General features: G+C 44.0%; 55 protein-coding genes (1 of these 55 running past the window's edge). 18 read left to right on the top strand and 37 right to left on the bottom strand.

The window, feature by feature from the left end; all coding sequences use genetic code 11:
- The 5 genes from rsxC to nth all read left to right on the top strand — a co-directional run.
- Positions 1-1,137, top strand: the 3' portion of a protein-coding gene (rsxC, locus tag LG368_RS09855; protein ID WP_226754558.1) for an electron transport complex subunit RsxC. The gene continues 1,104 nt to the left of window position 1, outside the view; only the last 1,137 of its 2,241 coding nucleotides appear in the window; the start codon falls outside the window, past its left edge; it ends in the stop codon at positions 1,135-1,137.
- A gap of 2 nt (positions 1,138-1,139) precedes the next feature.
- The gene (rsxD, locus tag LG368_RS09850) at positions 1,140-2,198 is read left to right on the top strand and encodes an electron transport complex subunit RsxD (RefSeq protein WP_226754557.1); all 1,059 of its coding nucleotides are present in this window, start codon (positions 1,140-1,142) and stop codon (positions 2,196-2,198) included.
- Positions 2,198-2,815 carry an electron transport complex subunit RsxG gene (gene rsxG, locus LG368_RS09845; protein ID WP_226754556.1) on the top strand — a complete coding sequence of 206 codons (618 nt, stop codon included), beginning with the start codon at positions 2,198-2,200 and terminating at the stop codon, positions 2,813-2,815. Before rsxD ends, rsxG begins: the two co-directional genes overlap by 1 nt.
- A gap of 9 nt (positions 2,816-2,824) precedes the next feature.
- On the top strand, positions 2,825-3,601 hold the full coding sequence (locus tag LG368_RS09840) for an electron transport complex subunit E (protein WP_226754555.1): 777 nt from the start codon (positions 2,825-2,827) through the stop codon (positions 3,599-3,601).
- 68 nt (positions 3,602-3,669) lie between these two features.
- Positions 3,670-4,305, top strand: coding sequence for an endonuclease III (nth, locus tag LG368_RS09835; RefSeq protein WP_226754554.1), 636 nt, complete (start codon positions 3,670-3,672; stop codon positions 4,303-4,305).
- Between the two features lie 64 nt (positions 4,306-4,369).
- Here the strand turns inward: nth and LG368_RS09830 are convergent, their stop codons facing one another.
- From LG368_RS09830 to LG368_RS09785, 10 genes are all read right to left on the bottom strand, one after another.
- Entirely contained in the window at positions 4,370-5,149 is a 780-nt protein-coding gene (locus tag LG368_RS09830) for a class II glutamine amidotransferase (protein WP_226754553.1), read from the bottom strand.
- A gap of 25 nt (positions 5,150-5,174) precedes the next feature.
- Positions 5,175-7,013, bottom strand: a complete 1,839-nt coding sequence (locus LG368_RS09825) for a VWA domain-containing protein (RefSeq protein WP_226754552.1) — start codon at positions 7,011-7,013, stop codon at positions 5,175-5,177.
- A gap of 50 nt (positions 7,014-7,063) precedes the next feature.
- Entirely contained in the window at positions 7,064-7,546 is a 483-nt protein-coding gene (locus LG368_RS09820) for a YcgN family cysteine cluster protein (RefSeq protein ID WP_226754551.1), read from the bottom strand.
- Between the two features lie 2 nt (positions 7,547-7,548).
- Positions 7,549-7,842, bottom strand: coding sequence for a YcgL domain-containing protein (locus LG368_RS09815; RefSeq protein ID WP_226754550.1), 294 nt, complete (start codon positions 7,840-7,842; stop codon positions 7,549-7,551).
- Between the two features lie 27 nt (positions 7,843-7,869).
- A complete protein-coding gene (gene rnd, locus LG368_RS09810; protein WP_226754549.1) occupies positions 7,870-9,012 on the bottom strand; it encodes a ribonuclease D in 1,143 nt (380 codons plus the stop codon).
- A gap of 1 nt (position 9,013) precedes the next feature.
- Positions 9,014-9,607: a recombination mediator RecR gene (recR, locus tag LG368_RS09805; protein ID WP_226754548.1), complete on the bottom strand. Its 594-nt coding sequence runs from the start codon at positions 9,605-9,607 to the stop codon at positions 9,014-9,016.
- Positions 9,608-9,616: 9 nt separating this feature from the next.
- Positions 9,617-9,943, bottom strand: coding sequence for a YbaB/EbfC family nucleoid-associated protein (locus tag LG368_RS09800; RefSeq protein ID WP_226754547.1), 327 nt, complete (start codon positions 9,941-9,943; stop codon positions 9,617-9,619).
- Between the two features lie 16 nt (positions 9,944-9,959).
- The gene (gene dnaX, locus LG368_RS09795; protein WP_226754546.1) at positions 9,960-12,068 is read right to left on the bottom strand and encodes a DNA polymerase III subunit gamma/tau; all 2,109 of its coding nucleotides are present in this window, start codon (positions 12,066-12,068) and stop codon (positions 9,960-9,962) included.
- 220 nt (positions 12,069-12,288) lie between these two features.
- On the bottom strand, positions 12,289-13,284 hold the full coding sequence (trhO, locus tag LG368_RS09790; RefSeq protein WP_226754545.1) for an oxygen-dependent tRNA uridine(34) hydroxylase TrhO: 996 nt from the start codon (positions 13,282-13,284) through the stop codon (positions 12,289-12,291).
- Between the two features lie 140 nt (positions 13,285-13,424).
- Positions 13,425-14,210 carry a 2OG-Fe(II) oxygenase gene (locus tag LG368_RS09785; RefSeq protein ID WP_226754544.1) on the bottom strand — a complete coding sequence of 262 codons (786 nt, stop codon included), beginning with the start codon at positions 14,208-14,210 and terminating at the stop codon, positions 13,425-13,427.
- A 4-nt stretch (positions 14,211-14,214) separates the two neighbouring features.
- Here LG368_RS09785 and radD point away from each other — a divergent pair, with 4 nt between their 5' ends.
- Complete coding sequence (gene radD, locus LG368_RS09780) at positions 14,215-15,975, top strand: DNA repair helicase RadD (RefSeq protein WP_226754543.1); 1,761 nt, start codon at positions 14,215-14,217, stop codon at positions 15,973-15,975.
- On the opposite strand, the gene LG368_RS09775 is transcribed toward radD, so the two are convergent.
- The 3 genes from LG368_RS09775 to LG368_RS09765 all read right to left on the bottom strand — a co-directional run bounded on the left by LG368_RS09775 (position 15,959) and on the right by LG368_RS09765 (position 18,605).
- Positions 15,959-16,723: a DUF1499 domain-containing protein gene (locus LG368_RS09775; protein WP_226754542.1), complete on the bottom strand. Its 765-nt coding sequence runs from the start codon at positions 16,721-16,723 to the stop codon at positions 15,959-15,961. The genes radD and LG368_RS09775 overlap by 17 nt on opposite strands.
- A gap of 299 nt (positions 16,724-17,022) precedes the next feature.
- Positions 17,023-17,505: a DUF2947 family protein gene (locus LG368_RS09770; RefSeq protein ID WP_226754541.1), complete on the bottom strand. Its 483-nt coding sequence runs from the start codon at positions 17,503-17,505 to the stop codon at positions 17,023-17,025.
- A 71-nt stretch (positions 17,506-17,576) separates the two neighbouring features.
- Complete coding sequence (locus tag LG368_RS09765; protein ID WP_226754540.1) at positions 17,577-18,605, bottom strand: nucleoid-associated protein; 1,029 nt, start codon at positions 18,603-18,605, stop codon at positions 17,577-17,579.
- A 90-nt stretch (positions 18,606-18,695) separates the two neighbouring features.
- On the opposite strand from LG368_RS09765, the gene LG368_RS09760 reads away from it, so the two are divergent.
- The 3 genes from LG368_RS09760 (at position 18,696) to LG368_RS09750 (ending at position 20,289) form a co-directional block, all read left to right on the top strand.
- Positions 18,696-19,013: a hypothetical protein gene (locus tag LG368_RS09760; RefSeq protein WP_338086317.1), complete on the top strand. Its 318-nt coding sequence runs from the start codon at positions 18,696-18,698 to the stop codon at positions 19,011-19,013.
- Between the two features lie 96 nt (positions 19,014-19,109).
- Positions 19,110-19,532 (top strand): VOC family protein, encoded by a 423-nt coding sequence (locus LG368_RS09755; protein WP_226754538.1) that lies wholly within the window; start codon positions 19,110-19,112, stop codon positions 19,530-19,532.
- A 163-nt stretch (positions 19,533-19,695) separates the two neighbouring features.
- The gene (locus tag LG368_RS09750; protein WP_226754537.1) at positions 19,696-20,289 is read left to right on the top strand and encodes an OmpA family protein; all 594 of its coding nucleotides are present in this window, start codon (positions 19,696-19,698) and stop codon (positions 20,287-20,289) included.
- A gap of 54 nt (positions 20,290-20,343) precedes the next feature.
- Here the strand turns inward: LG368_RS09750 and LG368_RS09745 are convergent, their stop codons facing one another.
- The 3 genes from LG368_RS09745 to LG368_RS09735 all read right to left on the bottom strand — a co-directional run bounded on the left by LG368_RS09745 (position 20,344) and on the right by LG368_RS09735 (position 24,117).
- A complete protein-coding gene (locus LG368_RS09745; protein WP_226754536.1) occupies positions 20,344-21,441 on the bottom strand; it encodes a methyl-accepting chemotaxis protein in 1,098 nt (365 codons plus the stop codon).
- A 181-nt stretch (positions 21,442-21,622) separates the two neighbouring features.
- A complete protein-coding gene (locus tag LG368_RS09740) occupies positions 21,623-23,644 on the bottom strand; it encodes a TonB-dependent copper receptor (protein WP_226754535.1) in 2,022 nt (673 codons plus the stop codon).
- 47 nt (positions 23,645-23,691) lie between these two features.
- Complete coding sequence (locus tag LG368_RS09735; protein WP_226754534.1) at positions 23,692-24,117, bottom strand: DUF2946 domain-containing protein; 426 nt, start codon at positions 24,115-24,117, stop codon at positions 23,692-23,694.
- Positions 24,118-24,438: 321 nt separating this feature from the next.
- Between LG368_RS09735 and LG368_RS09730 the strand changes: the two genes are divergently transcribed.
- Positions 24,439-27,393 carry a ligand-binding sensor domain-containing diguanylate cyclase gene (locus LG368_RS09730; RefSeq protein WP_226754533.1) on the top strand — a complete coding sequence of 985 codons (2,955 nt, stop codon included), beginning with the start codon at positions 24,439-24,441 and terminating at the stop codon, positions 27,391-27,393.
- Positions 27,394-27,480: 87 nt separating this feature from the next.
- Here LG368_RS09730 and sucD read toward each other — a convergent pair whose 3' ends face one another.
- The 9 genes from sucD to sdhC form a co-directional block, all read right to left on the bottom strand.
- Positions 27,481-28,353: a succinate--CoA ligase subunit alpha gene (gene sucD, locus LG368_RS09725; RefSeq protein WP_226754532.1), complete on the bottom strand. Its 873-nt coding sequence runs from the start codon at positions 28,351-28,353 to the stop codon at positions 27,481-27,483.
- A 2-nt stretch (positions 28,354-28,355) separates the two neighbouring features.
- Positions 28,356-29,522, bottom strand: a complete 1,167-nt coding sequence (gene sucC, locus LG368_RS09720; RefSeq protein WP_226754531.1) for an ADP-forming succinate--CoA ligase subunit beta — start codon at positions 29,520-29,522, stop codon at positions 28,356-28,358.
- Positions 29,523-29,611: 89 nt separating this feature from the next.
- Positions 29,612-31,051 (bottom strand): dihydrolipoyl dehydrogenase, encoded by a 1,440-nt coding sequence (gene lpdA / locus LG368_RS09715; RefSeq protein ID WP_226754530.1) that lies wholly within the window; start codon positions 31,049-31,051, stop codon positions 29,612-29,614.
- An 89-nt stretch (positions 31,052-31,140) separates the two neighbouring features.
- A complete protein-coding gene (gene odhB / locus LG368_RS09710) occupies positions 31,141-32,682 on the bottom strand; it encodes a 2-oxoglutarate dehydrogenase complex dihydrolipoyllysine-residue succinyltransferase (protein ID WP_226754529.1) in 1,542 nt (513 codons plus the stop codon).
- Positions 32,683-32,715: 33 nt separating this feature from the next.
- Positions 32,716-35,553, bottom strand: coding sequence for a 2-oxoglutarate dehydrogenase E1 component (locus tag LG368_RS09705; protein WP_226754528.1), 2,838 nt, complete (start codon positions 35,551-35,553; stop codon positions 32,716-32,718).
- Between the two features lie 371 nt (positions 35,554-35,924).
- Positions 35,925-36,629, bottom strand: coding sequence for a succinate dehydrogenase iron-sulfur subunit (locus LG368_RS09700; RefSeq protein WP_226754527.1), 705 nt, complete (start codon positions 36,627-36,629; stop codon positions 35,925-35,927).
- A 12-nt stretch (positions 36,630-36,641) separates the two neighbouring features.
- Positions 36,642-38,414 carry a succinate dehydrogenase flavoprotein subunit gene (sdhA, locus tag LG368_RS09695; protein WP_226754526.1) on the bottom strand — a complete coding sequence of 591 codons (1,773 nt, stop codon included), beginning with the start codon at positions 38,412-38,414 and terminating at the stop codon, positions 36,642-36,644.
- 3 nt (positions 38,415-38,417) lie between these two features.
- Complete coding sequence (gene sdhD, locus LG368_RS09690; RefSeq protein ID WP_226754525.1) at positions 38,418-38,765, bottom strand: succinate dehydrogenase, hydrophobic membrane anchor protein; 348 nt, start codon at positions 38,763-38,765, stop codon at positions 38,418-38,420.
- The gene (sdhC, locus tag LG368_RS09685) at positions 38,759-39,136 is read right to left on the bottom strand and encodes a succinate dehydrogenase, cytochrome b556 subunit (RefSeq protein ID WP_226754524.1); all 378 of its coding nucleotides are present in this window, start codon (positions 39,134-39,136) and stop codon (positions 38,759-38,761) included. The genes sdhD and sdhC overlap by 7 nt, the downstream gene beginning before the upstream one ends.
- A 574-nt stretch (positions 39,137-39,710) precedes the next feature.
- On the opposite strand from sdhC, the gene gltA reads away from it, so the two are divergent.
- Positions 39,711-40,994 carry a citrate synthase gene (gltA, locus tag LG368_RS09680; RefSeq protein WP_226754523.1) on the top strand — a complete coding sequence of 428 codons (1,284 nt, stop codon included), beginning with the start codon at positions 39,711-39,713 and terminating at the stop codon, positions 40,992-40,994.
- Between the two features lie 74 nt (positions 40,995-41,068).
- Here the strand turns inward: gltA and LG368_RS09675 are convergent, their stop codons facing one another.
- Both LG368_RS09675 and LG368_RS09670 read right to left on the bottom strand, forming a co-directional pair.
- Entirely contained in the window at positions 41,069-41,296 is a 228-nt protein-coding gene (locus LG368_RS09675) for a hypothetical protein (protein ID WP_226754522.1), read from the bottom strand.
- A 3-nt stretch (positions 41,297-41,299) separates the two neighbouring features.
- Positions 41,300-42,382, bottom strand: coding sequence for a DUF2066 domain-containing protein (locus LG368_RS09670; RefSeq protein WP_226754521.1), 1,083 nt, complete (start codon positions 42,380-42,382; stop codon positions 41,300-41,302).
- A gap of 116 nt (positions 42,383-42,498) precedes the next feature.
- Between LG368_RS09670 and purM the strand changes: the two genes are divergently transcribed.
- The 3 genes from purM to LG368_RS09655 are packed head-to-tail and all read left to right on the top strand — an operon-like array spanning position 42,499 to position 44,985.
- A complete protein-coding gene (purM, locus tag LG368_RS09665) occupies positions 42,499-43,557 on the top strand; it encodes a phosphoribosylformylglycinamidine cyclo-ligase (protein ID WP_226754520.1) in 1,059 nt (352 codons plus the stop codon).
- On the top strand, positions 43,554-44,207 hold the full coding sequence (purN, locus tag LG368_RS09660; RefSeq protein WP_226754519.1) for a phosphoribosylglycinamide formyltransferase: 654 nt from the start codon (positions 43,554-43,556) through the stop codon (positions 44,205-44,207). Before purM ends, purN begins: the two co-directional genes overlap by 4 nt.
- Before the next feature lie 13 nt (positions 44,208-44,220).
- On the top strand, positions 44,221-44,985 hold the full coding sequence (locus tag LG368_RS09655; protein WP_226754518.1) for a DUF3108 domain-containing protein: 765 nt from the start codon (positions 44,221-44,223) through the stop codon (positions 44,983-44,985).
- A gap of 30 nt (positions 44,986-45,015) precedes the next feature.
- Here the strand turns inward: LG368_RS09655 and LG368_RS09650 are convergent, their stop codons facing one another.
- The 4 genes from LG368_RS09650 to LG368_RS09635 form a co-directional block, all read right to left on the bottom strand.
- Positions 45,016-45,591 carry a molybdenum cofactor guanylyltransferase gene (locus tag LG368_RS09650; protein ID WP_226754517.1) on the bottom strand — a complete coding sequence of 192 codons (576 nt, stop codon included), beginning with the start codon at positions 45,589-45,591 and terminating at the stop codon, positions 45,016-45,018.
- A 128-nt stretch (positions 45,592-45,719) separates the two neighbouring features.
- Positions 45,720-46,361, bottom strand: coding sequence for a helix-turn-helix transcriptional regulator (locus LG368_RS09645; protein ID WP_226754516.1), 642 nt, complete (start codon positions 46,359-46,361; stop codon positions 45,720-45,722).
- Between the two features lie 123 nt (positions 46,362-46,484).
- Entirely contained in the window at positions 46,485-47,819 is a 1,335-nt protein-coding gene (locus LG368_RS09640; protein ID WP_226754515.1) for an HlyD family type I secretion periplasmic adaptor subunit, read from the bottom strand.
- Entirely contained in the window at positions 47,819-50,083 is a 2,265-nt protein-coding gene (locus tag LG368_RS09635) for a type I secretion system permease/ATPase (protein ID WP_226754514.1), read from the bottom strand. The genes LG368_RS09640 and LG368_RS09635 overlap by 1 nt, the downstream gene beginning before the upstream one ends.
- 147 nt (positions 50,084-50,230) lie before the next feature.
- On the opposite strand from LG368_RS09635, the gene LG368_RS09630 reads away from it, so the two are divergent.
- Positions 50,231-50,602, top strand: coding sequence for a hypothetical protein (locus LG368_RS09630; RefSeq protein WP_226754513.1), 372 nt, complete (start codon positions 50,231-50,233; stop codon positions 50,600-50,602).
- 52 nt (positions 50,603-50,654) lie between these two features.
- On the opposite strand, the gene LG368_RS09625 is transcribed toward LG368_RS09630, so the two are convergent.
- The 5 genes from LG368_RS09625 to LG368_RS09605 form a co-directional block, all read right to left on the bottom strand.
- Positions 50,655-52,604, bottom strand: coding sequence for a bifunctional diguanylate cyclase/phosphodiesterase (locus LG368_RS09625; RefSeq protein ID WP_226754512.1), 1,950 nt, complete (start codon positions 52,602-52,604; stop codon positions 50,655-50,657).
- 11 nt (positions 52,605-52,615) lie between these two features.
- Entirely contained in the window at positions 52,616-53,197 is a 582-nt protein-coding gene (locus LG368_RS09620; protein WP_226754511.1) for a transglutaminase-like cysteine peptidase, read from the bottom strand.
- Between the two features lie 115 nt (positions 53,198-53,312).
- The gene (locus LG368_RS09615) at positions 53,313-53,606 is read right to left on the bottom strand and encodes a DUF1244 domain-containing protein (protein ID WP_226754510.1); all 294 of its coding nucleotides are present in this window, start codon (positions 53,604-53,606) and stop codon (positions 53,313-53,315) included.
- The gene (locus LG368_RS09610) at positions 53,584-54,231 is read right to left on the bottom strand and encodes a tRNA-uridine aminocarboxypropyltransferase (protein WP_226754509.1); all 648 of its coding nucleotides are present in this window, start codon (positions 54,229-54,231) and stop codon (positions 53,584-53,586) included. The genes LG368_RS09615 and LG368_RS09610 overlap by 23 nt, the downstream gene beginning before the upstream one ends.
- Before the next feature lie 59 nt (positions 54,232-54,290).
- A complete protein-coding gene (locus LG368_RS09605) occupies positions 54,291-55,016 on the bottom strand; it encodes a pyridoxine 5'-phosphate synthase (protein ID WP_226754508.1) in 726 nt (241 codons plus the stop codon).
- A 142-nt stretch (positions 55,017-55,158) separates the two neighbouring features.
- Here LG368_RS09605 and LG368_RS09600 point away from each other — a divergent pair, with 142 nt between their 5' ends.
- The 3 genes from LG368_RS09600 to LG368_RS09590 all read left to right on the top strand — a co-directional run bounded on the left by LG368_RS09600 (position 55,159) and on the right by LG368_RS09590 (position 56,892).
- The gene (locus tag LG368_RS09600; protein WP_226754507.1) at positions 55,159-55,833 is read left to right on the top strand and encodes a DNA-3-methyladenine glycosylase I; all 675 of its coding nucleotides are present in this window, start codon (positions 55,159-55,161) and stop codon (positions 55,831-55,833) included.
- 47 nt (positions 55,834-55,880) lie between these two features.
- Positions 55,881-56,522, top strand: coding sequence for a DsbA family oxidoreductase (locus tag LG368_RS09595; RefSeq protein WP_226754506.1), 642 nt, complete (start codon positions 55,881-55,883; stop codon positions 56,520-56,522).
- 175 nt (positions 56,523-56,697) lie between these two features.
- Positions 56,698-56,892, top strand: a complete 195-nt coding sequence (locus tag LG368_RS09590) for a (2Fe-2S)-binding protein (protein ID WP_226754505.1) — start codon at positions 56,698-56,700, stop codon at positions 56,890-56,892.
- A gap of 65 nt (positions 56,893-56,957) precedes the next feature.
- Here LG368_RS09590 and LG368_RS09585 read toward each other — a convergent pair.
- A partial coding sequence (locus LG368_RS09585; RefSeq protein ID WP_226754504.1) for a transposase occupies positions 56,958-57,671 on the bottom strand: 714 nt, incomplete at its 5' end.

Here is a 57,671-nt window from a genome sequence, read left to right as displayed (position 1 = left end):
CCAGAACAAGCCTGCATCCGCTGTGGTATGTGTGAACAAGCGTGCCCCGCCAGTCTGTTACCACAACAATTACTCTGGTTTAGTAAAAGCCAGGAGCTCGAAAAAGCCGAGCATTACAATCTTTTTGACTGCATTGAATGCGGCGCCTGTTCTTACGTTTGCCCGAGCAGCATTCCCCTTGTGCAATACTACCGTCATACCAAAAGCAGTATTCGGGATGCTCGCGAAGCCGCCGTCAAGTCAGATCTGGCAAAACAACGTTTTGAAGCACGTAAGGCGCGACAAGATGCAGAAGCAGCTGAAAAAGAAGCAAAACGCCTAGCGCGTCAACAGGCCTCGGCCAGCAAAGCCGTTCAAACGAAGAAAACAGCGCCAGCAACAAAAACCACGGAAAAATCGGCACTCAATGCAAGCAACAGTGAAGCCGCGCCTCAAATCAATGACACCACTAAGAAGCTGAAAGTGGATGTAGCCATTGGTAAATCCAAGCTGAAAAAATTACAAAAACAGCTAGTAGAAGCACAGGAAGATGAACGACTTGAAGACATTTCAGCCCTACAGCTGCATGTCTCTGAACAGGAAAAAGCCTTAGTCGAACTGGAAACCGAACTGGCGAAAGCGGTCAAGGCCAACCCGACCAAAAAGCCCAGTGATACACCAGACAACTCCGTCGAGAAAGCAAAAGCGCCGGCTAATGATGCGCTGAAAAAGGCCAAGATCGATGCCGCCATTGCAAAAGCAGCGGTTAAAAAGGTTGAAAAAGCGCTGAAAAAAGCAGAAGAACTGCAAGCACCAGAAGTAGACGCGATTCGTCAACAACTTGCAGACGCCAAAAAACGCGCCGATGAGCTCGAAAAAGTATTAGACAATCCATCACCCTCAACGCCGCCAACGGAACAAAAACCGGCCGTATCCGCCGCACAATTAGACCTTGCCAGTCAGGTCAAAAAAGAGAAAATCGCAGTGGCGCTTGCCAAGGCAAAAATAAACAAACTTAACAAACGTTTAGCGAGCTCACCGGAAGACGCCGAAACGGTGTCAAAGGACATTGAAGCGGCTCAACAGCAACTCGTGCAGGCCGAAAGTTTATTAGCCACCTTGATTGAATCACAACACAATTCCCAAGAGACATCCTAAACATGGCCCTATTAAGAATCACCTCACCCCACACACAACGTGCAGGACGACGCACCTCTTGGGTGATGCAGATGGTTATTTACGCCACGCTTCCTGGCATTATTGTGCAGACTTGGCTCTTTGGCTGGGGAACAGTCATCAACCTCGCCATCGCAGGTGTGGCCGCGCTGTTAAGCGAAGCGGCAATCTTAGCGATGCGACGACGCCCTATACGCTTTTTCCTACAAGATTACAGTGCACTTTTGACGGCCGTATTACTGGGCATTGCCTTGCCCCCCACCGTCCCTTGGTGGGTAACCGTGACCGCTGTGTCTTTTGCAATCGTATTTGCCAAACAAATCTATGGCGGCTTAGGTAATAACCCTTTTAATCCCGCCATGGTCGGATACGCGATTGTATTAGTGTCTTTCCCGGTTCCCATGAGCCAATGGTTAGGCGTATCTAGCGTGGTAGCGTCAGGAGAAATGCTGTCGTTCTCTCAAAGTCTGCAGGCTATTTTCCACCAGCTACCGGTGATCGACAGCTATACCATGGCGACGCCATTAGACGGTTTCAAACACAAGGAGCTACTCGACAGCCAAAGTGCTTTTGAGACGCTTCCCGCTCTGCAAGCGGCCAGTATAGACAGTTGGTTATGGGTTAATCTCGCTTACTTAATGGGCGGTCTTGCGCTGCTTTGGTTGCGCATCATTACTTGGCATACGCCAGCGGCATTGTTAGGTGCTTTGCTGGTCATGTCTGGGCTCTTTTATGTGTTTGATACCTCTAATGCCGCTTCCCCCTTTTTCCACCTCACTACTGGGGCAGCCATGTTTGGTGCCTTTTTCATTGCAACAGACCCAGTTTCATCTTGCACCAGTAACCGCGGTAAACTCATTTATGGAGCAGGCATTGGCATCTTGATTTACATTATTCGCACTTGGGGGGGATACCCAGACGGCGTGGCATTCGGTGTTTTGCTGATGAATTTTGCCGCACCATTAATTGACTATTACACACAGCCTCGAACCTATGGGCACAAAAAAGCCAAAACCGGTTTAAAAATAGGAGGAGATCACTGATGGAATTACTCAATTCTATACGACGTAACAGTCTGGGGTTGGCTATTTTTGCGGTTCTCACTGCGGGGCTCATTGCGGTCACCCAGCAACTTACCAAACAGACTATCCAAAATAACATTTTAAGTGCTCAAATCGCCGCGTTTAACGACATCTTACCGGCGGATATTTACGATAACGACCTAACTGAGGACACGCTGATTCTTGAGGCGGACCCTTTACTTGGTAACGAAGCGGGCACCAAGATTCACATTGCGAGAAAAAACGGCAGCGTCAGCGGTATCATTTTTGAAACCATTGCCCCTAGTGGTTACAACGGTAATCTAGACCTACTGGTCGCCATTGACAAACACGGCGTCGTCACCGGCAGTCGAGTCATCAGCCATAAAGAAACCCCGGGATTGGGGGATAAAGTCGATCTAAAAAAATCCGACTGGATCCTGAGTTTCACTAATACCTCTTTGCAGCAACCGCCATTAAAAGCATGGGGCGTTAAAAAAGACGGCGGTGAGTTTGACCAATTTACTGGGGCAACGATTACGCCACGCGCTGTTGTTCGCGCGGTAAAAAACACCCTACTTTATTTTGACCAACACAAAAGCACGCTACTTGCGTACTAGGATAGCGCCATGAGCACGAGCGAAGAGACTGCCGTCAACCTTGATACAGACGACACGGCACAAGACAATCAACCGAGCGCAAATTACGCGGATATTATTTACAACGGCATCTGGAAAAACAATCCAGCGCTGGTTCAACTGCTAGGACTGTGCCCTATGCTGGCCGTGACCAGCACCGTCGTCAACGCTTTGGGGTTAGGCTTAGCCACTCTAGTGGTTCTCGTCGGTTCAAATATTGCAGTATCACTGATTCGCAATTACGTCGCAGATGCCGTTCGCCTACCTGCCTTTGTGATGATTATTGCCTCCTTTACGACCTGTATTGAACTTATTATGCAGGCCTACACCTATGAGTTGTATCAGATCCTTGGTATCTTCATTCCTCTCATCGTGACAAATTGTGCCATACTAGGTCGAGCTGACGCTTTTGCCAGTCGCAACCCTGTGCTGCCATCGGCATTAGATGGCTTTATGATGGGGCTCGGATTTATGGCCATTCTCGTTGCCCTCGGTGCAATGCGTGAATTGATTGGTCAGGGCACACTGTTTTCTGACATGCAGTTATTATTGGGTGAAGCGGCCATCCACTGGAAATGGGTGGTGTTTGATGACTACCCTAATGTACTTTTTGTTGTGCTACCACCGGGCGCCTTTATTGGTTTGGGCTTATTAATTGCTGGAAAGAACTTTTTAGATGAGCGAGAAAAACAGCGTATTGCTGCTCAAAAAGCCAAAGATGGCCCAAGCAACTCAAAACGCGTTCGAGTAACCGGTCAAGTAAGCTAACACTGACACGGCGTTTCTCTCTTACCCTAGAAGAAACGCGATCTTATTCAGCAAAAGGCAAAAACAAAGTGAATAAACAAAAGCGCCATGAGATTTTTTCACGCTTACGGGCAGAAAACCCCAACCCTGTCACAGAGTTAGAATACAACTCGCCCTTTGAGTTATTAATTGCTGTGTTGTTTTCTGCTCAAGCAACCGACGTCAGCGTTAACAAAGCCACGCGCAAACTCTTCCCCGTAGCAAACACACCTGAAGCCCTGTTGGCACTTGGTGTGGATGGGTTAAAAACCTACATCAAAACCATTGGGCTGTTTAATGCCAAAGCAGAAAATGCCATTAAGACTTGTCGAATACTGATCGAAAAACACAACAGTCGCGTGCCCGAGACTCGAGAAGAACTGGAAGCTTTGCCCGGTGTAGGCCGTAAAACCGCTAACGTCGTGCTAAACACGGCTTTTCGTCAAGTTGCTATGGCCGTTGATACGCATATTTTTCGCTTTGGTAATCGAACAAAGGTAGCACCGGGGAAAAATGTTTTAGAAGTGGAAATGAAACTGCTGAAGTTTGTCCCTAAAGAGTTCTTATTAGACGCTCACCACTGGATGATACTCCATGGACGCTATATCTGTGTTGCCCGTAAACCCAAATGCGGCGCCTGCATTATAGAAGATCTGTGCGAGTTTAAAAGTAAGGTATACGAGTGATCGTTTAGGCACAAAGCTCCTATGCTTTGCGCCTGCTTGCTGTTCGTTTTCTGTGTCGTCGTCTTTAGCCTTTAATTTGGCACACCACTTCACCGCCTTGAAACACACATAGCTCCCCTTCGTCCATTTGCTGCCACGTTTCATCTTGCGTCAATGGCTGAGTGGCAATCACCGTTACCACATCCTTGTCTGTCGTCACCTCTTTGAAGTCAATGATGACGTCTTCATCCGATAGGCTGGCCTTTTTAAAGGGAGCACGACGGGTAATCCAATGCAGCTTGGTGGTACAAAAACAATACAGTCGATGCCCATCTGACAACATCATGTTAAACACACCACGACTTTTTAATTGTAATGCCAGCTCAGACAAACGCTCAGAAAGTGCGTCAAGAGAAGGTTCTGTTTGGCCAAACTGAACTTGAAGTTGCTCAATGATCCAACAAAAAGCTCGCTCAGAATCTGTTGTTCCAAGCGGATGATAACGCTCGATAGGCAAGGCGTCAGCCTGTTCAAGTTGACCATTATGTGCGTATGTCCATGTTTTACCCCAAAGAAGGCGATTAAATGGGTGGGTGTTTAGCAGGCTTACCGCACCGACATTCGCCTGACGAATATGACTGATCACAATGTCACATTTTAGCGATGCATGACTCATCACTTCAGCCATGTCAGAATCCGCACTAGGACGAGGGTCATGGATTTCCCAAACATCGCCATCTCGATACATGGCCATTCCCCAACCATCTCTGTGTGGTCCAGTTCGACCACCTCGAGCTCGCAAACCCGAGAAACTGAAACAAATGTCTGTTGGCACGTTAGCACTCATGCCCAATAACTCACACATACTTTTACTCGTTTTTTAATGGAATTTATTGTTTACGGCGTCTAAAAACAAAGAACACAACGGTTAGAAGGACTAGAACACCAAATGCACCGGCCACCTTGTACCCAATACTGTGCGACGACGGGGTTGACTCAGCATTCAGCGGTGCTTTTTTTACTGAAAGGGATGGATCGGCTATTTTCTCTGACTCAACGCTCTGCGCCTCTTCTTCACTGACTAGGGTGAAGCTCGGTGAAATTTGGACCGGATTGACATCATTATCCACGGACAACGCTGAACTAGGCGCTGGCATTTTTTGCTCATTTCCGTCCAAATACACTTGTGGCAGACCCGCACCTTGTCGCTGGTAACGCCATTTTGGCGCTCTGTACTCAAATATTTTTTCCTTGTCTGATACGGTTTGGCCTGTCAGCACCGCTTCAACTTGTACATTTTCACCTGAGGTCACTGGAATGATTTTTTCCCAATGACCTTGTAGCGTCAGCGGCATCACTTCCGTGCTTTTCGTACCGTTATTGTAAGTCAAGTGCAGGTGAATCTCTGAGCGCAATAGGTCTAATGTGTCGCTGGTCGGCTGTGCAGAAAAGACCACAAAATCATCGCCGGATTGCTTTCCACTCAACTCAATCGCCGGGGCAACGGTAAAAAACTGGCTGGATTGTCGAAAAAAGCCTTTTCCACTGATCCCGGTCACCAGCTGATAAGTGCCCGTGGTATGGATGCCTTCTAACGTATTTTCAAAACGCCCCGCGACCTGATCAAGGACGCCATTATAAACCACGTCTTTGCGCTCTCCGTTGAGACGGATAAGACTCTGCGTCACCTGTACACCAGACAGTTGCGACGCTTCGGTCACTGGCTGGTTATTGCGTAATAGACTCACTGATGTGTCGATAGGAAGATTTTCAAACACCACTTCTGCCACCGGTGCAGAGCGTATGCCAAGTGAACTGCTTACCGTTATACGTGTGCGATTAAGATCAACATTCTGAACCTGCCAGTCACCTTGCTCGGGATCAGAGATCGTCACCAAGGTAAAATATTCAGAACGAGCGACCTTGATTTTATCGCTTTCTTGCAAGGCTAATTGCTGGCCTGTTGGTGTGATCCATTCCGGTTCTATTCCTACATCATGTAACGCCATGAGCGTCATAGAAGTCACCGCATCGTCTACCCAAAAACGGTTATTGTCGAGGGGTAACTCATCGTTAGGAATCACTTGAGAGGCAATAAGCGATAAGGTATCCAGCAGTTCAATAGGCAACGCAACTTCGGTGTGAGTTGCGTCAGTGCGCAGTGACATAGCCTTTAATAACGCTTTGTCGGTATAGCTGGTCATGGAAAGAGTGTGCAAATGAATATCGCGCAATTTCAGTTCATCGGTTAATTCCTGAAGAATTCGCTGACGAGAGGCTTTATTGACATTATCGTCAAGACTGATATCAACAAAACCGTCTGTAACAAGAATCCAATGTCGATCAACCTCTAGCGACAAACTCTCGGAATCCGGTGTTTTGAGTAAAAGTCGCAGTATGGCTTCAAGGTCGGTCTTCACATCTTGAGTAACGTAATTATTGATGGAACGCGATAAGGTTGCTCTGGTGTCGGCCGTGACAACGGATTCCGGTAATAATACCCTGGGGGCTTCACCAAACAACCACACTCCCAGTGTTGTTGTTTGCTCTGGGGCAAGCTCAGACAACAGATTAATGGCTTCAGAGGTCAGTTTGTCTGGGTCACTGGTCTGCATACTGCCTGATGCGTCTACAATAACTCGAAATTGGGTGTCAGCCATACTAAAGGGAGCCCAGACAGAGAACAGCACTGCTAACAGCAACACAATCTTCATTTTCAACCTTTTCATCTTGGTAGATCCCTTAAAATTGCGATGCATACATCAACAGCACCTAGGCCTTATTCGTTCATATCATAAGGTTCTGGCATCCCATGAACCCATTTGATGACGTGAGTTTCCCATTCCTCTTCAGGAACCGTGGATTCATTAACCGCATAATGCTGTACCGTCAGACCTTGGCGTAGCATTTCCTTATTGCTACCCACGATGAGAGGGTGCCAACTCGGTAAATCACGTGTTTCATGCAACACTCGATAACTGCAGGTATCTGGCAGCCATTGAAAGTCATCAATCTTGTCTGGCGTTAAGGTAATGCAGTCAGCAACCTTGGTTTGTCGTGTTGCGTACACCTTGCACTGACAACTGTTGATATTAAGTTGCTGACAGGACAAATTGGTGTAAAAAACCTCTTCGGTTTCATCGTCTTGTAGCTTTTGCAAACAGCACTTTCCACACCCGTCACACAATGACTCCCACTCAGCCGGCGTCATTTGCGTTAGCGGTGTGGTCTTCCAGAAAGGCTCATAACGCTTAGCGATCATAATTAATAAACGGCTTCTGTCGGTGTTTTGTACAGGTCGAGTAGGTAGTCGTCTTTTGCTGGCGGTAACTGCAAGTAAAAACCTTTTTCTTTTATGCCTGCGATCACGCTGTCTGGGTTCGCACGCGCCAGCTTACTTTCACTGGTTAGTAGCATGGTCATCGCACTGATCCCTTTACCGAATCGTTTTATCAAGTCATCAGGAATGTCTTTTAAACCGATTTTCTTTTCAACATAAAGGTACATACCATCGTGTTTCGAAGAACGAAATACTTCAACAATTAGGTGTTGCTTCATAATGCTCTCTTGACGTTGTTGCGTCGTTTAAGATGTTTTAAATTTTTCTAATACTGGGTTAACAATGATGTCGCGACGCCAACCTGTCATAGCAGGATTACGCCAGTCAATGGCCGTGCCATCGAATAAATGACGCACGATTGGATCGAGTAATTTTCGTTTCATCATGGCTTCTGGCGCAATACTTAGAGCATTGGCTTTTTCCCTAACAAATGACTTAATCTGTTTGGTCAACTCACCCGCTTGCGATGGTAATGGTGCTTCTAGAGGCAGCTGATATTCGTCAGCAGACAACTCATTCACCAAGGCCACTTTTTCTAAAATACGCTCGCCGTATAAACGATGTTGACGTCCGGTTAACTCTTCTGCCTCTGAAATCGCTTTATGATGCGTTGGCATCAGTTTACTCAGCGACCACAGGGTTCGATCTTTTAGAATTTGGCCTTTCGGGACATTTTCTTGACGGGCTTGCTCATCGCGCCAAATAAACAACAAACGCAACAAAGTGAGGCCAGCCGGCGATAAACGCCATGCAGTTTTGACCCCATCCCAGTTCTGCTCAGGGTCTGCGTTCATTTGGTATTGCCACTTAAGAGACTCTGCGTCTTCCAATACCCAATCTAGCATGTCTTTTTCTTGCAAACGCGCCACTTGCAATGGGTATACCTTGGCCAAATACACCACATCTAACGCGGCATAACGTTGTTGCGCCTCGGTCAGCGGACGCTGTGTCCAGTCGGAACGAGTCTCGTCTTTGGCCACTTCAATTTTTAAATACTCATGAATCAACTTCACATAACTGAGTGACCATTGGGCACTGGCGTAGGCTTCGCCAATTTGTGTGTCGTAAAAGGGTATCGGTAACACCCCCAATAACTGATCAAATACGTCCAGATCTTCTGAGCAAGCATGAAACACCTTCATAACGGAAGGGTTAACCATTAGGGCACGTAACGGAGACCATTCATCAATGTTCAATGGATCAATGAGTACCGCTTTGTCGCCCTCACTGATTTGAATCAGCCCTATAATGGGAAAATAGGTACTGCGGCGAATAAATTCCGTATCGACCGCAATGACTGGGAGCTGTGCCCAATAGTCACACCAACTTGCCAAAGTGTCATTGTCCGCAACCCATACAATGTTCAGAGCATCATCTTGATCATTCATACTAGAGTGTCTTCCGTCCCTCAAGCGCCAGCGCCAGAGTGTTGCCGTCAACGTATTCCAATTCGCCTCCCATAGGGACACCGTGGGCAATACGACTGACGTTGATATTCAATGTTTTAAGTTTTTCTGCAATATAATGACAAGTCGCCTCGCCCTCTACCGTGGAGTTGGTAGCAATAATCGCTTCTTCCACTGCGTTATGTTGCACAAGTACTTCTAGGCGATCTAAACCCAGTTCTTCTGGGCCTATGCCATCAATGGGTGATAAATGCCCCAATAACACAAAGTAACGCCCTTTAAAGGTGCCCGCCGATTCAATGGCCACCACATCCGCGGGCGTTTCCACAATACATAAACGCGTTGCATCTCGTTCAGGGTCTTGGCAAATATCGCATTCTGATTCTTCTGTCAAAATACGACAACTGGAGCAACGCCCAACCTTATCAAGCGCCTCCCGCAGTGCATTTGCCAATCTGTCTGCCCCTTGATAATCGCGTTCTAACAAATACAAGGCCATTTTTTGAGCAGATCTTGGCCCTACACCGGGTAAACAACGCAATGATTCTATTAGCTCTTTAATTAAGGGACTAAACAAGATTAACTCCTAGAACGGCATTTTAAAGCCAGGTGGTAAAGACATACCTGCCGTTGCTTCCGCCATTTTTTCTTTTTGGCTTACTTCGATATTGCGCACCGCATCGTTAATTGCAGCGGCGACCAAGTCTTCGAGCATTTCTTTGTCATCGCCTACCAGTGAATCGTCAATCGAAACACGCTTCACATCATGACGGCCTGTCATCAAAATTTTTACCAGACCTGCACCTGACTGGCCTTCCACTTCCATATTCGCAACTTCTTCTTGGGCTTTTTGCACGTTTTCCTGCATCTGCTGCGCTTGGCGCATCATGTTACCCATTCCACCTTTAAACATATCTTTACTCTCCAAATTAAGCTTTAACTTTAACTGTATCATAAACCAATTGTGCGCCCATCGTCGTCGATAAGGCCTGCACAACCGGATGGGAATTTAAATGTTGTATGGCCACTTGCAACGCTTCAGCTCGCTTGCTTGCGGCAAATTCTTCTGCAGTCACGCCGCTAGTATCTTCAACCGTATCAATAATCAACGGCACCGCGACGGCGAAGAAATCGCTCAACACACTTTGAATTTGCTCATAACGGGTTTGATTCAGCATGTGCCCGTATTCTAACGGTACCTGTAAACGAATGCCTTGATCGCTTGCGTCCACCAAGCTGGAGTTCATCACTATATTTTGTACTAGCCCTGTCAAACCCAATCTTGGCGCCACCAGCCACCAATGCTGCATGGTCAACTCTCTAAAGTGCGTCAGATTCGGCATAGCCATACCCAGTGCAGGCTGAGCCACGGTATCCGGCACTTTTGATAAGCGAGATTCAATAACGCTTTGGTTCTGAGTCACCTCTTCCGAGTCCTGATAAGATTCAGATAAAGCACTCTCTGTCGTTGACCCTAGAGCATTAACAAGGTCAGCGGCAGGATTAAAAGGGTTCGACACCTCAGCAATCGCTTGCTCCTCAGCCTCCTCTTCGTCCACGTCTTCATCGTCGGCTTCGTCAATACTGTTATCAACCAAAGGGGAAGCATTGACAACAGGAGACTCTGATATATGGGTATCAGGCTGGCGACTTTCAATGGGGGCATCTTCCCAAGGAGGTCGCTCACTTGCCTTTGATTCCATCGCGTCGGCTGCATCGCGCGCGTCAGCTGCATCATGCGTGTCAGCGTCCTCGATCTGAGACATAGGAGTCGATTCTGCCACAGGCGAGACAGACGGCTCCGCCGCAGGAACTGGGGGTGGAATTATCTCGGGGTCTGGAGCAGACACTGAAACGGGAGCGGTTAGAGTGGGTGTCGTCTCTGGCTCAACCGTTTTTTTTTCTGCTTCTACGCGAGGTTCTGCCTCTTGATTGGTTACTGTCATCGGTGGCGTGGGACGAAATGCGATCAATCTAAGCATCAGCATTTCGAAGCCCGCACGAGCAGAGTGCGACAAAGGCAAATCACGGCGTCCGATTAATAAACTTTGATACATCACCTGAACTTCTTCAGGGTGAATGCTCGCTGCCATTGCCTGAATACGTGACAAATCACCTAGCTGGTCAACTAACGCACCGGGCACCTGCTGCTCAATGGCAACACGATGCAATACATCTAATAGGCTGCCACAAATTGCGGCATAATCAGGCTGATAATCAGCAAGCGATTCTATACGAGACAGAACTTCTGCTGCGTTTTTTGCCACAACTGACTCTAGTAGATCCAACACTTGCGATTGATTCACCAACCCGAGCATGGCCGTTACACCGGATTCAGAGATCGTGCCATTGCCAAACGCAATGGCCTGATCTGTGAGACTCAACGCGTCCCGCATACTGCCGTTAGCGGCTTGACCTATCTGCCAAAGTGCGGGTTGGTCAAAACTGACCTGTTCAGTCTTTAATACAGTTTGTAAATAGTCCACCACACGCTGAGGTGACATATTTTTTAGATTAAACTGCAAACAACGAGATAATACGGTAACAGGAAGTTTTTGAGGATCAGTCGTCGCCAGCAAAAATTTAACATGGGCCGGCGGCTCTTCCAGTGTTTTCAATAACGCATTAAAAGAATGGGTAGACAGCATGTGCACTTCGTCTATTAGATAGACTTTAAAGCGGCCACGAGTAGGAGCGTATTGCACGTTTTCCAATAACTCTCGCGTGTCTTCTACCTTGGTTCTTGATGCCGCATCCACTTCAATTAAGTCGACAAATCGTCCTTCAGCAATCTCGCGGCAACTGTCGCATGTTCCACAAGGTTCTGGCGAAATACCATTGGTTTCGCAGTTTAAGCATTTAGCAAAAATACGCGCAATGGTCGTTTTGCCCACACCCCTTGTTCCCGTGAACAAATAGGCATGATGCAAACGCTGTTGACGTAAGGCATTAACCAAGGCCTGAAGGACATGATCTTGCCCAGCCATTTCAAGGAAGGTCTGTGGGCGCCATTTGCGTGCTAAAACTTGATAACTCATGATGGATACTGGCTAGTGAAAAGCGGTTTTTCATTGTACGGCAGTAAGAGACATTTCGAAACCATTCTGACGCGATGAAGCACTCGGTATTGGAACGAAACTGTAAAAAACCTACAACGGCTTTTATGATGGGAATCAATTGCTTACTTTTAGAACAATTTCCTCAGCGCACCCAATCACAAGACAGCGCTGAGGAGATAGATAAGTAAATAAATAAATATTAGCTGGCTTTTGCTTCGCGGATCAAACGTTGACGCTCTTTCTCTTGTGCTTTTTCCATACGATGTTTTTCGACAGCATCCGACACTTCTGCGCCAATATGCTCTTCGCCACGAGAGCGAGCAAGCTGAACTTGGCGCTCACGCTCTATAAAGCGCTGACGCTGTTCATCCGTAAATTTATCAATACAATGCACACAGCTCACACCTTGAACATAGTGCTCGCTTTGCTTCTCTTCTTCGGTGATCGGCATACGACAAGCATGGCACTGGTCATACTCACCTTTTTCTAGATCATGATTAACTGAGACGCGGTTATCAAAAACAAAGCATTCGCCTTCCCACATAGTCTCTTCTTTTGGCACTTCTTCGAGGTATTTTAAAATACCACCTTCCAAGTGATACACCTCATCAAAACCCTGCTCAAGCATGTACGCCGTAGACTTTTCGCAACGAATGCCACCGGTGCAAAACATGGCCACTTTTTTCTGCTTCGCAGGATCCATGTTTTCTTTTACATAACCAGGAAATTGACGAAAAGTATCCGTTTTGGGGTTAACCGCATTTTTAAACGTACCAATTTGCACTTCGTAGTCATTACGTGTGTCCACCAGCATGACATCTGGATCAGAAATCAGCGCATTCCAATCCTGCGGTTTGACATAAGTCCCTACAGAACGCTTTGGATCAATCCCCTCAACGCCCATGGTGACAATCTCTTTTTTCAACTTCACCTTAGTACGATAAAACGGCATATCTTCATCGTAAGACTCTTTGTAACCAATATTCTCAAGACCAGGTTGTTGATCCAGCCAAGCGAGTAATGCATCAATGCTTTCTCGCGACCCAGCAACGGTGCCGTTAATGCCCTCACTGGCCAACAGTAAGGTGCCGCGAATACCATGGGTCTCCAATGTGTTTAATAAAGGCTCTCTTAGCGCTTCAAAATGCGGTAGCTCAACAAACTTATACAAAGCACAAACAACAACTTTAGACATTCTTTTCTCCTATGCGATCTGGAACGTAAAACCAGAGCAATTAATTTAGGCGCGCATTATAGAGATTAACCCTGCTTTTTTCGAGAACGTCGGTTTAAAAAAATGAACCGCGCTGTGAACCAGCCAGAAAACACAGCAATTTATTGATCTGGATCAAGCACCGCCCCAGTCGTATTATTCACTCTAAACCAACCTGCAATGCTGTGACGCGTGCGCCTAGACACAATGACCTCATGGTAAAAGCATTCGCTCAGGAAAACCGCCATACGACCTTTTTTTGGAAAAAAGCGTCCGATTTCGATGCTTGGATTCTTTTCATCATAGATCACCAACTCTCCCCCTTCACCGTCTTGCCAGTCTTCATTGAGATACAAAATAGTGGAAAGAATACGTGTACTCTGCCCCTTAAACGCATCTAAATGCTTTTCATAGAACGCCCCTTCTTCATAGCGAGCAAAATGCGCCTCATAATCAAACAAGCCCAAAAACAATTGACTGTTCAATGCCACCCGTAACGCCTCCATGGTCGCTAAAAAGTCAGTGCGAATCACTGTGTTAGGGTCAATCCATTGAATGTAGTCTCGACGGGCTTCTAAAACAATTTGATGATCCTGCTTACGACCCACACCGGCTTGGAGCATGTCAACACTGCGGACACCTTCAACCTCATTAACAAGCGCTTGAGTAAAGTCGGTTGAGAAGAAATCGTCTTGAACACTCCACCCTTTGGTTTGTAAGTCTTGCAATAAGTTCGCAAACGGTTCAAGGCGACTAAACGCGGGAATGGTGTTTTCAATATGAAGTAAGCCAGATAAGGTAGCATCAGTAGACATGGATGGATTAATCACCGTTAAAAAGGCAAAATCGCCTAAGGCGCCATCATACTGTAGCCAAGCCACTGACACACTAAGATTTGAAATCATCATCACAATGAACCAGACATTCCAGTTAAGAGACTACCAGCACCAAGCGGTTGACGCCGCTCTCAACCACTTTCGCCATAGCCATGACCCTGCGGTCATTGTTCTTCCTACTGGTGCAGGCAAAAGCTTGGTGATTGCAGAACTGAGTCGACTTGCGCGCGGTCGCGTTCTTTGCCTCGCCCATGTCAAAGAACTGGTCGAACAGAATCATGCGAAATTCTTAGCCACCGGGGCGACTGCCGGCATTTATTCAGCGGGATTAAATGAGAAAAACAGCCAAGCCAAAACGGTTTTTGCCAGTATCCAATCTTTGTCAGCAAATTTAGACGCTTTCACCAAGCCAGCCAGCTTAATCATTATTGATGAATGCCACCGTGTTGCAATGGAAAGCAACGGCCAATACCACAGCGCTATTGAGCACTTTCGTCGTCTGAACCCTAGCGTAAAAATTTTAGGGTTAACCGCCACACCTTACCGTTTAGGTACTGGATGGATCTATCAACATCACCACCATGGCTACACAAGACCCTGCCAGCAAAGTTTTTTCAAACATTGTATTTTTGAACTGCCGTTACAGCACATGGTAAAAAAAGGCTATTTAACACCGCCCATTCACTATGATGCCGCCATTGCTCACTACGATTTTAGCTTGCTCACAGAGAGCCTAGATGGCGAACAAGACACCGACGACATTGCATTAAATGAACTGATTCACAAACACCCAAGAGTCACCAAAGCCGTCACTGAGCAAATTCTGCAACTCAGTGAACATCGTCAGGGAGTGATGATCTTTGCGGCATCAATCGATCATGCAGAAGAAATTGTCGGCTATTTACCGGCTGAACAAACGGCATTGATAACCGGCAACACCTCTCTGCCACAACGCGACAAACTGATCCTTGCGTTTAAGGCCAAGCACCTTAAGTTTTTAGTCAATGTATCCGTACTCACAACCGGCTTTGACGCCCCCCATGTAGACGTTATCGCCATATTGCGTCCAACCCAGTCCATCAGCTTGTTTCAACAAATTGTCGGTCGTGGGTTACGCCTTAGCCCAGGAAAAAAAGACTGCTTAATTTTGGATTACACCAATAATGGCTACAATATATTTCAACCTGAAATAGGAGAAAAGCGCCCTACACAAGACTCGGTTGCTGTCCAAGTACACTGTCCTATTTGTGATTTTGCTAATACGTTTTGGGGTCGAAAAGACAGTGATAATAAGGTCATTGAGCACTTTGGGCGGCGCTGCCATGGACTGGTTGACACAGAAGAGGGTGAGCAAATTCAATGTGAACATCGCTTTCGCTTTAAACGATGCCCGCATTGCAATGCAGAAAATGACATTGCGGCTAGACAGTGCCAACAATGTGCCGAAAAATTGATCGACCCTGATGATTTATTGAGAAGCGCACTAAATTTAAAAAACAACAAGGTTCTACGTTGTTCTGGCATAGCAACACACATTGACGCAACCAACAAAACCGTCAAAGTCACCTATCATGATGAAGATGGACTGACTTTATCCGAAACTTTTCGCTTTCACTATAAAAAATCTCGACAATCTTTTAACCATAACTTCGGCAAAAGACTGGCCAATGGAAGCCAACCGATAGAGTTTGACAGCGTAGAAGACATTACTCGTTTTGTGGATTATTTACCTTCCCCAGATTTTGTTATTGCAAAGAAGCAAAAACAACACTGGCAGGTGACGGAACGTTTGTTTGACTATGAAGGCCCTTTTCGAAAGGCTAACGAACAGAAGTAATATTAGGCATTTCTGAACGTGTAAGTGCAGCCGACAAGTCTCCCATAAAAGACTCTATACGCTGTGCATTCACCCCAAAATCGCCACGCCCTACTCTTGAACATGAGCGCATATCCACTTTGACACGGTCACCATCAACATTAATCAAACGAATAACAACATCATCACGAAAACCAAAAATGGGTGTACGAGCGGTCGCTTCAATAATACCTGCCGCCGAATATCGAGCAACGATTTCCCAGCCTCGGTCTTGAACGAGTTTCTCAGCAAACTGATAGACCTCAGATTTTTCCTTGGTAGAAAACAGCGGCTTAACGTTAGGGTAATGCGCTTTTTGAATAGGTGCCCATTCAGGATTGTAGTAAAGGTCATTTTCCTGAGATTTTCGAATAAAATTGACATTTAAGTACGCGGGAGGTTGCTTAGTATCCGTTGTGATATCGCTGATGCTTGGCAGATTAATACGCTGAACATAAAAGCCTATCCACATTAAACTGTAAACAACCGACACAATAAGCACTAAAGAAAAGAATCGTTTATACGCTGGATTTTCTTCCTTAAAACACATTCGTAGGGAGATCGCTGCCAACACAGACAAAAATAGAGAAGCAAAAACACTTTTACGCAGTAAAGAAAAACCTGTGGAAGGTTCAAAAAGCCCAACTCGCACACCGGCAATAGAAATGAACGCCATACACCCAACCAACATAAGCAAGATGTATAAAACCGGAGAGATATAACGACTCATAGAAAACTCATAATGGAAAAATAATATCTCACACCTTATCGCGACTTGAGAAAAACGAACAGAAGCAACAGCTTGGAATGTTTGCATTCCTTTGTATTTGCATATTTTCTGTAAACTTATCCCTATAAAGACGACAAAATAGTGGACTTTGCTAACAAAACAACACATTTCTCAGCCAGCAAAGCCCTCTTAAAACACCCTCTTTTACACGACATTCAATTTATAAAGAACAGCACGAACACCACTTACTTCGTATTCTGAATGCATTAAATTCGTCATCTAAAATAGATGTCATTAGACTAAAACACTCTATATAGCAAATTTGCCCAACCACTTGAATGAAATTGAGCCGCTTGCTTCTTCTTTCTACCCACTAAAACCGGGCCATTATCTAAAAACAAAAACGCCTTCCAGGTTCGCTTAAACACTCCCCAAGTGACCTCAAACACCAGCCCGCTATGACAGCAAAAATACACCTTAGTATCGTCGCCCCACGTCTCAAAATGCGCTAAAAAGCCATCAGGCAAGTTACTTTCGCTACTGTCCCACGCTTTTTCCCACGATAATTTCCCTTCTATCACCTGAGCAGCCTCTTTTTTAGGCCAATCTTGGATTGTGAAGTGATCTGGGTGCAGCTGATCAACGCTTATATAGTCACGCCAAATTTGCTCGGCAGCAGACTCGGTTAACAGATGTATCTGAGCAAAGTCCTCAGCGTCAACCTTGGGATCTTCCCGTTTAAATATCCAACGCTTTGAAAAAGTCTCTATTGACTGGTACAAATCCTCTCCTTAATAGGCTAGCTGGCCAAAATGAGTAAAACAAACGCTTTAAAACCTTAAACCAGTGCCTATTACTTAGACAAAGACTGAAGTTGCTTCAATAAGCTTTTTGGTATTTCTTTAATGAGCAAGGTGCCGGTATCTGGATCGAACGCTATCGACTCACCTAACAAATCGCTGTCAAAGCTCATAGTTAAAGCACGGGAGCTGCCAGACAGTCGAGTCAGCTTTTTTAATGCAGCTTTTTCAACAAAGATTTCTTTTTCCATTTTAAAGTGATCAGAGTCTGCGATCTCTAGAAATTTATTAGCCTGTTCAACCGAAAAGCTAGACGCAACGTGATCTGCAATGTCTTTTATGGCAAGCGGCTCTCGCTCTTCCGCTTTCGCTTGGCATTGCTCAGACACCACCTTCTTAAACTCATTTGCCTGCTTCACGGGTATCGCTTCAGACTGACAGAAAGCGGTTGTTAGATCCACTAACTTACGCGTTTCCTTCGCCGCCACTTTGGGTTCGTCACAGCCAATAAATTGAGTGAAATAGTCGCTTTCAATCTTGGGCGCACGACCAAATCGAAAAGCAATATATCGTCCTTCGTCACCACTTTGCCATGCTGACAAGTTGATCCGCAGTGACATATGCAACTTTTCCATCTCGATTTGTTTTATCTGCGACAAACTTAAATCCGCACCAAGGCCTATACCTTCTTTGCGCTTCAACATCACGATGTATAAAAAATGCGTACCGTGAAGTTCATAATGGTTGAACCAAAGAAGGCCACCAGCCGCTTCTTCAACTCCCTCTAAATACGTTAAATAGTTCGCAGCGCATTCTTTGGAAAATTGTGCAAAATCGGTAAAGTGATCGTTGTCAAAGTATTTCGTTAAAAGCACAGGAAGCTGTGCCCCTTCTTGACTGCCCTGAGGATTAGCAAAACGCCCTGTGCTCATACCAGAGCGGTTAAATAAATTCGTTACCTGTGCCGACAGCGTCTCAGCCTGATCATCAACAGGGTTTTCATTAGGGCGTGCAATTAAAATGGCTTTACGCTCGCCTTCTTGTTTTTGAACCTCATGTACTATTAAGTTGCGAATAGACACCAGCCACCTCTTGCGTTTACTATGAATGATTAATGGTTATTTTTTAACCCACCATCAACTAACAATAAAATCTTGTTCGCATTTAACATTATGATAAAACCTAAAACAACAAAGAGAGAGACTCGAAAAGAGCTAGAATCTTTGGTAGATCAATTTATCAAAAAAAATGGCTCGATCCAGCAAGTCGACATGGGAGAATCCGGTTTAATTGACGGCAAGTATAACACGAGTCATGTGGGCTTTAGTGAGCCTAAACAAGACAGAACACCGCTGAACCATGTGGTTGCCGCCATCCATCAACGTAAACATAGTAAAACCGCTGTTCAAACAGCAAAACCTAAAAAGCCTAAGAAAAAAGTCGTTTACGATGATTTTGGTGAGCCGCTGCGTTGGGTATGGGAAGAATAAGCAGATAAAAAGAATCTAATGATCCCTGTGTTGAACTTAGCTTGTGTTAATGTACAAATACCATCCACATAAATCGATTTACTTTAAGGATTTTAGATGTCTATTCGATACCTACATGCCATGATCAGAACGGATAAGCCCGAAGAAAGCCATCACTTTTACACTGAAGGTTTAGGGCTGATTCAAACTCGACGCATGGACAGTGAAAAAGGCCAGTTTTCGTTAATCTATTACGCAACAAAAGAGGGCGAGCCAGAAGTTGAGTTGACACACAACTGGAGTGACCGCTCATACGAAGGTGGAGATCAATTTGGCCATCTCGCGTTCGAGGTGGACAACATCTATCAGGCATGCGAACAACTTCAAGCCATCGGTGTCACAATTCTGCGCCCACCTCGCGATGGTCATATGGCTTTTATAAAAGATCCTAATAATATTTCTATTGAGTTATTGCAAAAAGGCGACGCCCTTGAAGGGAAAGAACCCTGGCTATCAATGGAAAATACAGGCTCTTGGTAACATAAAATTACAAAAAGACCGATAAATTAAACAAGTTTACAAAAAGCTGATAGCTTTTTTGAGTGATTCTTCTTAACCTATAAGTCAATATCAAGGCAGAGGTCACGCAGTCATCATGAAACCACTCTTTAAGGTTCTTAGCTTTATAAGTGTTCTATTCTTAATGGCAACAGCTCAAGCGGCTGAAAGTTTGTATGCATCTAACGTCCAAGTACGCTTGTTTGATGCGGACAAAGACGGTGTTATTGATGCTAGGGACCTATGTGCTGACACCCCTGTTGGAGCCGCTGTAGACAATCAAGGTTGCTCCAATCAAAGCACTAAGCTTTTGTCTGTTGAATTAAATGTATTGTTTGATTCTGGCAAGGCTGACATCCAGCCTCGCTATTACAGTGAACTCAAAGAATTAGCTGATTTTTTAAAGGCTAACCCAAATAGCACTGTCGTCATTGAAGGCCATACAGATAACGATGGTTCAGCTGACATGAATTTAGACTTATCTCAACGACGCGCTTCTGCCATATCCAATGTCTTAGTAGACAGTTTCAGAATTGCCTCGGGCAGAGTGAAAGGTATTGGTTACGGTGAGAGCCGCCCAATTTCGGACAACGAAACGCCTGAAGGAAAAGAAATGAATCGACGCGTTGTCGCAGAAGTGTTTGCCAGACAGCAGTTTGAAAATAAACGCTGGACTGTCTATAGCGTGGATGAAGCCAAAAATCAGGCTAATACGAGTACTGCTCTTAATCGTCGTTAAAAAAATAAGCCACAGTGTCATTCTCTACTGTGGCTTATCAAATAGACTTATTATCTACTTTGACTGTTTACTTTGAATTTCTTCAATTAAGTCATCGATTCTTACAACAACTTCAACACTGGCTGTTTCCATCATATCAAGATGTTTCATCATTTCGACAATATTGTCTGACTCTGCCGCCTGCAGAGCAGCACGACCTGCATCATGCACAGTTTTGTGTGGAGACTCGATTGCTTTAAAATGATGAGAGTTAGCGTAATGCTGACTGCCGTATCCTTCGTAATACCATTTACCCAACCGACACTCTGAATGTGAGTTCACTTTTTCTGCAAAGGATCGTTGATCTATCTTCTCATACACATCGTTTTTCCATACTGCATGGTCTAATTTAACCGTGTTTAGGAAAGAATACGTTGCGGCCATGCCAATGACTTTCTGCATGTGATCAGAGCGTTCAATCACACTATCAACGACATGATCAATCTGCGTCGAAGAAGACGAGACGTCCATAGCACTGGATTGACTTTTATCAACCATCCCCTTTATCTTGCTCGTTTGCTCAATAACTTGGTTGACTAAGCTCTCTACCTGCTCACTGGCAATGTGTGTTTTACTGGCTAAAGATCGTACTTCGTCGGCGACAACAGCAAACCCTCTACCTGCAGTCCCCGCTCTTGCTGCTTCTATAGCAGCATTAAGCGCAAGCAAGTTCGTTTGATTTGAAATTTCTTGAATCGTTGACACAAGTTGACTGATACTCGTCGCTGTTTCATCTAGGACAGTCGCTGCTGTCATACTTGACGAAGCTTGGTCATTGATCGTTTCTGCTCTCTCCCCCAATTTTGTTAAGGCTTGATGAGTCTGATCAAACATAACATTGAGTTCTTTTAAGGATTTACGCTCGTCAATGAGCTCTTGAGCGCTTTCAGCCAAGCCTTTTCGAATAGCATCCAGCATATCCCCACCTCGCAAATAGTAAGAGAGAATCTCCTCTTTTGCCTGAGCACTGCTTGCCATGAGTCGCATACTGGCTTTTGTCTCAGTAAGCTCTTCTTTTAAATTATCAACAAGCTTTTGATTCGATTTACGCTCTTCTTCTAACTCTTTCCTTAGCGCGTTAATCTGCTTTTCCAATGATGAGCGAAAAAACATACCTTCTCCTAATTAACCTGCATTATTTTTGTCATGACTACAGCATAACAATATCAAGATTAAATGTACGAATTAGCATCAATAAAATTGAGTTATATCACTAGTATGTAAAGAAAAGCCAGCGTTGAATGCTGGCTTTTACGAGTCCTTCAGGAGGAACAAATGTTGTTTCTCTTAACGGTTAAAACGCCACATTTACACCAGCCCAGATGATGCGCCCAGCCTGGTTGAACGCTTCATCAGTTGGGTAGCTGAAGTCAGAATTACCCGCTTTGTTTAAATGTTCGGCATAAGCCTTATCCGTGAGGTTATCGATACCGGCTCGGAATTTAACGTTTTCGGTATAACGGTATTCGGTATTGATATCCATCGTTGTGAATCCAGCAGATTCGCCGAAATCTACCCCAACTGCATTACCCTTATTTTCAGATATACGGTTTTGCGCCGCCACCATTCTCAGCACAGCACTCGTTGTCCAATCTTCATTTTCATAAGTCAAACCCAGTTTAGCTTCCAGTGGAGAAATCTGCGGCAATGGTGCATCGTTATCTAAATCTTTACCCCAGGCGTACGCTAAAGAGGCATTAGTGCTCCAATTTGGAGTTACTTGATAACGTGCACCGGTTTCTGCACCGGCTATATGAGCGTCTACATTGCCAGCACTGGTTACATTATTTGTGAATTTCTGTGGATCACCAAAAATAATATAGTCTTGTATAACCCCCATGTAACCAGAAACCCACCAGCTCACATTATCACGCTTATAGTTTAGACCTGCGTCCAGCTGTAAAGTTTTCTCTGGGTTAATATCACTAAAGGCTTGACCGGAATCCATCGTTGCTAATGTTGGCCTAATTTCCCAATAATCAGGAAAGCGTTCTGTGTAACCCAAACCTATGTAACTGGTTGCTGACATAGAACTAAGGTCTCTTTCGAAACGAGAGAAGCCGCTGATCAAGGTATCCTTACGAGTGTCACCTGCAGTCTTACTCGTAGCAGTTTCATCTGTTGCACTGATATGATCAAGGCGTAAGCCAGAAACCACTCTGTCATCATTATCCATAAATAATGTTAGCTCAGAGAACACGCCCACCTGCTCTTGCGAGTAGTCTTCAGTACCATTTTTTCTATGCACTTCTTGCTTTGCATCTAGCCCAGCAACAAGACTTTTTGTGTCCCAATCAAATGTCGAGGCCACACGACCACCGGTCGTTCTACGGTCAACCTGCATATTTCTCACTTTAGTACCACTGCTTCGGGTACGCAAAGTCGTGTTGTCCATTACATGATCGGCATAGCCATAATTAAGCTGAGCTTCGATCTTGCTCCAGTTTTGTGACATGTTTTTCTTTTCAAAACGCAGAGCCGCAGTTTCCCGTAAGAATTTAGAACCGTCAACCGCACGTCCAGCGTACTCGGCGAAACCATCACCACGCCCCACTTCAAGTTCGATTAAGGTATCTTCGTCTGGCGTAAGACCGAGCGCAAAATTGGTATTCCATTTCTCCCATGAAGAAGCGACTTCATCACCATTACCATCTTCGTAACTGTCTGACTCCGCTTTGTTCGCTCCCACACGAACATACCCCGTTGAGTTACCTACAGCACCTTCTAACGCTCGGTCAAAACGGTTATTACTGCCCACCATGGCACTGGCTTCAAAACGAGAATTTTGCTTCGAAAAATCTTCCTCTTTGCGCTCAAAACGGACCGTCGCAGCAGAACTACCGGGCCCCCAAAGAACGGTTTGTGGTCCTTTTACAATCTCCACTTCATCATAGGCCGTAGGGTTAATGTAAGAAGTCGGGTTATCCATTCGGTTAGGACAAGCCCCCAACATTTGAGCGCCGTCCGTAAGAATGACCAAACGGGAACCAAACATGCCACGGAACGTTGGGTCGCCATTCACCCCCCCGTTACCGACCGAGGAAAAGCCTGGAATTTGTTTCAGGGCCGCTGCACCGTCAGTGGCCGACTCAATGGCCGCTGTTTCGGTCAAGTTAACCTTGGTTTGAATGGGGGTGTCTTGTTCAGGCGCTGTAACGACAATAGCGTTCGCGGTGAATTCTGACAGTTCAGTATTTGCGTACAAACTCTGACCGAACAAAGCAACTGATACAGCAATCGGCGATAAAGCATATTTTGCTAGACGAGTTGAATTTCTTTCTGGCTGAGTAAACGCCTTACGTACAAAATTAGACATAAAATTATTCTCTACTTAAAGATGTAAATGCAATTAAAAATAATGATTTAAGTCAGGTGACGTGGAGGCGCTCGCTTCAATGCGAGTAGGAAAAGAGTATCCGAACGAAAAGCGGCTCGAACCCATTGCTTGGATCTTTGCGATAACGAAGAAGAAACTTCCTTTATAATCGGTAAATGATTAATAACAAGAGGAAAATTATGATTGAGCTCGCAGTAACCACATCGTTCGTCCCAAGCCATACCGTCCATACCAGCATGATGCATGGACATTCCTGCGTGATGATCTTCATGTGAACTATCGTGGTGATGTGACGACACCATTTGTGCTGCAGACGGCATTGTATGCATCAGCAGAGGTGACATAGTCGGTGTTTTTATCTGCGCAACTAAAGGCCCTAGAGTCAGCATCAAGATGGCAAACAAACAAATATAGGCAATGATAGCCGGTTTTATTCTTATAATATTTGGCATTGTGGTTTTTGATAAACTTTTTGGTAAACAATATGATAGCCGATAAACAACAGACATTCACGACTTTGCACAAGTTATCTGTGTGTAACACATATGTTTTGCTGCATCTTCTTTACCCTCAAAGAATGGCAACGTTTTCATTCTGATTACGCAATCTCTCAGACAATTAACATGCCTTTCCCTAATGTCGGGTATAATATAGACTTTACCTTATTGAAGCTGACTCATGTCAGGTGCTCTCTAATACAAGGTGCTATGCTTAGTTTGTACGCGTTTATTATCAGCTTGAGATCTCTCTGCTTAATAAAATAAAAGGTTCAAATGTCTGTTATTCAACTATCTGTTACCCAACTAAAAGCGCGGCTGTGCTGGTTTTACCTTATTTTCCTCTTCCCAGTCTTGCCTGCAAACGCCTCCATCCCTCTTGCGAACTACTTTAATGACACTTGGTCTACCCAAGATGGCCTCCCACATAACAGCATTAATGCAATCGCTCAAACAACGGATGGTTATTTATGGTTTGCTACTTGGGAAGGCGTTGCACGCTACAACGGTCGTGAATTTCGTTTTTATGAACGCTCAGATAAAACAGGAATTGTTGACTCAGGTACACGTGCACTTGTTAGTGATGACCAAAATGGTCTATGGGTGGCTGGCGCACGCGGCGGTATTACCTACCACAAAGATACAAAATGGTACCCACAGCCTGTCGCAAAAAATATGGTCAACCATGTCCTAAAAGACAGTGAAGGTGGCTTGTGGATTGCCACTGAAGGATTAGGGGTATTTCATCGTCCTCACTCCATAAATCAAGGTCAGCAGGACAGTGAATCTTGGTACTTAGAGAACACTAGCGCCTATCGTTTATTAGAAGATAAACAATCACAAATTTGGGCGGCAACAGAAAAGGGACTCTTCCGTTTAGACAAAAATGCTTCTCATACACCTTCCACGAATAAGAAATATGAGGACGTCTTTAAACAAAATGGTCTGCCTGAAAAAAGGGTGTATTCCGTTATTGAATTAAAAAATGGTAGCCTCCTCATAGCGACGGATAAAGGGGCTTACGTATTAAAAAATGGTCGTGTTTCTTTATTACATTCAGAGCTTATCAATGAAGCGATCAGTGCCCTTATGGAAGACGAAGAAGGTAGCCTCTGGTTAGGAACCATCAATAAGGGTGTGTTCAAATTTCATGACGGTGAAATAGAAAATCTGAATGCAGAACAGGGCCTGCCGAATAATCGTGTTTTATCTATGCTTCAAGATATAGAAGGGAGTATTTGGATTGGTACAAATGGCGGTCTCTTAAGACTACGCAGTGCCCCCTTTACTACATTTACATCGGAGCGACAGCTGGTCGGTGACTATGTTCGCAGCGTGATCAGTCTAGACAACGACACCGTCCTAGCAGGATCAAGTGAAGGTCTTAGCTTGATTAAAAACAATAAAGCACAACCCGCTTTAGATAATAGTGCTACAAAACTGTCTGTTCTTAGTTTCGCAAAACGCAACCAAGGCGGTGCCTGGGTAGGAACCTATTTAAACGGTCTCAAGTATTGGCAGGATAATCAGCTTTTTGACTATCTTGATCAAAATAGTGGCTTACCTAACAATGAAGTTCGAGCGATCTTAGAAGACAACCAAGGCAATCTATGGATAGGTACAACTAATGGATTGGTAAAACGAGATACCGAAGGACACTATCAAGTACTGGGGCGTGAACAGGGCTTGCCAGATGAATACATCATGGCGCTAGCTCGAGACAATCGAGGTCAACTGTGGGTGGGTACTGGTGTGGGTGTAGCTGTTTTAAACGATAATGGCTTACAGAATATCCCCATCCAATCCCAAGAAGGCGCCGCCTATGCATTTGGCTTTTGGATAGAACCAGGATTTGTTTGGATTACCACTGACCGTGGGTTGATTCGCTATCGACAACGTGACGGTCAGCTTAAACTGATAGGACGATCCGCTGGGCTACCAATCGATAAATTATTCCAAGTCGTTTACGACGGAGATGACGGTTTATGGCTTACCAGTAATCGTGGTATCTGGCGCATAAGTTACGAGTCCGCACACGCGGTTGCAGATGGCAAGCAACAAACAATCGCCTTTGAGCACTTTGCAGAAGATGATGGCTTAGCGAGCGCCCAAGCTAACGGTGGCTCTAACCCTGCAGCAACTTCCACGGACAATGGAAAAGTTTGGTTTGCCACCGCGAAGGGCGTATCGACAATAGACAGTGCTCTTGCATCACAAAAGACCGCCCTTCGTTTACCTATCGTCATAGAATCAGTGTCAATCGATGGTCATAACATCGACTTTACTGAACACAACGAATTACCAGCCAGTACTAACAGAGTCACTATCAATTTCGCTGGACTTGGCTACGTGATGTCGTCACGTATTGAGTATCGGACTAAATTACTCGGCTTCAAAAGTGATTGGGCGCTTAGAGGGAAAAATACTGTTGCCGAATACACTAACCTTGCACCGGGCGATTACAAATTTGTTGTCAGTGCTCGCTACCCTTATAGTGACTGGCATAATGCGGATCAAATAATCGAGTTTCGTGTTTTACCACACTTTTGGCAACGACTCAGAGTGCAAGTTGCTTTTGTCTTATTGGTTATTATTTTAATGGTTGGCCTTATGTATTGGCGACTACACAGCCTTAAACAAAGTGAAGTCAGGCTTAAAGCAATTATTGAAAAACAGACACACACCTTACGTCAGACATCAGAAGACTTTCAACGCCAAGCAAACGAAGATGAACTCACAAAACTTCCAAATAGACGTGCATTCGATCGTCTTCTAAAAGAAAAGTTTGAGCAGGCAAAACAGAATAATACGTCCTTAGTCATGGTCATTATGGACATAGATCACTTTAAGAAAATTAACGACAACTACTCCCATTTAGTTGGTGATAAGGTCATTCAAGCTCTTGGCAACGAGCTTTTGCAGCTGTCTGCACCTGATGTACATGTGGCGCGTTGGGGAGGAGAAGAGTTCACTATGATCATAGAGGGTCTGGAAGCGGAAAAGGCATTTGACTACTGCGATAGTATACGCCAAAGAATTGCCTCAATTGATCATAGCCATCTATCAAATACCTTAAAAATGACGGTGAGTATGGGAGTCGCTTTTGCTCATCAAGTCGGGCACTATGAGGACTTGATTAGGTTGGCAGATCAAGCTCTCTATCAAGCAAAAAACGATGGTCGAAATTGTGTTCAACTATGGCGTACTCAAAAAAATAACAACCGTACTTAATACGCCCTCCTTATCAAACACTTATCTCACCACAAAAAAAATCCCCGCCTAAGCGGGGATTTTAAATTTCTAGTCCGTAAAACGGTATTACCAACCAGTAATTTCTTTCAACGCTGAACCAATATCAGCCAAAGAACGAACTGTTTTTACACCAGCATCTTGCAATGCAGCGAATTTCTCGTCTGCAGTACCTTTACCACCGGAGATAATGGCACCAGCATGACCCATGCGCTTACCTGCAGGCGCTGTAACACCAGCAATGTAAGAAACAACAGGCTTAGTCACGTTAGCTTTGATGTAGGCTGCTGCTTCTTCTTCTGCAGTACCACCAATCTCACCGATCATTACAATCGCTTCCGTTTTAGGATCGTTTTGGAACAATTCTAAAACATCAATGAAGTTTGTGCCTGGAATTGGATCACCACCGATACCAACACAAGTAGACTGACCAAAACCAGCGTCTGTTGTTTGCTTAACCGCTTCATACGTCAAAGTACCGGAACGGGAAACAATACCAACTTTACCTGGTTTATGAATGTGACCCGGCATGATACCGATTTTACACTCACCTGGTGTGATAACGCCTGGACAGTTAGGGCCAACTAGACGTACGCCAAGCTCATCACACTTGACTTTACAATCAAGCATATCAAGTGTTGGAACACCTTCAGTAATACAAACAATCAGTTTAATACCAGAGTTAGCCGCTTCAAGAATGGAGTCTTTAACAAAAGGCGCTGGTACATAAATAACAGACGCTTCAGCACCTGTTGTATCAACAGCTTCTTTTACTGTATTGAACACAGGAAGACCTAGGTGAGTTTGACCACCTTTACCCGGTGTTACACCACCAACCATTTTTGTTCCGTAAGCAATCGCTTGCTCAGAGTGGAAAGTACCTTGGCCGCCAGTAAAACCTTGGCAGATGACCTTTGTATCTTTATTGATTAATACAGACATTATTATTTGCCCTCCGCAGCTTTAACAACTTGCTCAGCGGCGTCTTTCAAACTTACTGCAGCAATAATATCTAGATTTGAATTAGCCAACACTTCACGACCCAATTCAGCATTTGTACCTTCTAATCGAACAACAACAGGAACGTTAACACCAACCTGCTCTACTGCACCGATAATACCTTCAGCGATCATGTCACAACGGACGATACCACCAAAAATGTTTACCAAGACAGCTTTTACGTTACTGTCAGAAAGAATGATCTTAAATGCTTCAGCAACACGCTCTCTCGTCGCACCACCACCAACATCTAAGAAGTTAGCTGGCTTGCCGCCGTGAAGGTTAACAATATCCATTGTGCCCATCGCTAGACCAGCACCATTAACCATGCAACCTACGTTCCCGTCTAGGGCAACATAGTTTAGTTCCCACTTAGCTGCATCTGCTTCGCGTTCATCTTCTTGAGATGGATCGTGGAACTCTTGCATTTTTTTCTGACGATAGACTGCATTACTGTCGATGCCAATTTTGCCGTCTAAGCAAAGCAAGTTACCTTCAGAAGTAATCACAAGAGGATTAATTTCCAACAAGGCAAAGTCATAGTCATGGAACATTTGAGACAAACCAAGGAACACTTTTGTGAACTGTTTGATTTGAGTTGGATTTAAACCCAGTTTAAACGCAAGCTCACGAGCTTGGTAAGGCTGAGCACCAACTAAAGGATCAATGATAGCTTTATGAATAAGTTCAGGCGTTTCTTCAGCAACTTTTTCAATCTCCACACCGCCTTCAGTAGACGCCATGAAAACTACGCGACGAGTAGAACGATCTACAACGGCACCCAAGTACAATTCGTTCGCAATGTCTGTGCAAGACTCTACAAGAATCTTAGATACTGGCTGGCCATTTGCATCTGTCTGGTAGGTAACAAGGTTCTTACCCATCCAGTTTTCCGTAAACGCTGCCACTTCTTCAAGAGAGTTAACAAGCTTAACACCGCCCGCTTTACCACGACCGCCCGCATGGACTTGGGCTTTTACTACCCACTTGTCGCTGCTGATTTTCTTTGCTGCTTCCACAGCCGCTTCCGGCGTTTCTACCGCATACCCTGTAGACACAGGCAAACCATATTCAGCAAAAAGCTGCTTGGCCTGATATTCATGTAAGTTCATTATTATTCTTCCGTTTGTCTAAATGGTTGACATATGCTCTGCCCTCATGGCAGAAATTACCGGCGTCATGCCGGCAAATCTATTTATTATTAACGTTTTTTACGATTTGCAATATGAATAGCGTGATTATCAACCGCCAAGGCTGCTTCATGTACTGCTTCACTGACCGTTGGGTGAGCAAATACAGTTAAAGCAATATCTTCAGCGGTAGAGCCAAACTCCATCGCGATAACAGCTTGTGCGATAAGATCAGCCGCATGACTACCAATAATATGGCAACCAAGGATACGATCTGTTTCTTCACACGCAATCATCTTAACAAAACCATCGGTGTCATTGGCTGCCATAGCACGACCAGACGCCGCAAATGGGAATTTACCCACTTTAAATTTAATGCCTTCTGCTTTCAATTCTTGTTCATTTTTACCTACCCAAGCAAGCTCTGGGTGTGTGTAAATGACAGAAGGAATGCAATCATAATTCATTTGTGCTTTATGGCCCGCAATAATATCTGCAACCATCACACCTTCTTCTGATGCTTTGTGGGCCAACATAGGACCACGTACGATGTCACCAATCGCAAATACACCCGGTACAGATGTACGGCACTGCTCATCTACAAACACGAAACCGCGCTCGTCAAGCTTGACACCAGAGTCATCAGAGAAACAACCTTGAGTGAAAGGCTTACGACCTACTGCAACAATCAACTTATCGAAAGTCTGCTTCTGCTCTTCACCTTTTGCATCAAGGTAAGTCACTTCAACTTCTTCACCATTGATCTGGCTGCCCGTAACGCGAGCACCAAGGCGAATATCTAAATGTTGCTTTTTAAAGATCTTAGCCGCTTCTTTTGCGATATCTTGATCACAAACACTTAAGAAAGCATCTTGAGCTTCTAACACAACAACGTCAGAACCCAAACGAGCCCAGACAGAACCTAACTCAAGGCCGATAACACCTGCGCCAATGACACCAAGACGTTTTGGCACTTCACGGAAATTCAATGCACCTTCGTTATCAACAATGATGTCTTCAGTACGTGGCGCTGGCGGAATGTTTACTGGCACAGAACCTGTTGCCAAAATAACATTTTCCGTTTCTAGTACTGTCACAGTGCCATCGTGGGCAGTGAATTCCACTTTCTTGTTTGCTAGGACCTTACCAAAACCTTCAAAGCTAGTAACACCATTTGCTTTAAAAAGACCCGTAATACCGCTTGTTAATTGGTCTACAATTTTGTCTTTGCGATTAACCATCGCATTAACATCCATTGCAACATCACCAACACTGATGCCATGAACACCGTAAGATTCTTTAGCGTCATGATATTTGTGCGAAGAATCCAAAAGTGCTTTAGAAGGAATACAGCCAACATTCAGACAAGTGCCACCTAAGCGAGACTTATTGTCTTTGTCTAACCATTTTTCGATACAGGCTGTTTTTAAACCTAACTGAGCAGCTCGGATTGCAGCGACATAACCACCAGGGCCACCGCCAATTACAACAACATCAAATTTATCAGACATAACAGGTCCTATTTTTCAGTAAAAACAAAGCGGCATTGGGATAAACACCGCTTAGCATTCAATTCATACACTTAGTTTGGTATGAATACTTAGATTTCAAGCAAAAGACGAGCTGGATCTTCTAGCAAGTCTTTAATTGTCACCAAGAATTGTACGGCTTCTTTACCATCGATCATACGGTGGTCATAAGACAAAGCCAGATACATCATAGGTTGGATGACAACTTGACCATTAACCGCCATTGGACGATCTTGAATTTTGTGCATACCTAAAATGGCAGTTTGAGGTGGATTGATGATAGGCGTAGACATCAAGGAACCGAAAGTACCGCCGTTAGTGATGGTGAAAGTACCACCTTGCATATCTTCCATACCAAGCTTGCCATCACGGCCACGCAAAGCGAAATCCATAATAGTAGACTCAACGTCCGCAAGTCCCATCGCTTCAGTGTTACGAAGCACAGGCACCATCAAGCCACGATTAGTTGATACGGCGACACCAATGTCTTGGTAACCGTGATAAACCATGTCATTACCATCAATTGAAGCATTGACCGCTGGGAAGCGTTTCAGCGCTTCTGTTGCTGCTTTCACAAAGAAAGACATGAAACCAAGCTTAGTACCATTATGAACTTTCATAAATTCATCTTTGTACTTTTTACGCAGTTCCATGACAGGGCCCATGTTGACTTCATTGTAAGTCGTCAATAGCGCAGCTGTTTGTTGAGCATCAACTAGGCGCTTCGCAATAGTGGCACGAAGACGTGTCATAGGAACACGTTTTTCAATACGACCATCAGAGCCAAGTGGTGGTAGAGCAGCAGGCGCTGCTGGTTTCGCTGCGGCCGCTGGTGCGGCTGGCGTAGGAGCTTTTGTTTTCATTGCTGCCTCAACATCTTCTTTTGTGATACGACCACCTTTGCCAGTACCTTTCACTTGATTAGCGGTTAATCCCGCTTCAGCAAGTGCTTTGCGTGCAGCAGGACCTGCAACAGCATCGTCATCAGACTCGGCAACAGGCGCAACCACTTCAGCTGGCGTCGCCGCAGCAGAGCTCGATGCACCGACCAAGAAATTAGCCAATACTTCATCACTTAGTACAGTATCACCTTCAGCCTTGATGATATCGCCGATAACACCATCTGCTGGTGCAACCACTTCAAGAACAACCTTATCCGTTTCAATATCAACGATGTGCTCATCACGTGAACAAGCTTCACCAGGCTGTTTGTACCAAGTCGCTACAGTACCGTCAGCGACAGATTCTGGGAAAGTAGGTGTTTTAATTTGAACAGACTCAGACGCTTCTGTTGCAGGCGCCGCTGCTTGAGCTGGCACAGCCGCAGCAGCAGCAGCAGGTGCTGCTTTCTCCTCTGCCGGTGCAGACGCTGCCGCACCAGACACGAATGTCGCTAAGACTTCATCGCTTAACACAATGTCACCTTCTGCTTTCAATACTGTTTCCAGTACGCCATCAGCAGGAGCAACCACTTCAAGAACGACCTTGTCGGTTTCAATATCGACAATATGCTCATCTCGTGAACAAGCTTCGCCTGGTTGTTTATACCAAGTAGCAACGGTTCCGTCTGCTACGGATTCTGGAAAAGTAGGTGCTTTAATTTCAATGCTCATTTTATACCCTTATCTCTTTGATAGGCTATGGTACTAGCCAACGATGGCGTCGTTAACCAGTGCTTCTTGTTCTTCAACATGGATAGACATGTAACCAGCCGCTGGTGCTGCAGACGACATGCGACCTGCGAAACGGATTTTCAATTCTGGGTACAGTTTTTCCAATACTCGATTCATGCGGTGACGGTTAGCATGCCAAGCGCCTTGGTTTTTAGGCTCTTCTTGACACCATACCAAACTCTCAACATTTTTATACTGTTCCAACTCAGATTCAAGATCTGAATATGGGAATGGGTATAACTGCTCCAGACGAATCACAGCAACGTCTTCTTTTTGCAGTTCTTCACGACGATTGATCAAATCGTAGTAGACTTTACCGCTACAAAGCACAACACGTTTCACTTTATCAGCAGTGACAGTATCAGATGACTCTGGCAATACCGTTTTAAAACTGCCTTCCGCTAAGTCTTCTAACGTCGAAATTGCTTGCTTATGACGCAACAAACTCTTCGGAGACATGATAATCAAAGGACGACGCATAGGTCGGATCGCTTGACGGCGGATGATATGGAAAATCTGTGCAGGCGTTGTAGGGACACACACTTGAATATTGTATTCCGCACACAACTGCAAGAAGCGCTCTAAACGAGCAGAGGAATGCTCTGGCCCTTGACCTTCATAACCATGAGGCAACAACATCGTTAGACCACATAAACGGCCCCACTTATGCTCACCACTGGTAATAAACTGGTCAATTACCACCTGTGCACCGTTTGCAAAATCACCAAATTGTGCTTCCCAAATAACAAGGCCTTTTGGTGATGTACTCGCATAACCATATTCAAACGCTAATACGGCTTCTTCTGACAAATAAGAATCATAAAGGTCAAGAGTTGGCTGATCTTCAGATAAATGTTTCAGAGGTACATAAGTACTGCCGTCTTTTTGGCTATGAATAACCGCATGACGATGAGAGAAAGTACCACGACCTGAATCCTGACCCGTAATACGAATTGGGTAGTCTTGTTCAAGCAAAGTAGCAAAAGCAAGTGTTTCAGCATAACCCCAGTTAAGTGGTAAAGCGCCTGCCGTCATCTTATCGCGATCCTGGTAGATCTTCTGAACTTGACGCTGAACAACCACACCATCAGGCACATGCGTCAATTTCTTAGCGACTTCTTGCAATTTAGCTAACGGGTAAGATGTATCACCTGCTTCCGTCCACTCAACACCAAGATAAGGCTTCCAGTCAACAAATGCGCCCGTCTGTGATTCAAGCACAAGACTTTTTGCAACATGGCGACCATTATCTAAATCTTCACGGTTTTCGTTGACCATTTGATTAGATTTTTCTTGCGTAACAACCGACTCAGCAATTAAGCGCTCAGAGTACAAAGTACGCGTTGTTTTCAACTTATTAATAACGCTGTACATCAACGGCTGAGTACCAGAAGGCTCATCTGTTTCATTGTGACCACGACGACGGTAACAAACCATATCGATAACAACGTCACGACCAAACTCATAGCGATAATCTAATGCGAGTTGAGTAACAAATAAAACGGCTTCAGGATCATCACCATTAACGTGGAAGATTGGCGCCTGAATAATTTTCGCAACATCTGTCGCGTATTCAGTTGAACGAGAATCTTCTTGACGGTTGGTTGTAAAACCAACTTGGTTGTTGATAACAATATGGACCGTACCGCCCGTGTGATAAGCACGAGTCTGGGACATCTGGAATGTCTCCATCACCACACCTTGACCAGCAAATGCTGCATCACCATGAATGGAGATAGGAACAACGGTTTTACCTGCTACATCTTTACGACGGTCTTGACGAGCGCGTACAGACCCTTCAACTACAGGCGAAACAATTTCTAAGTGAGATGGGTTAAAGGATAAAGCAATATGTACTTCACCACCCGTTGTCATCACATTAGAAGAAAAACCTTGGTGGTATTTTACGTCACCTGATGTATTAACCAGTTTTTTACCTTCAAATTCGTCAAACAAATCTTTCGGGTTTTTACCAAGAGTATTCACCAGTACGTTTAATCGACCACGGTGAGCCATTCCGATCACAACTTCTTTTGCACCAAGTGCACCAGAACGTTGGATCAACTCATTAACCATAGGGATCAGACTTTCACCGCCTTCAAGACCGAAGCGTTTTGCGCCTGGGTAACGGCTAGCAAGGTATTTTTCTAGACCTTCTGCCGCGGTTAATCTTTCAAGCAAGTTTTCACGGGTTTCTTGGGAGTATTCAGGACGGGAGCGTACTGACTCTACACGCTGTTGCAACCAAGCTTTTTCTTGGGTATCAACAATGTGCATAAACTCATAACCAATGCTTCCACAGTACGTTTTTTCTAGTTCAGACACTAGCTCACTTAACTTAAGGTTTTCTTTGTTAAAAAACAAAGAACCTACATTAAATGATGTATCTAAGTCAGCACCCGTTAATTGATGATAACCCAGATCTAGATCTGCTACTTTCTCACGTTTTAGCAATCCAAGTGGATCAAGCGTTGCATGCTGATGCCCGCGAACACGGTAAGCATTAATCAGTTGCAATACATTGATTTGTTTCTGCTCATGGTCAGAAGTCGCTGCAGCACCTACTGAAGCAGGCATAGCGCGGAATTTATTCTTACCAATCTGTAGAAATTGTTCTTGAATTACGGAATGGGGAAGATCAGTTGATTGTGCTTCACTTATGCGAGGCAATTGGTCAAAACATTTTCGCCACTCTTCCGACACTGAGTTCGGATCGACGAGGTAGCTTTCAAACAACCCTTCTACATACTCCAGGTTTCCACCTGAAAAATGAGAGGTGCTCCACAGCAACTCCATTAAACTTTCGTGCATTCTCGATCACCCTTATGTTCGAGCCAGCTACCGGGGTCCCGGTATTAATCTATGATAAGATCAATCATTTTATCAGGCCCGTAAGGCTATAAAGCCTCGATTTTTTGTGTATTTACCGCTATTTTCGCCCTTCCATGTTCAATACTAAACCACCAAAAGAGTTTTCTTTCAAAAAAGTCATACTCTTTAAATCCGTATTTACTAAGTTGATGATTTTTCTTTGTACATCCATGCTCATGGAGGTCGAATTTTAAATTCTTTTTGTTGCATTCTCTAGATCAGAATATGCAAAAATGGCGGCATTGAACAAAAATTCAAGCCGCCAACTCTGTGATCTCGTTAAAAAATCTTTAAGGACCACGAAAGCATTATTACGTTGCGTTTTGTAACAACATGGTACGAATATGACCGATTGCTTTTGTCGGGTTCAATCCTTTCGGACAAACACTGACACAGTTCATAATACCATGACAACGGAAGACACTAAATGGGTCATCCAGATCGCCAAGACGATCTTGAGTTGCGGTATCGCGACTATCAGCCAAGAAACGGTAGGCCTGCAACAAACCTGATGGACCAATAAATTTATCTGGGTTCCACCAGAATGATGGACACGCTGTTGAACAACATGCACACAAGATACATTCATATAATCCGTCAAGCTTTTCACGCTCTTCCGGAGTTTGCAAGCGTTCTATTGCTGGTGCTGGCGCATCATTGATCAAATACGGACGTATTTTCTCATATTGCTTATAAAATTGACCCATATCAACAACAAGGTCACGCACAACAGGCAGACCTGGCAGAGGACGTAGAATCAACTTGCCATTTTTCACAGCTTCAGAAACAGGTGTGATACAAGCAAGACCATTCTTACCAGACATATTCATACCATCAGAACCACACACACCTTCACGGCATGAGCGACGGTAAGAAATCGTCGTATCTTTTGCTTTAAGCAGATTCAATACATCAAGCACCATCAAATCTTTACCTGCTGGTAGATCGATTTGATAATCCTGCATGTAAGGTGCATCATCCTTTTCAGGATTGTAACGATAAATACTAACTAACATTGATACAACTCCTTAGTATGATCGAATTTTAGGTGGGAAAGCATCCATAGTTTTCGGCGCAAAGTTAACATCACGCTTAGTCACTTTTTTGTCCGCTGGATGGAAAATAGAATGCTTCAACCAATTTTCATCATCACGTTCAGTAAAGTCATTACGTGCGTGCGCACCACGACTTTCTTTACGAAATTCAGCTGGAATCGCTGTTGATTCAGCCACTTCCAATAGGTTTTCTAATTCCAATGCTTCAATTCGTGCTGTGTTAAACGCCTGACTCTTATCTGCAAGATACAAGTTTTCTACACGAGCGCGAATCTCTTTAAGCTGAGCCAAACCTTTCTGCATGGCTTCGCCATCACGGAATACACCGAAATACAATTGCATAACACGTTGAAGCTCTGCACGTACTTCAGCAACGTTCTCACCGCCAGTCGTGTTATTTAGACGATTCAAACGTGTTAATGCTTCATCGATATTAGTTTCATCAGCATCTAATGACTCGAAACCTGCATCCAATGATTTTTTAACTTGCAGACCAACAGCACGACCAAATACAACCAAATCAAGCAGTGAATTACCGCCCAAACGGTTAGCACCGTGAACAGATACACAAGCCGCTTCACCACATGCATACAAGCCATCGATGATAACATCTTCGCCTGCTTCATTTGTTTTAAGCGCCTGACCACCGATGTTCGTTGGAATGCCACCCATCATGTAGTGACACGTTGGGATAACAGGAATCGGCTCTTTCACTGGGTCAACGTGTGCGAAAGTACGAGAAAGCTCAAGAATACCTGGCAAACGCTTATTAAGCGTTTCTTCACCAAGGTGATCCAATTTCAGAAGTACGTGATCACCATCTGGACCACAGCCACGACCTTCAAGAATCTCTAAAACCATGGAACGAGCAACAACATCACGACCTGCTAGGTCTTTTGCGTTAGGCGCATAACGCTCCATGAAACGCTCGCCGTCTTTATTGATCAGGTAACCACCCTCACCACGACAACCTTCTGTTACTAGTGTACCGGCACCGTAAATACCCGTTGGGTGGAATTGCCACATTTCCATATCTTGCATAGGGAAACCTGCACGCAAAGCCATACCAACACCATCACCCGTATTAATGTGAGCATTCGTTGTTGATTGGTAAATACGACCAGCACCACCTGTCGCAATAACGGTTGCTTTCGCTTTTAAATAAACCGTTTCACCGGTTTCAAGACAGATAGCAGTAACACCGACAACAGCACCTTCGTTATTTTTCACAAGATCAGTTGCATACCACTCGTTAAAAAACGTTGTACCGCCTTTTAAGTTACCCTGATAAAGGGTATGAAGCAGTGCGTGACCTGTACGGTCAGCAGCGGCACAAGTACGTGCTGCCTGAGTTGGGTTATCTGGACCTTTTGACTGACCACCAAATGGACGCTGATAGATACGACCCTGCTCGGTACGTGAGAATGGTAACCCCATGTGCTCAAGCTCGAATACTGCTTGTGGACCGACAGAACACATATATTCAATTGCGTCTTGGTCACCGATGTAATCCGACCCTTTTACGGTGTCGTACATGTGCCAGCGCCAATCATCATTTGGATCGTCACTTGCTATCGCACAAGTAATACCACCTTGAGCAGAAACCGTGTGTGAACGAGTTGGGAATACCTTAGTAACACACGCCGTGTTTAAACCTGACTCTGTTAGTTGAAGTGCTGCTCGCATACCTGCGCCACCACCACCAATAACAATGGCATCAAAAGAAATAGTACGAATATTTGCCATTACTTATAGCCCCCAAAGAACCTGAATACCCCATACGATGTAAACAAACATTGTAATACCGCATAGAGATTGAAAGAAAAAGCGTGCACCTGTTGCTTTGATATAATCTGTCGAAATAGACCACAGACCAATCCACGAATGCATGCCAATTGATAAAAGCACCATTAGACTAAAAACGCGCATCCAAGTTGCTTCATGTAATGTACTCCACTGATCGTATGTTAGATCAGGGTTTAGTAACAAAAATCCAACCATAAAGATCGTATATAAGGATAAAACAATGGCAGACACACGTTGAATCATCCAGTCATAGAGACCAGAACGACCAAAGCTTGTTACTTGAGTTACCATATCCACACTCCTGCCAGTACAACAAGCACAGCAGCAATAGCTATATTTGCAATCGCTGCTTTACGCCCACTGTCTAATTCTTCGAAGTACCCCATGTCCATAAACAAGTGTTTCACACCTGCAACAAAGTGATACATCAAAGCAGAAACCACACCCCAGATAATAAATTTTGCTAAGAAACTTGTTTGCAGTGTATTAGCCACTTGATCAAACCCTTGCTGAGACGCAAGAGACAGGTCAAATATATAAAACAAAAACGCAAGTCCTACAAAAAGAATAATCCCCGTAACACGATGAAGAATAGACACTACAGCAGTAGCGGGCATCGATATTGTCAAAATATCAAGATTGACTGGTCTTTTTTTATTCACGATTTTATACACCATCTTTAAACGATTGAATGGTCAATCACGATTTATTACCAACGATCTATGTGCGAGCCTCACTTATAAAAGTGACAACGTAAAGACATAGACCTATATTGAAAATCTCATCGATTTGCAAACAAACAATTAAAAGCGACTCTCTTCTAACCATCAGCATCAACAAATCAATAAAATCGTCTAGGCGGTAATTATAGACCAGCCAAAAATACTAAGACAAATAGACTGAACAAGACCTTTTCAATGATCGCCATTCAGGAAATGAATGCACCCATAAACGGAAACAATAATGGTATAAAATTACATGCTTTTACCTCTCCCAAAACGGACATTAAGTATTATAATTCATACACTTATATGATATTTTTGTTTGTAAACGAGAGTGTTAAGCATTTCTCTTTGTCAGATTATTACAAGATTTAAATCACTAATATGAAAAGAGCCCTGTTTAACTAGATTGACTTTTACTGGTTAGAAACAGTATTTTTTCCGCACCTTCTGGGCTAACCAGTGTCATGATAAGGTGTATTAGCCTCGAACCAGTATACGAAGGAGACAATAAATGACTGATAAAAAAGCGCTACTTACAGTGGATGGGATCGATAAAGCGATCGAACTTCCAGTTCTTTCAGGTACATTAGGTACTGATGTTGTGGATGTTCGTGGATTAGGTGCAAATGGCATATTTACTTATGACCCAGGCTTCATGTCTACGGGTTCTTGTGAATCTGCTATCACTTATATAGATGGTGATGAAGGTATTCTTTTGCACCGCGGCTACCCTATAGCCCAACTTGCTGAGCATTCCGATTATTTAGAAACATGTTACTTGTTACTTTACGGAGAGCTTCCTAACAAAGAACAAAAAGCAGAGTTTGATGCTATGGTTGGAAAGCACACCATGGTCAATCAATCTATGCACAAATTTATTGACGGTTTCCGCAATGATGCCCATCCGATGGCCATCATGTGTGGTCTTGTTGGCGCCCTATCTGCGTTTTACCAAGATAGCTTGGATATTACTAATCCACGCCATCGTGAAGTTGCTGCATTCCGTCTTATTTCGAAAATGCCAACGCTTGCTTCTATTTGTTACAAGTATTCGAAAGATCAGCCCGTTATGTACCCACGTAATGATCTGAACTATGCCGAAAACTTCTTATACATGATGTTTGCAACACCATGTGAAGACTACAAAGTAAACCCTGTCTTTGCTAAAGCAATGGACAAAATCTTTGTATTGCACGCTGACCATGAGCAAAACGCTTCAACTTCAACTGTTCGTTTGGCCGGTTCTTCAGGCGCTAACCCATTCGCGTGTATTGCTGCAGGCATAGCTACGTTATGGGGACCAGCACACGGTGGTGCTAACGAAGCCGTACTTACAATGCTTGAAGAAATTGGTGATGTGGAAAACATTGAAGAGTTTATCGCGAAAGCCAAAGATAAAAATGATCCATTCCGTTTGATGGGCTTTGGTCATCGTGTTTACAAAAACTTCGATCCTCGTGCGAAGGTAATGCGTGAAACTTGTGATCAGGTATTGGCAGAACTGGGTCAATCCGATGACCCATTACTGAAAATTGCTAAGCGTCTTGAGCAAATCGCTCTTGAAGATCCTTACTTTGTAGAACGTAAACTTTACCCTAACGTTGATTTCTACTCTGGTATCATCATGAAAGCTATCGGCATTCCAACTAGTATGTTTACCGTTATCTTTGCCATGTCTCGTACTATTGGCTGGATTTCGCACTGGAACGAAATGATCAGTGGGCCATACAAAATTGGCCGTCCTCGTCAGCTGTATGTAGGTCATCCACAGCGTGACTACCCGACTGATAAGTAAACCTAGACACACCGTTTAGATAAAAAAGCCGCATCAAATTGATGCGGTTTTTTTGCATTCTACAGACAGGTTGATCACTCGTCCTCTTCAACAATCTCCGTCACGGTTAAGTGGCCGCATCTCACGCACTCCCCCTCAATCCATACCCTGTCTTTGCTTTCATATTCTCTTGGATTCGTCATTCCTAGGTCCACCTCCATACACTGATTGCACCATGTTTGAGATAAGAAGTCTTTTTGCTCTTCCGTTGAGCGGGCAGTGAAGTCACGCTCAATCTTTGTTTCTTCTAGCCTATCTGACATTTATTACACTCCACTATACTGATACGATACGATACGATTGGCATCCGGATCTAATGCATTTAAAGGGGCACTAAGTAGCAATCGACTTAATGAAATACTATTAAATAGCTTTTGTTTGTCTCCATCTATACTGACAACAAACTCAACTCTCTGCCCTTCAACTACAGCCACAGCCACGTCACGTACAACACTAATACTTTCTAAATAAGACTGAATTTTATTTAAAACCTGAAAGGTGGGTATACCAGCCACTTGAACAGTGAGAGACTTAGTAGAAGTGTCACTACGAACGGATGCGTATCGAGAAGAGAACACACTGGCTAAGCTCAAGCTTGCTTGGTCAAGTATGGCTTTCGTTGTCTCACCGGTTAAAGTCACTCGCTCTGACTCCCCATTTTTTAACATCACCAATAGATTTCCGCTCACATACCCTGGGTATTCATTAACTTTAATCGCAGCAATAGAGTCCGTTTGATAACGCTGACTGGCTTGACGAATGTTATCCTCAAAAAGTCCCCATACATCAGACGCCGCTAAGTTTCGCTGATCCACTTCATCGAGTAATGGCGCATAAATAGGAATGCCAACATCTGATGCCGTCACAGCAAAATCATTTAGCAACACCGAAGGTGCATTTGACCCTGAAAGCCGACGCACACCATTTGTTTCACTTGCCAACCAGACTAATACTGAAGGCCTATTATTCCCCCAAACAGGCAAATTATTCTGGGATAAAAAACGGTCAATCGATTCCTGATAAAAAGTCACACTTGTTCGCTTACCTGTAACAAAGCCATCACCCTGTGGCAAAAGCTCACTCAGCGCTGTCACAGAATGCTGAGCCACCCAGTTAGGCGCTAATTTTTTTGCTTGCCTCAACACATCCCCTGTAATTGCTTTCTGATTTCCTGACACTTTGATCAAAACACGTTCAGCCGCTAAACCAAACGCCTGAGTCAACATCTGAGACTCAGGTCGGGTCACTGGCAAGTCAATATCGGCACTGTAAAGGCCATTAACAGGAACGGCTTGAGCCGGCAAAATAAAAAAAACACTGATGAACACTAAAAATATACGACAATTCATGGCCTTTCCTTCGTTTATTCGCCTATTCTACTGTCTTAATCATAAAGAACCATAGCCCTAATGCGCCACTATGTTAAAATGCTTTTTTTTCCTCGTACCATGATAGGGCATAGGCAATGACCAAATCGGATAAACCATCCATTAGCTATAAAGACGCTGGCGTAGATATCAATGCTGGCAATCAACTTGTTGAACGTATTAAAGGCGTAAGCAAAAAAACTCGTCGCCCTGAAGTTATGGGTGGTTTGGGTGGATTTGGTGCCTTAACTCGCTTACCAACAAAATACAAAAACCCTATTTTGGTGTCTGGTACCGATGGTGTGGGCACGAAACTTCGCTTAGCGATGGACCTAAATCAACATGACACCATTGGTATTGATTTGGTCGCCATGTGTGTTAACGATCTTATTGTAGCAGGCGCCGAACCTCTACTTTTCCTTGATTACTACGCAACGGGTAAGCTAGACATTGATGTTGCAGCAAATGTAGTAACAGGCATTGGCGAAGGCTGTTTACAAGCAGGTTGTGCATTGGTTGGTGGTGAGACTGCTGAAATGCCTGGTATGTATCACGACGGTGATTATGACTTAGCTGGTTTTTGTGTGGGTGTCGTAGAAGAAAATGACATCATTGATGGCACAAAAGTAAAGGCTGGCGATAAGCTGATTGCTCTTGGCTCTTCTGGCCCGCACTCTAATGGCTACTCTTTGATTCGTAAGATTCTTGAAGTCAGCAAAGCCGACCTAAACCAAGATATTGATGGCGTTCCCCTCAAAAATGCCCTAATGGAACCAACGCGTATTTACGTAAAATCCATTCTTAAGCTAATGGAAAGTGTCTCTGTAAACGCGCTGTCTCACATTACAGGCGGCGGCTTACTTGAAAATATCCCTCGCGTTTTACCAGAAAGTGCTGCGGCACGCATTGATGCAGCCAGCTGGAAACGTCCTGCTGTATTTGACTGGCTACAAGAGCAAGGTAATGTTGAGCAAGAAGAAATGTACCGTGTTTTAAACTGTGGTGTTGGAATGGTGTTGGCAATCGATGCAGACAAAGCAGATGAGGCCCTTACCATTCTAACTGCAGAAGGCGAAAACGCTTGGATCATTGGTGATATTTGTGATCGTAATGACGGCAAAGACGTGCTTATCTCTGATTTAGAGATCCAGGCATGAGTTTTCCCATCGTTGTCTTAATTTCTGGCAGCGGCAGCAACTTGCAAGCTTTGATTGATCAAAGCTTGCAAGGGCAATTAGATGTGAAGATCCGTGCGGTCATCAGCAATAAAGCTGACGCTTACGGACTCGAACGAGCCAAAGCGGCAGGCATTCCGACTCATACGCTTAACCATAGACTGTTCGACAGCCGTGAGGCGTTTGATACAGAGCTGCAGCAAATCATCGATCAATATTCGCCAAAGCTTGTTATTTTAGCAGGCTTTATGCGTATTTTGACGGAGTCGTTCGCTCGCCATTATGAAGGTCGAATGCTTAATGTTCACCCTTCTTTATTGCCTAAGTTCAAAGGTCTAAATACACATCAGCGGGCCATCGATGCAAAAGAAAATGAGCATGGTGTCTCTGTTCACTTTGTTAGCGCGGAACTGGATGCAGGCGCCGTGATTATTCAAGCCAGTACAGACATCGCCCATGATGAAACGGCAGAATCTTTGGCTAAAAAAGTACACTCACTGGAACACATCATTTACCCTCTTGCGGTTAAATGGCTCAGTGAAGATAGAATCACCTTCCATGATGGAAAGGTGTCGTTTGATCAAAAAATACTCCCTGAAAGTGGGATGCGATACAACGAAGCACTTAAATGATTTAGGAGAAAGCATGAGAGTTCGTAAGACCCCTCTATTACTACTGGCTGTTTTTATGAATTATCCTACGCTTTCTTTTGCTACTACTGAGCCACAACCGTTATCAAAGCCGCAATCAGAAACCAAGATACCTTCAGCTCAAGACAACTTCTTACTCCCCTACTCTGCGGTATACAGTACAGTCTGGAAAAAAGGTATTAGCCTTAAAGTCAAAGGAAAGCAGGCTCTATCAAAACTGGATGGGAACGACTGGCAGTTTGTCTTCTCTGCAGACAGCATGTTGGCGTCACTTTATGAATCTTCTATCTTCCATGTCAAAGATCACCAGATAATACCCATCTTATATGAGTACAAAACCTCAGCACTGGGTAAAAAAAGGTCTGCTATTTTGACTTTTAACTGGGAAAAAAATCTTGTTAGAAATGACATAAAAGACAAACCTTGGAACTTGTCAATCAACCCAAACACGCTGGATAAACTCTCCATCCAATTACAAGTAAGGCAAGATTTAAAGCAAGGCAAGAACGACTTTGACTACCAAATTGCAGACGGTGGCCACATTAAAAATTGGCACTTCAGACGCCTACAGATGGAAACCGTCAATACAAAAATTGGCCGATTCCCTGCTATCAAAGTCATTCGTACTGACAATTTGGGAGAGGGGAAAAAGACAGCCTTTTGGTTCGCTCCGACTCATGATTATTTACTTGTAAAGCTTGAACACACTGAAGATGGCGAGTCTTACCAGCTTGATATTGAATCACTCAGCCAACCTTAATCCGTTTGCCAAACCTTGAGAGCAATGTAATCACACTAACTCTGAGGGCGTGTTAACGTTTAATAACTCCGCGTCACACTCCCAAAAAACCGAACGACTGCCTATAGTCTCGTAAAAAGCCATCACCCGACAACGAGATTCTTCTTGAAGAAATCTCCTAAGTGCCAACAGAGCAGGAGCAACCGGCAAAATGGCGTGCAAAGGATGTGACCCAGAAGCACTTTTCAAAAAGACGATATCGTCAGGGAACGCTCGACTTGCTTCTTTTAGCGTCGCAAACGCCGCCGAGCTTATACGTGGCGTATCACAGGGAGCGATCATCAGATGAGAGGTTTGAGCGTAAGTAAGACAGGCCACTAGCCCAGACAAAGGCCCTTTATCTTGATACTCGGGGTCGTCTTTGATGACATGAAAACCAAGCTCTGCGTAGTCGTCAATATTACGATTGGCATTGATAAACACATAACCCGCAGTCGCCAGCAACGCCTGGGCCACCCACTGCGCCATGGGCGTATGCTGAAACAATAATAACCCTTTGTCATGACCGGACATTCGCTCCGCTTTGCCGCCCGCCAGCACCGCCGCGGACAATGAGATAAACGCCATAGTGCTTCCTAGTTAAAAGATGCAATCGTTTAATGCACAACTTGCTCACTTAAAAGAACTACATGAGGCTGCCCATTTCAACGATCTTTGAACGAACCTAGATACGTCCAGCTAATCCTTTAGGGGAACTAGGCAACGTGATCCTGCTGCACAAGCAAAGCCAATGACAACCTATCTTTGGTGTTAGTTTTCTTGAAAATAGACGTTAAATGCGCCTTCACCGTTCGTTCGGTAATATCCATGTCTAATGCGATCTGTTTGTTAGACTGCCCTTGAGCAACATGTTGCGCCACACTAAGTTCACGCTCTGTCAATTCATCTAACACGCTCGCTGAACTTTCCTCTGCACGCGCTTGGCTCGAGGACTGCATAATAAGCTGCTGAATAAAAGCTTTACCACCCCAGATTTCACCTGAATCTACGACAGACAACACGAGATCTAACTGCTCTTTACCAATATAGGGAGCGCATTGCCCGCTAACACCAACAGAGAACAATCTCAACGCCGCTGACTGACTAGAACGATTTGGAAACACTATAAATTTTTGCTTTGGAAAAGCGGCCCGCAGAGTTACAACATGCTCAACTTGCTCAGAAAAAGAAACATCATCAAGATAAACAAAGCAATGTGAGAAAACCGACTCCTGTGACAATAATTTGGCTGACGTCTCTTCAAAAGACTCAACTCTAACCATCTCTGCACCAACATGAACCACCTTGTTCCAGTGCTTCCAAACAGCAGTGTCTGTATTCCAGCATAAAATTCTCAAATTAAGCCTCACGCTTTTGATTTCATTCACATTATTTAATGTGACTTCTTATTTTCACGTATATTCGGCATTTTTTTTGTTAAGTTTTGTTAACAAAAAGATCGTTTCAAACAAAATTTGTAATCAACGTTCACGTAATGCATTTTGTTGTGCTTTTAAAATAGGTTTTAACAAGTAATCTAACAGTGTTTTCTTACCTGTAAGAATGTCTACTGTTGCTTGCATACCAGGAATAATCGGCAAAGGCGCTTTCTCAGTGCCTAAATAATTTTTATCCGTACGAACTCGCACAAGGTAAAAACTGTTGCCCTCTTCATCTAAAATGGTGTCAGCACTGATGTTTTCAACCACGCCTTTTAAACCGCCAAAAATGGCAAAGTCATACGCCGATAACTTAACAACTGCACTGAAATTAGGTTGGATAAAACCAATATTTTCTGGACGAACCTTAGCCTCTATTAACAACGTATCTTCGATAGGAACAATCTCCATCAGATTCATACCCGGCTTGATGACACCACCAACCGTATTAAGCTGAATCTGTTTAACAATTCCTTTAACAGGGGATCTTACCTGAGTCCTAGAGACTTTATCTTCTAATGACACACTGGCTTCTTTCAATTGATCGAGCTTACTTCTTACACCAGTTAAGTCTTCTTGAGCTTCCGCTTTAAATTGTGCATCACTTTCTGCAAATTTACTTTGCGCTTCTTTCAGGGCAGAACGTGCTCGAGGAATAGCCAACTGCGTGGCTTCTAAGTCCCCTTCTAATTGATTAAACTCACGTTCAAGCTGTAAAAGCTCTACTCTCGACACTGCGCCTTGTTCGTAAGCAGGGCGCGTCAAATCTAACTCTTCTTTTGAGAAAGCGTAACTGCGCTTCAAATTCTCAAGCTTAGCTTGTAACTCTACAATTTCTTGCTTCTTCTGCTCAATTTGCTGCTGAAAGCCAACCTGATTCACACGCAGTGACTCTAAGCGACTTCGATAAAGATCCATCTCTCGCTTTACAACAAGCGGATATTGCTCATTCACTTCTTGATCGAAAGAAGGCTCAATGCCATAGGATTCTGCTTGAAGTCGGACAGCACGCACCTGCAGGTTAATAAACTCTGCCTGTTGTTCGCGTAATGAAGACAGCGCCTCCGTGTTTTCAATCGTCATCAGGATTTGACGTCTGTCAACCACTTGCCCAACCTGAACATTGATCTCTTTTAATATGCCGCCTTCAAGGTTTTGAATTTGTTGAACTTGGCTAGAGGGAATGACTTTTCCTTCCCCTACAGTCACTTCATCAAGTGTGGTGTAATGCGCCCACACGAGTGCGGTTGTAACAAAAACAAAGATGACCCAGAGAATAATGCGCCCCCCCCTTGGGGTCTTTAGCATCAATGCAGCGTTGCGGTCAGTTAAATATTCTAAATCATGTTGTGAGACGGACTGCTTATTACTCATCATTAACTGACCTTTAATTTGCCTTGACGAAGGGCTTCATGCACCTGTTCTTTTGGACCATCGGCAATTAAACGACCGTTGTCCATAACGATAATACGATCAACCATATCCAACATAGACGCTTTGTGAGTAATCAAAATAAGCGTTTTATCCTTTATCCCTTCCATCAATCGACGCTTCATTCTGGACTCTGTCGTGTTATCCATTGAAGCTGTCGGCTCGTCAAGAATCAAAATTGGCGGGTCAAACAACAGTGCACGAGCTATTGCAATACTTTGACGCTGTCCACCGGACAACAAAGCACCTCGTTCACCCACATTACTGTCCAAACCGTTGGCTTTGCGATTAGCAAATTCAGCAACACCTGATAACTCAGCAGCTCGAATGATGGCATCATCTTCAACGTAAGGAACGCCCATCACAATATTGTCTTTAATCGATCCGTAAAACAAACTGACATCTTGAGAAACAGCACCAATGTTGCGTCGCAGATCCGTGGGGTTAACCTGTCTCAAGTCAACGCCATCTATTCTAACCGCGCCCTTTTCCGGCACGTACAGACCCGTCATCAGTTTCCCTAGGGTTGACTTGCCTGACCCAATACGACCAATAATAGCCACTTTCTCACCTTCTTTGATGGTGATATTAATGGCACTGACAGCGGCCTGTTCTTGTTCTGGATAAGAAAAATCTACCGCATCAAACTGAAAGTCCCCCTTAAATAAGGGACGGTGAACAAATTTTACCGTATCAGGCCTTTCAACCGGTGAAGACATGATCTCATTAAGCGATGAAAAAGCTGTTTTAGCCTGATTGTAGCGTGTGGCCAAACTTGCCACTTGAGCCATAGGGCCCAACGCACGGCCTGTTAACATAACACAAGCAACCAGTGCACCCATGCTCATATTACCTTCCGCAATTTGATAAACCCCCACAATCACAATAATGACCGTGGTGAGCTGTTGAGCCACCATGGCAAAAGACGACGATGACTGCGATAGCTGACGTGTTTTCACTCCCCAATCAGCAATGTTTCCTACCGCATTTTCCCATTGTTTTTGCATGACACCTTCAGCATTGTTTAATTTCACACTCTCTGCGTTATAAAGGCTTTCAATCAAGACGGCATTTTTTTGCGAAGCGGTCTTTTGACTTTCCTCAATTGAGCGACGTAAAGGTATTTGTATAATAATGCTGTACAGCACAATTAAACTGATTGTCACAATAGGAATATAACCAACTGGCCCACCAATGAGCCAAATCACCCCAACAATCAGGAACATAAACGGAATATCCACCAGAGTGGTTATCGATGCAGAGGTGATAAAGTCACGGATACTCTCAAATTCCTGAAGATTTTTAGCAAAAGCACCGACCGATTTAGGACGAGAGGCCATGGTAATATTGTTTACTTTTGAAAATATAGAAGCAGAAATCAGAATATCGGACTTTTTGCCTGCAATATCGATAAAATAAGCCCGTAGCGTACGTAACAAGAAGTCAAACAGGTAAACAACAGCCGCACCTATTGCCAATACCCAAAGTGTATCAAAGGCATTATTAGGAACGACCCTGTCATACACATTCATCACGAACAAAGGGCTTGCCACAGCAAATATATTGATCATCAATGAAGCAATGAACACATCACGATAAATACGCCATGAACGTGAGATAGTGCCCCAGAACCAATGTCCCTTTTTCTGCTCAGCGTCCTCTTTATGCTCCGATCGCTTATCAAACTGATATAGTGGACGTACGAAGAAACAATAGCCAGTATAAGAGGCGTCCAATTCTTTTATGGACATAGAGACTTCACCTTCACCCGATTCAGGTCGAAGTAACGTGGCAATGCCTTTTTCTTCATCAACACTTAAAAGTATACAAGCCTGCTGATTGTCTAGTAGCAACACGGCTGGCATTACCATACCTGGGATTTTACTTAGAGTACGCTTTACAAAACGAGAATTGATACCAATACGCTTGGCAGCCCGCTTAAAAAGCTCTGGCGTCATCGCATTATCGGTAATAGGAAGCCCAGCAGCGATACCATCTGCCGTATGAGGGTTAAAAAAATACTTACTCAACAACACCAGGCAATCTAATAAAGGGTTGGGGTACTCTAATGAGGCCCCCTCTATACGCCATTGCTTTTTGCTCTCATTTGAGCTTACTTTTTCATCAAACTCTTCCTTGATAGCGTCCGTGCCATTATTAGCGCTTTCCAAAGATGAAGCGCTTTGTACTGAGTGGTCTTTTTCAGACATACTCTGTGTTCCCCTAAGCTACTATGGCGGTTTGCCTTAACTGAAGATCAAAATCATGTATATAATACAATAAGAATAGTGTTTATTGAGTGACATGGGAAGGGTAATCACCTTCAGAACCAATCAAGTCCTTTTAAGGAAGTTACTATGTTGTATGCAAAAACAGATAAAGACGGAACCATCATTGATGTTGCAACGTCACAATCAGAAGAGTATGCCTTGCTGGTTGCGCCCAATGACCCCCATGTCTCTGAGATATTGGCAAAAAAATTCGTTGCAGAAGGTACAAGCACTCAAGATATTCTAAATGAGTCTGATATAGAGCTTATGAGGATACTGGAAGACCTCGTCGATCTTTTAACAAAAAAGCGCCTAATACAATTTACAGAACTTCCTGCTGCCGCCCAGAAAAAGTTACTTGGGCGTAAATGGGTTCGTGGCGTTCATACGGGGCATGAAGAAGGTCTTATTATGGAAACCGACAATATTGCCGGGATCGATGAAGACACGCTCATTTAACTCCCCCCCCTCTCTTGAGTAAGGGGGTCGTTTTCCTCCGTAAATACGATACCTAAAGAACTTGAGTACGTCCTACATAGAATCCTTGAGTACCGCTCACATCAAAGCGCTTCAGCGCAGTGAGCTGCTTCTCACTCTCTACACCTGTTGCAATAACATCGATGTTTAAACTGCTAAACATTTTGCATAATGTATGCATAAAAAAGGATTCAGACTCCTTTCCAGCTGCCATTCTTGTGTAAGACGAGTCGACTTTTACGTAGTCCGGCATAAGAACCTGTAAGTATTGAAACGCAGAGAACTGCTTACCGACGTTATCAATACCAAACTTCACTCTTTGCTTCTTAAGTAATTGAGATAACTGCTTGGCACTGTCCTCTTCCGCTAAGACACCCTGCTCTGTTATCTCAAAAATTAAGCGCTGACTGACGGTTGCTGGTAATGCTTTGAGTGTCTTATTTAACCACTCTAAAAAAGCCGGTTGAGTATAAGAAGAAACCGACATGTTTACCGTTAGGGGTGCTCTTTGTCCGTTGGTTTTGAGTATATCGATTACTCTGGTGATAATAACTTGGTCTATTTGGCTTGCCAGCCCCATTTGCTCAGCAAGACCGATAAAAAATCCCGCATGATATTCCTTGCCTTGATATTCAAGCCCCATAAAAATTTCTTCATGTAAAACGAGGCTCTCTGACTCTATGCTCACCACTTTTTGCTTTTTCAGTATGAATGAACGAGCTTTAATCGCTTTATCAAGGATGTTTTTCCAATCTTTTCTAGAAAGCAAAGAATTATTAACAGTGGTCAATTCCATAACCCTGTGTGCATTTGCCCCTTCATGCTTCGCCTCTCGTAATGCAGTGTCTGCTTGAGACATTGCGCCTGAACGCTCAACAGATCCATCAATGGTTACCGCTCCTATATTGGCCACCGCTGTCGAATAGCTGATACCAGCATCGTTCAACGTCACCAACTGTTTCATCAGATCATCAACAAACAAGGTTAATCGATAATGATCAAAGTTAGGAATCAGTAGGATAAAATCAGCGCCTGACAAGCGTGCTAGAATCCCAGATGACGTCACCGCAGATGACTTCTCCGATAGAATATCCGCGACAGATTGAATAAACATATCAGCTGACTCATAGCCGCGTTCATTGTTTAACTTACCGAGGTCCAACAAGCTCACCATGATGAGGCCGTCTGTACCGCGTTCACTTTCTGAAAAATGGGACTTCATTTGGCTTTCAAAAAAGTTACGGTTGCCTAATCCACTAACGGAATCTTTAAAGGCTTTTGCTTGCAGCCATTGCGCCGTAGCGACTTCCGACGCGAATTCTTTTTCTAATTTATCGGCCATACGGTTCATCGATAGTACAACAGACTTAAGCTCACGCGTCTTAGGCACATTGGTCATTTTAATAAACTGCCGCTGTTGAATCGCCTCCGCTTGTTTTTCCAACTCAACAAGAGGTCGAAACAAGTAACGCAATGCCACACTGCCTAACACGAGAGTAAAAGCACCAATGATGAAAAAAGAAATCAACAAATCCCGTGTTGCTAGCCACAGTTGATGATAGCCATAACCCGCACTGCCTGTGACATAAACCTGACCAAGCTCACTCCAACCGCTGGAAATAACGGCTTTGGCCACTGGTACCTTAAAATCGATAAGCTGCACAAACCAAGTCGGCACACCCTCTATTTTAGTGGGGTTTGTACGAATGATATTTTCATCATTGTTGTATACATGAACCCTCACGTTAGAGAAATAACCACTATCAAAAACAGCATTCACACTACTCTGGACAGAAGCGTAGTCTTCAAACGCCATAAAGTCAGAAATAGACATACTCAAAGACGTCGCTGAGTCTTGTGTCGTCGACTCTAGCTGACTAATCAAATACCCCTTGGTTGTGTTAAAATTAATCCCCATCACCACAACAAGCATCAATGAAAAAATAACAATTATTGTGATCATCAATTGGCGGAACAGCGTCATCCAAAGTTCTCCTAATTTGTCATCGTATTAAAACGATCATTTAAATCTGTCCACAGGCTCAGACGTGATGAGCCACCAACTAAAACACCACGACCTTTTTCTTTCGATAACCACAGGCTTTCTGCATTAAAAGAATAAATAGGCAAAAGATCATTACGTTTAGAGGCCGGTTTTAACTCTTTATCAAGATTGTCCAGCAACACAGGAATGGAAGTCGGTTTATGGTAATAGGCAAGTACCATATGATGCTGGTTCAATGTTAAAGCCTTAACGTAAACCAAACGCAGCTTCTCGTCCGGCACCCCCATTTCACGGAGGGTAAAATACTTTGCAATGGTAAAGTCTTCACAGTCACCCGCTTGCATACCTAAAAACTCAATCGGTGTTGCCCAATAATCCTCTTGCTTCCACAGTTGGATATCGTCAACAAACTCCATTTGATTGAAGAAGCGATTAACTTGAGTGAGCTGATCAATAATTGGCATTGCCTTGGTATCATCTATTAACTTGCGCCAAGCAAGAATTCGCTTTTCGGCATTGGCACCGTATATCTTTGCGACTTGCGCCGCCAATTTTTTATATTTTGGGGACACATCAGCGTACAGCCATAAAGGTGGCAAGCTGCACAATATAAGTAGTGCACAAACCATCGGTTTACGATGTGTTAAAGCACTTAAAAGATATGACCACCGTTTTTTCACTGCGCCATCACTGACTTTTTTGCGTGTTGGTATTAAAAGTGGCAAGCTGCTCGGCAGTGGCTTCTGACTGATATTTTTGCTTCCAATCCGCGTAAGGCTCGCCATAGACGTGCTCACGAGCTTGTTCATAGTCTAGATTCACACCTTGTTTTTCAGCTTCTGCAACATACCATTTGCTTAAACAGTTACGGCAAAATCCCGCTAAATTCATTAAATCAATGTTTTGAACCGATTTATTGTCGTCTAAATGCGCTAAAAATCGGCGTAAAACCGCGGCTTCAATCTCTGTTTGTTTTTCCATCGTTACTGTCTCTCGAGTCTGTTAACACTGTGTGGGTATTATGTTGATGCTCAGATGGCTGTTGTCGCCACTGCCATTGCTGCGCTTGTTGCATAAAACGTCGCAACGGTTGCATGTCATTATTGGACACCTGTTCAATAGCATACGCGCAGGCTTCAAGGGTAGAAAGTGCCTGTGTACTTGGCGACTTACGAATACGGTATTCTCCTGCCGGAGCGAAGGAAAAGCAAACCGATTGAAATGACTGCAAAATCGCGTAAGAAAAATACCATTTTTTTGCTTTTCGCCAAGTCGCGTCCAAAAAAATTAACCCCTCTATTTGCCTCTTATCAGAAGCTGGCAGAGATTCAATAGAAAGCGCGTTGTCACTGGGAAAAACCAAACGCCACCTTATTCGGTCAAGTGACTCTAACGTGTGCACCATGATCTGTTCATTTTCTATGACAATACACCGTACAGAAGGCAACGCTAAACTTAACAGTGACACCGTATTTTTAGCGTGCCGCCTCTCTTTAGGGTCTTGCAGAACCAAAATCTGTAAAGGCGTTGCCAATTTAGGTCGCCACGGGCAGACGCACATAACACTCAAAAAGTGACAGTTTTCACAATAACATCTGCTGCTCACGGTCTAAGCGCCTTTTTCATCACTCTTTTTTGTCTACTTTTATTCGTACAAACGGAATACTAAACCAGTTTTGCAAGGTACGCTTTGATGACGTTATCCCAACCTAAATCTAATGACTCCACCGTCAGCGCATGACCGATCGATACTTCCGTGATATTGCCTGGCGAACACAATGCCTGGATGTTTTGTAAGTCTAAATCATGACCTGCGTTCACGCCTAAACCGACGTCTAACGCTGCTTGCGCGGCCGTCTGATAGGATGCAAGTACAGATTCAAACGATTCGTGTCCGAAGGCGTTAGCGTAAGCCTCAGTGTAAAGTTCTACACGGTCTGCACCAACGTCTTTGGCCAGCGCCATATTGTCCGCATCCGGGTCCATAAATAAAACAACACGAATCCCTTTTGCTTTTAACTTGGCAATAATAGGACGTAGCGCATCTTGATCACGGGCAAGATTCCAACCATGATCCGATGTCAGCTGATTTGGATCATCAGGCACCAAGGTGCACTGATGAGGCTCTACTTCCAATACGACGTCTAAAAATTGCGCATCCGGGAACCCCTCAATATTTAACTCTTTTCCTGGATAGCCTTTCAAAAGCGCTTTTAAATCATGAGCATCTTGATAGGTAGCATGGCGCTGGTCTGGTCTTGGGTGAATCGTTAAGCCAAATACACCAAGCTCTAGAGACCTTTTTGCCATGTTCACCATATTGGGGTAATCACGTCCGCGAGAATTTCGGAGCAACCCTATTTTATTTAAATTAACACTTAAATGCGTCATGACATGCCCTTCGCTAAAAAAATTTGCTTCATTATAAGATAAACTCACCAAAAGCTTCACTAAAATACCCAACAAGATACGGTTCGCGTTCGTATATCACTCATTAGCCTATGATAAACTGCACCCAATAAGAGGAATGACCATGACATACGAACCCTTCCAAGCGATATATGCTCGTGCCGCTCAACGCCATGGTGGCAAAGCAATGCTAGAAAAACGACTGAGTCGTCCACTCGCCCCATCGATTATTAGACAACAAGGCGATGACCGTTGGCTCGCTGCCATGACCCAAAAAATCTTTCAATCTGGCATTAACTGGCAAGTCGTTAGAAACAAATGGCCTGGTTTTGAGAGTGTATTTTTTGGTTTTGATATTGAAAAAATGCTGCTCATTCACGATGAAATGTGGGAAGAAAAAGCCAAAGACACACGCATTATACGAAATTTTGGCAAGGTGATGACTATTCGAGAAAATGCACTCATGATTCATGAATGCCAAATACAGCATGGATCATTTGCTCAATTTATCGCTGACTGGCCAAGCGAAGACATTATTCATTTGTGGGCATATTTGAAAAAACAAGGTGTCAGATTGGGAGGCAATACTGGCCCCTACTCTCTCCGTGCCATGGGAAAAGACACCTTCATGCTCACTAGAGATGTAGAAGGGTATCTGCGCCACCATGGTATTATTACCACAGGCAGAGACACACAGGCGGCATGGAAAGCAGCACAGGCAGCCTTTAACCACTGGCATGACGAAAGCAAACGATCCTATACCGAAATTAGCCAATGCATTGCATTGAGCATCAACTAACCCCAAAAACGTTGAACCGTAACAACACATTGATTTTAGGAGTAAGCATGGCCGATCTTCGTATCGACATTATTGCAGACCTTGTCTGCCCTTGGTGCTATCTAGGCTACACCCGCCTCAAACAAGCCACCGAACAACTTGGCGATGACTACCGTATAGACCTACGCTGGCAGCCTTTTGAACTTCACCATGATATACCCACCGATGGAGTTGATCGTGAGACCTATTTAGTAAAACGATTTGGCAGTGCAGAAAGACTGAACGAAGCGACTCATGCCTTGCAGCAGGTTGGAATCGAAGCGGGTATCGCTTTTAACTTTTCAGAAAAAGATCGCTTACCCAATACGATACTCGCGCACCAATTTGTCCTTGCCGCAACAAAGTGCAATCTAGCGACACCGTTTGTATTGGCCGTTTTTCATGCGTACTTTACGGACGGCAAAGACATTGGAAAAAGCACTGTGTTAAAAGAAATCGCTCAGACTGTGGGCATGCAAACCGCTGATATTGACTATGCAGTAAGCTCTAAAGCAAAAACACTGGTTGAAAAGAAGTTAGCACGTCTTAACAGTCTTGAGATTAACTCTGCTCCGACCTATGTGATCAATGATAAATTCATGATTCAAGGCGCCCATGATGCCGAATCTTTTTTGAAAGTACTGAATGACATTGCCAAAAAATCAGCATAGCTAAAAAAGCCCTTTCTCATACGACAAGGCCTAATGCTGGTATCACAGTATTAGGTTTTGCTGTTAAATAAAAAAACTATTAATAAAGCCAAACAGATAAAATTAAAATTGTTGATAATCATTACCATTAAAATTAAAGTCTATTTATAGGCATTGATAAGAGTGATTTTCATTTATGTATATTTGTATCTGTAATCGAGTATCTGACAAAAGCATCAAAGCGTCGATTAAAGAAGGGGCGACAACAATGCGAGAACTCTACAAAAAACACAGCATTGGCAACCAATGTGGTAAGTGTTGTGGGTGCGCTAAAAAACTATTGAACAGTGAGCTTATCAAAGTGGCAGACGGCCAAGCCCAGGTTGCATAGATTAGTCTGACTGCCTCGCCTAAAACAATGAGACTACTACCAAGTCGTCCCTGAATAATGGCGTTTCAGACAAGAAACGCCATGGTATTTTTAGGCTTTTCCATTAAAAACGTTATTTTTAGCCATATGCGCTGTAAAAAAGACCCAAAATATTGGGCACAATAAAGCCACTTTAGTAGCTTACGCAGGTTCTGACCGCAGGCACTTAAGATCACATTAATCGCATCGCCTAGTGTTCCTTTTAAGAAGCATCGTCTGAGTTTTCCATCGGATTTCAGGTGTCCTATGATGGGTTCTACACTATTTCTTCTTCCCATCCAGCGCTTTTCTTTCTTGGGTATACCGCGCTTTTGACCCGCAATTAATATCTTAATATCTTCTACGCCCGATCCTTTATATCCTCGGTCAACAAAACAGGTTTCGGGCTTTCGGCCAGTGAGGGTTTCTACTTGTTGAAGTTGATCTTTCAAAGTATGCCCATCATACGGATTACCAGGATAGCTTCTTGCACCCACAATAAAAGACTCTTTTGCGGTAACGGCTATGCTGGCTTTTACACCAAATTCGTAGCGTTTATGCGCTTTGCCTTTTGATATGCAGTCCACATTGGGTTCATGCAAGCTATACAATTTGTTTTTGCTCTGGCGAGTTTGTTTTAGTAACCGATAAGCTTGGTTGAGTGTGTCTTCCTGTTTTTGGGTGAGTGTTAACGCCTGTCGACTGACTTGCCGATCAATATCTCGCAGGACTCGCCCTAAAAAACCTTTTACCTGCTTAAT

Origin of the sequence: Marinomonas algarum (assembly GCF_020532605.1) — a bacterium.
Taxonomy (GTDB): Bacteria; Pseudomonadota; Gammaproteobacteria; order Pseudomonadales; family Marinomonadaceae; genus Marinomonas; species Marinomonas algarum.
The sequence above is the reverse complement of the archived record's forward strand: the minus strand, read 5'-3'. Positions and strand labels throughout refer to the sequence as shown.

Coding starts and splice junctions, on each gene's coding strand:
- LG368_RS09755 (WP_226754538.1), top strand. CDS start 19,110: ATGTCTATTCGATACCTACATGCCATGATCAGAACGGATAAGCCCGAA.
- sucC (WP_226754531.1), bottom strand. CDS start 29,522: ATGAACTTACATGAATATCAGGCCAAGCAGCTTTTTGCTGAATATGGT.
- LG368_RS09750 (WP_226754537.1), top strand. CDS start 19,696: ATGGCAACAGCTCAAGCGGCTGAAAGTTTGTATGCATCTAACGTCCAA.
- rsxD (WP_226754557.1), top strand. CDS start 1,140: ATGGCCCTATTAAGAATCACCTCACCCCACACACAACGTGCAGGACGA.
- LG368_RS09785 (WP_226754544.1), bottom strand. CDS start 14,210: ATGATGATTTCAAATCTTAGTGTGTCAGTGGCTTGGCTACAGTATGAT.
- rnd (WP_226754549.1), bottom strand. CDS start 9,012: ATGAATGATCAAGATGATGCTCTGAACATTGTATGGGTTGCGGACAAT.
- LG368_RS09615 (WP_226754510.1), bottom strand. CDS start 53,606: ATGGAAAAACAAACAGAGATTGAAGCCGCGGTTTTACGCCGATTTTTA.
- gltA (WP_226754523.1), top strand. CDS start 39,711: ATGACTGATAAAAAAGCGCTACTTACAGTGGATGGGATCGATAAAGCG.
- purN (WP_226754519.1), top strand. CDS start 43,554: ATGAGTTTTCCCATCGTTGTCTTAATTTCTGGCAGCGGCAGCAACTTG.
- LG368_RS09705 (WP_226754528.1), bottom strand. CDS start 35,553: ATGCACGAAAGTTTAATGGAGTTGCTGTGGAGCACCTCTCATTTTTCA.
- rsxG (WP_226754556.1), top strand. CDS start 2,198: ATGGAATTACTCAATTCTATACGACGTAACAGTCTGGGGTTGGCTATT.
- LG368_RS09760 (WP_338086317.1), top strand. CDS start 18,696: ATGATAAAACCTAAAACAACAAAGAGAGAGACTCGAAAAGAGCTAGAA.
- LG368_RS09745 (WP_226754536.1), bottom strand. CDS start 21,441: ATGTTTTTTCGCTCATCATTGGAAAAGCAGATTAACGCGCTAAGGAAA.
- LG368_RS09825 (WP_226754552.1), bottom strand. CDS start 7,013: ATGAAAAGGTTGAAAATGAAGATTGTGTTGCTGTTAGCAGTGCTGTTC.
- LG368_RS09775 (WP_226754542.1), bottom strand. CDS start 16,723: ATGAGTCGTTATATCTCTCCGGTTTTATACATCTTGCTTATGTTGGTT.
- LG368_RS09815 (WP_226754550.1), bottom strand. CDS start 7,842: ATGAAGCAACACCTAATTGTTGAAGTATTTCGTTCTTCGAAACACGAT.
- LG368_RS09740 (WP_226754535.1), bottom strand. CDS start 23,644: ATGTCTAATTTTGTACGTAAGGCGTTTACTCAGCCAGAAAGAAATTCA.
- LG368_RS09675 (WP_226754522.1), bottom strand. CDS start 41,296: ATGTCAGATAGGCTAGAAGAAACAAAGATTGAGCGTGACTTCACTGCC.
- dnaX (WP_226754546.1), bottom strand. CDS start 12,068: ATGAGTTATCAAGTTTTAGCACGCAAATGGCGCCCACAGACCTTCCTT.
- LG368_RS09650 (WP_226754517.1), bottom strand. CDS start 45,591: ATGGCGTTTATCTCATTGTCCGCGGCGGTGCTGGCGGGCGGCAAAGCG.
- LG368_RS09655 (WP_226754518.1), top strand. CDS start 44,221: ATGAGAGTTCGTAAGACCCCTCTATTACTACTGGCTGTTTTTATGAAT.
- LG368_RS09640 (WP_226754515.1), bottom strand. CDS start 47,819: ATGATGAGTAATAAGCAGTCCGTCTCACAACATGATTTAGAATATTTA.
- purM (WP_226754520.1), top strand. CDS start 42,499: ATGACCAAATCGGATAAACCATCCATTAGCTATAAAGACGCTGGCGTA.
- LG368_RS09735 (WP_226754534.1), bottom strand. CDS start 24,117: ATGCCAAATATTATAAGAATAAAACCGGCTATCATTGCCTATATTTGT.
- LG368_RS09625 (WP_226754512.1), bottom strand. CDS start 52,604: ATGACGCTGTTCCGCCAATTGATGATCACAATAATTGTTATTTTTTCA.
- sdhD (WP_226754525.1), bottom strand. CDS start 38,765: ATGGTAACTCAAGTAACAAGCTTTGGTCGTTCTGGTCTCTATGACTGG.
- lpdA (WP_226754530.1), bottom strand. CDS start 31,051: ATGTCTGATAAATTTGATGTTGTTGTAATTGGCGGTGGCCCTGGTGGT.
- radD (WP_226754543.1), top strand. CDS start 14,215: ATGAACCAGACATTCCAGTTAAGAGACTACCAGCACCAAGCGGTTGAC.
- LG368_RS09820 (WP_226754551.1), bottom strand. CDS start 7,546: ATGATCGCTAAGCGTTATGAGCCTTTCTGGAAGACCACACCGCTAACG.
- LG368_RS09630 (WP_226754513.1), top strand. CDS start 50,231: ATGTTGTATGCAAAAACAGATAAAGACGGAACCATCATTGATGTTGCA.
- LG368_RS09670 (WP_226754521.1), bottom strand. CDS start 42,382: ATGAATTGTCGTATATTTTTAGTGTTCATCAGTGTTTTTTTTATTTTG.
- LG368_RS09635 (WP_226754514.1), bottom strand. CDS start 50,083: ATGTCTGAAAAAGACCACTCAGTACAAAGCGCTTCATCTTTGGAAAGC.
- LG368_RS09600 (WP_226754507.1), top strand. CDS start 55,159: ATGACATACGAACCCTTCCAAGCGATATATGCTCGTGCCGCTCAACGC.
- LG368_RS09595 (WP_226754506.1), top strand. CDS start 55,881: ATGGCCGATCTTCGTATCGACATTATTGCAGACCTTGTCTGCCCTTGG.
- LG368_RS09700 (WP_226754527.1), bottom strand. CDS start 36,629: ATGTTAGTTAGTATTTATCGTTACAATCCTGAAAAGGATGATGCACCT.
- LG368_RS09830 (WP_226754553.1), bottom strand. CDS start 5,149: ATGTGTGAGTTATTGGGCATGAGTGCTAACGTGCCAACAGACATTTGT.
- sucD (WP_226754532.1), bottom strand. CDS start 28,353: ATGTCTGTATTAATCAATAAAGATACAAAGGTCATCTGCCAAGGTTTT.
- LG368_RS09590 (WP_226754505.1), top strand. CDS start 56,698: ATGTATATTTGTATCTGTAATCGAGTATCTGACAAAAGCATCAAAGCG.
- trhO (WP_226754545.1), bottom strand. CDS start 13,284: ATGTCTAAAGTTGTTGTTTGTGCTTTGTATAAGTTTGTTGAGCTACCG.
- LG368_RS09840 (WP_226754555.1), top strand. CDS start 2,825: ATGAGCACGAGCGAAGAGACTGCCGTCAACCTTGATACAGACGACACG.
- odhB (WP_226754529.1), bottom strand. CDS start 32,682: ATGAGCATTGAAATTAAAGCACCTACTTTTCCAGAATCCGTAGCAGAC.
- LG368_RS09730 (WP_226754533.1), top strand. CDS start 24,439: ATGTCTGTTATTCAACTATCTGTTACCCAACTAAAAGCGCGGCTGTGC.
- LG368_RS09605 (WP_226754508.1), bottom strand. CDS start 55,016: ATGACGCATTTAAGTGTTAATTTAAATAAAATAGGGTTGCTCCGAAAT.
- LG368_RS09800 (WP_226754547.1), bottom strand. CDS start 9,943: ATGTTTAAAGGTGGAATGGGTAACATGATGCGCCAAGCGCAGCAGATG.
- sdhA (WP_226754526.1), bottom strand. CDS start 38,414: ATGGCAAATATTCGTACTATTTCTTTTGATGCCATTGTTATTGGTGGT.